Source organism: Arenibacter flavimaris (assembly GCF_030291335.1).
Classification (GTDB): domain Bacteria; phylum Bacteroidota; class Bacteroidia; order Flavobacteriales; family Flavobacteriaceae; genus Arenibacter.
Map to the genome: position 1 here is coordinate 773 of NZ_JASWIM010000005.1, position 57,671 is coordinate 58,443.

Genomic DNA, 57,671 nt, shown 5'->3' on the forward strand with positions numbered 1-57,671 from the left:
CATACAGGCCCTTTTCCTAAGTTTCTGTAATATTCCTAGTGAATTCACTAAAATTCGTTACCCTCGTATTCTCTTATGCTCCCATTGCTTAAAATCACTTAAGTGATCCTTATAATGTCTTTGAATCCTTTTCCCGGACATACCATACTGGTGCCCAAGTTGTTGGCTGTTCAGAGCAGTATTATCAGTCGATTTCTTTTAAAAAAGCAGCAAACTCTTTTGATATTCGAGTTCCCTGTGCAATAAATTCATCCCATTCACGACTTACTTTAATCCACTTTTTATCAAGTAGAACGTCCCAACGCCTTCGTTTAAGATTTAAGGACAGTAGATTGTCCCGAACGGGATAATCCTCGATTATTCGGGGCTCCATGAAGCCACTGGCTTTATACTTGCAATCCTTGTACTTGGATGGTATTTGTTTTTTCTCCTCCAAATATATCGTTAGACGGTTCTCGTATAAAACATGCTTTATAGGCTTCTTATCGAATCCAACAATATCAAAATAATCTAATATTCCTTCTGGTAATATTAAACTTAACAAGGATAACTCAGTGCCTTTATTCATCAATGTAATTTAAAGCACAAAGAAAATTATTTTTCTCTTTAGACCCAACTTTTGAGATTGATCCGAATTGCGCCCTGAATGCCTTGATTTTGGATCATGACCAATTGTTGTGTTTATCAAAAAAATACGATTAATTTGATCAGTCGTGTTTTATTGCTCAATAGTTTTAATTAATAGGAGTAATTTAGTAAAACCAATGATTAAATTATTCTTTCATTTTACTCAAGTGGTTTTTATTGTTTTATAATGGTTTTCGTGAATCTTCGATTTCTTTGCTTGTCCAATGAAACCGACGCAGGAGGTTCACGAATACATAATTAGGAAAATAACCAGCCATGAGCTAAACAAACCTGCCTTCCGGCAGGCAGGAGAAAAGACCCTTCTTCGCTAGGTGGTCCCTAAAATCTCTGGATTATAAGGACCGATGCCATAGCCTAAATTATTTCCAAGGCTTCAATAATTCTTAACGGCCATGCCATCTCCACGACGGAAGAAGAACGACCAAACCATAGACCTTGAGGGCAATGCCCAAAGGTTTTTAATAACGGAAATGACTTATCCCCACATGAAGGTTGACGCAACGTAAGGACCGGCCTATTTTCAATTTCGTCTTAAATCAAGTGGTTTTCACATTGGAAGGTGGAAGGCGTCCATAGAGCATTTCACCCAAGTGAAAGCGGCCTGGACGCCGGGGCCGTGGAAAGTGCGTAGATTTAAAGAAATTTAAAATCAGCCTAGCGTTTTTTGGTTCGTTTTTTGGGCGATGCAAAAAATGAACAGGACACAAACTTGAAATGGTAAATTATATTTTTTTGTAATTCACACACGACTTTTGGGATTGATCCGTGTTCTGAATAGGAAAAATTAAAGAGGCATCGTTTTGGGTTAAGATATTTAAGGAAATTATCAAGATATCATAAGGTTGAAGATATGCTTCTAAAAACCGTAGGTAATCCAATCAAATCATATTATATTCGGATTTCATTTTTTTTTAACCCAAATAAATTGAAATAGAAAACATGGGAAAACTACGCTTTGTACAAAAACTGGGGTTTGTTTTATTTGTAATTCTTATAGGTTGTAAGTCGCAACAGGAAAATGTGCCCCATACCCACACCCACGTATCTGATCATTCCCATAGCCACTATCCGGAACAAGATTCCATTATGGCCCATAAATTAATGTTTCCTTCCCAAGTACCGGACAGGGTAATTGCCAATTTAACGGCAGATCCGGCACATAGTATGGCTGTGAATTGGAGAACGGATCAACAAGTGGAAACCGGATTCGTAGAAATTGCCTTGGCTACCGATGGACCGGAGTTTTTGCTGAAGGATGTAAGAAGGGTGGAGGCGAAAAGTGAAATTTTTCAAAATCAGAATAGAAAGGAGCCTCTTGTAAAGGCGGTATACCATTCTGTGCTAGTAAACGATCTGCAGCCAAAAACCACCTATGTCTATAGGGTGGGCAATGGAAAGGAAGGCAATGATGGTTGGAGTGAATGGTTTCAATATACGACGGCCAGTGCTACTTCCGGAGACCCTTTTAGCTTTATATATTTTGGGGATGCACAAAACAATGTGAAATCGCTTTGGTCCAGGGTAATACGTAATTCTTACCGAAAATTTCCAGCAGTGAATTTTATGTTGCACGCTGGAGATCTAATAAATGACAGGGATGCCAATCTGGAATGGGGCGAATGGTTTTATGCAGGTAGCTTTATTCATGCTACGGTGCCAAGTGTTATGACGCCTGGTAATCATGAGTACAGGGATGGAGTATTGACCCCTTTATGGAAACCACAATTCACTTTGCCAGAAAATGGACCAATTGAGGAATTAAAAGAAACCTGTTTTACAATTGATTATCAAGACATGAAATTGATTTCTATCGATAGCGAAGGTTATGATGAAAGTTTGGAAGCCCGTTCGGCACAGATAAAATGGCTAGATTCCGTATTGCAATCAAATACTAAAAAATGGATAACCATTTTTACGCATTATCCTGTTTATTCTACCAAAGAAGGGCGAGACAATTGGGAGCTGAGGGAAGGTATAAAACCTTTGATAGATAAATATGGGGTAGATTTAGTGCTTCAAGGGCATGATCATACATACGCAAGAGGCTATCCTGACAACGAAGGTAAGGGCTTGACACTTCTGGACGATGCCGGTACTGTTTATGCAGTTTCTATAAGTGGCCCTAAAATGTATGAATCCGCGGACCAGGATTGGATGGTGCGAAGAGGGGAATACACCCAATTGTTTCAAATAATTACCGTTACCAAAGATACCATTAAATATGAGGCATACACGCCCATAGGCAACTTGTATGATGCCTTCGACCTTATTAAAAAGGACGGCAAAAAGCAGCTTGTCAATAGAGTGCCGGATAGTCCCATCCGATTAAAAAAGGACTTTGTGGGGGAAGATAAATAGAAAATTCTGTTTTCGTTGATATTCAATTGGGTGGCAATAAATGGTCTTTTTATTGATGTTGACCATAATTTAATGGTCAATTAATTTTATCGCTGTCTACGATAATCTGTCGGAGTAACACCTTTAATTTCTTTAAATTTCCTGTTGAAGTTGGCTATGGTTCTAAATCCGCATTGTTCCGATATCAGGGATATTGAAAGGTCAGGATTGCTATTGATGAGTTTACAGGCATTTTCAATTCGTATTTCAATCAAAAATTGAAAGAATGTTTTGTTGGTCCGTTTTTTAAAATACCTACAAAAGGAATTCTTGTTCATATGGGCCCTGTCCGCAATTTCTTCCAAAGTAATGGGCTCGTAAAATTTTTCCATGGCATATTCAAATACATTGTTCATGCGTTTTCCCTCGTTGTCCGAATATTTTTTTTTGTAGACAAAGGAAGATAAGGGTGTAGTTTCTGCTGTACTGATCAAACTTATTATCTTAAAAAGTGTAGCTACCCTTTCTATCTTATTTTGATGCCTTAGTTTATTAAATTGATTTGTGATTTTATGTTTCTTGCTAAGCACCTTTAATCCATATTCCGATTCTTTAAAGAATGCTTTGGTTTCAGCCATATCCGTTAACTCAAAAAAATGCTTTCCAAAGGCGTCCTTTTTAAAAAATAGGGAGCACATGATAGATTCGTCACTTTTGTGGGAATCACTTTTAAAGACATGGGGAATATATCCTCCAATTACCAATATGTCGTTTTCCTTGTATTCGTTTATGGTGTCTGCAACAATAAAAGATCCTGACCCTTTAACGATGAGGCTTATTTGTATTTCCTGATGTTGGTGAAGTTGGCCATAAAAAACCCTTTCCCGATCTTCCTGGTAGATGAGCGCTTCGTTTTTAGGCTTGGGTATTTTAAAGGGTAGTACTTTCAATACTTATTTTGTGCAAAAATTATTTAAAAATACAATATTATACGGTATTTGGGGTAATATAGTTTAATAATTGGCACTTCTGAAAAAATTTTGAGTGGACCAGTTTTTGTGTAAAAGAACCACGCCTTAAGAGACGTGGTTTCTTGCTTGTTGTGACCTCGACAGGAGTACCTGCGGTTTTCCTTTGTGCCCCGTTTTGCAAATAAGAAACCCCGCAGCTAACGCTGCTGGTTCTATGTTTACTTCAAAACCTCAAACTGTGTTTGGCTTTTTCCGTAAAAAAAGAACCACGCCTTGAGAGACGTGGTTTCTTGCTTGTAGTGACCTCGACAGGATTCAAACCTGTAACCTTCTGAGCCGTAATCAGATGCGCTATTCAGTTGCGCCACGAGGCCATTATAAAAGTTCATTTTTCCCGTTTAACGGGCTGCAAATATATTTCTTTTTAAATTTACCACAAAATTACAGCAACCAAAATAAATGGATTTAAAGAAATATGTTCGGGATATCCCGGATTTCCCGGAAAAAGGAATCTCCTTTAAGGATATTACGCCCTTATTGCAGGACGCTAAGGCCTTGGCGAGCGCAGCCGATGCCCTGTTTGAATTGATCAAAAATAAAAAGGTGGATAAAGTAGTGGGCATGGAGAGTCGTGGATTTTTCTTTGCACCCTTGTTGGCGACCCGTCTCAAAGCAGGTTTTGTTCCAGTGAGAAAACGTGGGAAACTACCGCATCAAATAATTAGTGAGCCCTATGCATTGGAATATGGAACGGATGTATTGGAAATTCACGTAGATAGTATAGTAAAGGGTGAGAAAGTTCTTGTTCACGATGATGTCTTGGCTACTGGAGGTACAGCGAAAGCTGTTTGTAAACTGGTAGAAAAGTTGGGAGGGGAAGTAGTGCAGTGCAACTTTTTACTGGAACTAAAATTTTTAAAGGGGAGGGACAGGTTATCCGGTTATCCTGTTGAGTCCCTTATACAGTATTAATCCAGGGCATTGGTGGTTACTAAGTAGCGCCAACCTATAATTGCCATTTGAATTTTTGTGGCCTTGGAAAGGTCCAGCTGTTTTTTTGAGTAGGATGGTAGAACCAACTTGTTCATTTTTGCCAAAAGTTTAAAGAAAGCCTTTTTCATCCCTTACAATTGTTTTTGGATTGGATCCCAAAGTTAGTCGCCAATGCTAAAATTGTTACAAATATAGGAACTTAGTAGGAATAAGGATGCTTGGTTGTAATCTGATGATTAAAATGTACGGTGAAATGTGGTGCTTCCCCTATAAAGTGTGTTGTAGGCCATAAGATGTTCCTCAAATATTGTGGGTTTTAGAATAAAACGTATTTTTGCGCAAAATTTTAGAGTAATGAGCACAAATAGAACTTTTACCATGATTAAGCCCGATGCCGTAGAGAATGGACATATCGGTGGAATTTTGGACAAAATAACTTCGGCCGGATTCAAGATCGTGGCAATGAAATATACGCAATTGAGCAGAAGGGATGCACAAGCGTTTTACGCAATACATAAGGAACGTCCCTTTTTCGGGGAATTGGTAGAGTTTATGACCAGAGGGCCTATTGTATCGGCTATTCTGGAAAAAGATAATGCCGTTGAAGATTTTCGCGCCTTGATCGGGGCAACAAACCCGGCCGATGCGGCAGAAGGAACTATCCGTAAATTGTTTGCTACCTCCATAGCAGAAAATGCGGTTCACGGTTCCGATAGTGATGAAAATGCAGCAATAGAAAGTGCTTTTCATTTTGCTGGCAGGGAAATATTCTAGGACTATATAGTTTATAGAATTAAAAACCACGCCTTGGGCGTGGTTTTTTTAATTAGGTTGTTTTGTAGGTTTATCTAAGAACAATTTTGGTGATAAGTTCCTTTCCCAATTCTTCGTTCAATAGCTTGATAATTTTGGACTTGCCCAAGCTTAGTTCCTCTCTAAGTACGGATGATGAAAGTGATACAAAAAGGGTGTCGTTCCGTAATTCAATGGCGGTGGTATAGTTGTTGACGCCGTTGCCCATTAGATTTGTCCAGGCTTCCCTTGCGTTAACCCGGTCCATTCCTTTTTGCAGCCTGTTTTCGGAAATAAATTCCTGTAAGGCTTCCCCTAATCGAAGGTTGTCATTTTTTCTTTTGGCCATTATTATTCGAGATTAATGGGTTCAAATTTCTTGTAGTGGTATTTAATATTTTCCTCACCTATAACAGTAAAGGCATTTTCCGAGAGACTTACAATTTTTTCATGCCACTCGCTTAGTTCTGTTTTGTAATTTAAGGTGAAAACTCCTTCGTTTTCGTAAATGGTAAACATTTCGGCATCATTCGAAGTAACATAGGTGCCATTAAAATTTGGCTGTACCTTTTTCCTGAACCCAGCTTGATCCTTCACTTCTATATAATCTATACTGGTATTTACGGGATATTCCTTCTTGGAGCCATCGGGAAAAGTAACTTTTTCAATTTCCCAGTAGCCGTTCAAATAGGGCAAATCCAATTTATCCACTTTATTTTGACAGCCAACCAGGGCTGCTAAGGCAACTATAATATAAGCATATCGCATATTACAACTTAAATATTTTATAGGATTGATGTATTTTTTTAACAACTTCTTCCGTTCTATCGGCATGGGTGTCACTGAGAAATATTTGTCCAAAATTTTCTTCATCCACCAAATTGATGATATGTGCCACCCGATTTTCATCCAATTTGTCAAAAATATCATCTAAAAGTAACAAGGGGGTTGTTCCGGCCTGTTTTTTTATAAAGTAAAATTGGGCCAACTTTAAGGCTATCAGGAACGATTTCTGTTGTCCCTGGCTACCAAATTTTTTAATGGGGTGACCGTCTATTTCAAAGTTAAGGTCATCCTTATGCGTACCTACACTTGTATATTGGAGCGCTTTATCCTTTTCTAGATTCCGATCCAATAAAGTTAAGAGATCATTGTCCAATAATTTACTGTCATATGTTAAATTTACGGGCTCTTTACCTCCCGAAATAGCAAGATACTGTTCCTTGAATATGGGAATGAATTCTTCCAGGAATTGGGCCCTTTTTTGGAATATGGTACTTCCGTAGTCCTGAAGTTGTTCATTATATATGGTCAAGGTAGTTTTGTCAAATGTCTGGTTAACGGCAAAATACTTTAGAAGGGAATTTCTTTGACTAAGGGTTTTGTTGTATTTGATAAGGTTTTGCAGGTATTCCTTATCGGATTGGGAAATTACACCATCCATAAACTTTCTTCTGGTTTCACTGCCTTCAATGATCAGGTCGCGGTCTGCTGGTGAAATAATGACCAAAGGTAGAAAGCCTATATGGTCCGAGAATTTATCGTAGGCCTTACCATTGCGTTTGATGATTTTTTTCATCCCCTTTTTTAGGCTACAGAGTATCCTTTCCTCCCGGTCATTTTTTAGAAACTCACCATCTATTACGAAAAAATCCTCTTCGTGCTTTATATTTTGGGTAGCAACAGGGTTAAAGTAACTTTTTCCAAAGGAAAGATGGTAAATGGCGTCCAAAACATTGGTTTTGCCTACCCCATTATGGCCCACAAAACAATTTATTTTGGCATCGAATTCAAAATTTTCGGAAGCAAAGTTCTTGTAATTAATAAGTGATAATTTCTTTAGAAACATTCTGGCTTGTAAAATATTTGTTTTTAATCCTCCCTGAAACTATAAAATATCCAAAAATAACGAATAAATACCCGTTCGGTTTTGGATAAAAACTTTATTTTTGCGCGATTAATAAGATACAAAAATGGCAACATACAAGAAAAGAGGTTTTAAACCAAAAAACAAAGAAGAGGAAATTTTGTTGGATGAGCAGGAAAGCACAACAGCTGAGGTATTTAGTTCTTTGGATGAAGGAGCTTCCAAATCTGAGGAATGGGTTTCCAGAAATCAAAATTATATTCTTGGTGTAATTGGGGTAATTGCCGTTGCCGTTTTAGGTTATATGGCGTATTTTCAGTTTGTGGAAAAGCCAAAGGAAGCAAGTGCTGCGAATGAAATGCTATACCCCCAACAATATTTTGACCAAGCATTATCGGCTACAACCGAAAAGGATTCTTTATTTACCCTTGCCTTGAACGGGGCAGAAGGTAAATATGGGTTTTTGGATATCATTGAAGAGTACAATGGCACTCCTGCAGCCAATTTGGCCAAATATTCTGCTGGGATGGCATTTTTGAATATGCAGAAGTACGATGAGGCCATCAAGTATTTGGAAGGATTCTCCTCTGACGATTTAGTTTTGGGAGCCTTGGCCAAAGGTGGATTGGGAGATGCTTTCTTACAGTTAAATCAACCCAAGGATGCTTTGGGGTACTACGAACAAGCTGTTTCCCATAGTGACAATGACTTTACAACGCCTAAATTCCTATACAAAGCGGGTGTTACAGCCTTGGAATTAAAGGAAAATACAAAGGCGCTTAAATATTTCCAGAGAATTAAGGATGATTATCCCAGCTCTGATGAAGCTAGGACTATAGATGCGTTTATAGGTAAGGCAAAAATTAATTAGGATGGCTACGGCTAATAAAAATTTATCGGCTTACGATAAAACAACAATCCCAAGCGCGAAGGATCTTCGGTTTGGGATTGTTGTTTCAGAGTGGAATGACGTAATTACGGAAGGACTTTATGAGGGGGCTATGGAGGCGCTTTTGGATTGCGGTGCCTTATCGGAAAACATTGCTCGTTGGAACGTACCAGGAAGTTTTGAGCTTCCTTTTGGCGCCAAAAAAATGTTGGAATCCATGGAATTGGACGCCGTAATTGCTATTGGAAGTGTAATTCAGGGGGAGACCAAGCATTTCGATTTTGTCTGTAGTGCTACTGCACAAGGGATTATGGATTTAAACGTAAGGACCCAAGTACCGGTTATTTTTTGCGTCCTAACGGACAACAATATGCAGCAGGCCATAGATCGTAGCGGTGGCAAACACGGCAATAAAGGTGCCGAGGCTGCTATAGCGGCCATAAAAATGGCAAGCCTAGGCTAATTTCATATAATTTTCTTTGTTGAGTCTATTGGTCTTGATGAAAAATAGGCGTCTTTCCCTTAATTGTTAACATTTTTTGGCAAGGGATTTAAGGCATGTTTTTTGTTTTTGAGTAACTTTGAAACAATAAGGATTATGGGAAAGTTTTCAAAATTACGCAAAAACAAAAAGTTCAATTATACACCTCGCTACTACGATGACAAAGGTGAAGGGAATCCGTATAAAATAGAACATAAACTGGACAAATTTAGACCTACTATGGATGGCCGTAGCGGGCTTAAAGGTAAGTTTGGAAGGGCTATGGACGATTTAAAACGATCCGGAAGCCAAAATCAAAAATTTAGAACCCTTATAATAATCGCTGTCCTAATTCTTATTTTTCTTTACATCATAGATTTCGATCTATCTATCTTTATAACTCGATAATGGCAGATATTATTAAGCTTTTGCCAGACCATGTTGCCAATCAAATTGCTGCAGGGGAAGTTGTTCAACGTCCGGCCTCCGTAGTAAAGGAGCTTATGGAAAATGCAATAGATGCAGGAGCCTCTACCATAAAACTGGTGGTGAAGGACGGGGGAAAAACACTTATTCAGGTAATAGATGATGGTGTTGGAATGAGCGTAACCGATGCCCGACTAAGTTTTGAGCGTCATGCTACATCCAAGATTCAAAAAGCGGAAGATCTTTTTCAGTTGAACACCAAGGGTTTTAGAGGGGAAGCCTTGGCCTCCATTGCCGCTATTGCCCATGTGGAAATGCAAACAAGGACAGCAGAGGATGAAGTGGCAACACACATAAAGATAGAGGGGAGCAAGATTATCTCCCAAGAGGTAACCGTGGCACCGAAGGGGACATCCATGATGGTGAAGAATTTGTTTTTTAATATTCCGGCCAGACGGAATTTCCTTAAATCCAACAATGTGGAACTGCGTCATATTTTGGATGAATTTCACAGGGTGGCCTTGGCCCATTCAACTATCAATTTTCATTTTTACAACAACGGTAGTGAATTGTTCAATTTGCCCATATCCAACAGTAGACAGCGTATTGTGAACATTTTTGGGGCCAAGACCAATGAAAAGTTGGTGCCTGTAAATGAAGACACACAAGTGGTTCAAATAAGTGGATATATAAGTAAGCCCGAATTTGCAAAAAAGAGTAGGGGAGAGCAGTTTTTCTTTGTAAATAATAGGTTTATAAAAAGCCCATACCTGCATCACGCTATTTTGGGAGCTTTTGATGGACTCATAAAGAAGGAGAACCATCCTGGTTATTTCCTGTATTTAACCGTAGATCCGGGCTCCATCGATATCAATATCCATCCTACGAAAACGGAAATTAAGTTTGATGACGAGCATACACTTTATGCTATTTTAAGGTCCACCGTGAAACATAGTTTGGGACAATTCAACGTAATCCCGTCCTTGGATTTTGAACAGGACCAGAATCTGGAAACGCCATATAACTACAAGGATAAATCGGCAGAATTACCTAGAATCAATGTGGATTCCAGTTTTAATCCTTTTAAGGAGGGTTCGGAAAACGGAACTGCACAGAGACCCAATTATCAAAAACAGAATACCAAAAGCTGGGATGGTTTATATGTTGGAATGGAATCCAATATAGGGAAGAATTCTGGGTTTAGTAGTGTAAGCTTCGAATCCGACACCATTACAGGTTCTATTTTTGATAATAAAAAGGAGACCATTGACACAGGTACGACCACTTTTCAATTAAGAAGAAAATACATTGTAACCACCATAAAATCAGGGATGGTGGTCATAGACCAAAGTAGGGCCCATCAAAGGGTGCTCTATGAAAAATTTTTAAAGAACATAACCATCAAAGAGGCGGTTAGTCAACAACTGTTATTTCCCTTATCTTTGACATTTTCCAAATCCGATTGCGCTATTATTGAGGAAATTCAAGATAGCTTAACAACGGTTGGTTTTGTTTTTGACAGTATTGGTGAGGAAGAGGTTACGGTCATAGGGGTTCCTTTGTCCGTCCCAGAGAGTGAGGTAGGGATAATTCTAGATCAGTTGATTTCGGACTATCAACAAGATTTTGTGGTTGATGGCTTTTCACAGACCGATATACTGGCAAAAACCTTGGCCAAATCATTATCGGTAAAAACTGGAGAGATATTGGACGGCGATTCCCAGTTGGCCCTGGTAAACGATTTATTTGCCTGTAAGGAATCTGGGGTAAGTCCTTTTAATAAGCCAATATACGTTACCATCACTGAGGACGATATTGATAAAAAATTTATATAAATGGGTAGGATTACGGACGCAGTAAAGCATTTGATAATTATAAATGTGTTGTTTTTTGTGGCAACTCAATTATACGGGGATCAAATGTACCAATGGTTTTCCCTTTGGTTTCCTAAAAATGGGAATTTTGAGTTTTGGCAGGTAATATCGCACATGTTTATGCATGGTGGGTTTATGCATATTTTGTTCAATATGTACGCCTTATGGGCCTTTGGTTCTCCATTGGAGCGTATGTGGGGGAGGAATAAATTTTTCTTTTTTTATTTTTCGGCAGGAATTGGCGCAGCCTTGATACATACAGGAGTTAATTACTATTATTTTAATCAAGGGATGGAGGCGTTGATAAGCGCCGGTATTCCCAAGGAACAGATAATGGAAATCATTACTGGTGGCCAATACAGTCCCAGTTGGTATGACGTGGCCTCCAAGAGTACCATAGATAATTTTTTAGGTGCCTTTAATACCCCCGCGGTTGGAGCATCCGGTGCCATCTACGGTGTTTTGGTGGCCTTTGGAATGTCCTACCCCAATAGTGAACTTTTTTTAATGTTTATACCAGTGCCGGTAAAGGCCAAGTATTTTATCCCTGTATTAATTGGGCTTGACTTGTTTTCTGGGGTAACGGGGTATTCAATTTTTGGAAATGGAATAGCGCATTTTGCACATGTGGGCGGGGCGTTGTTCGGGTTCATTATGATGTGGTATTGGAAAAAGAATCAGTTTAACAACAATCGCTGGGACAGATAATGGGCAATCAGAACATTAGGTATTATTACAACAGGTTAAATATTGCAGAAAGACTTATAGTCATTAATGTAGCGGTATTTATCCTGAGTGGATTGCTAAAGATATTGTTCGGTTTCTCCGGGGACAGCATTATTGGTTGGTTTGAGCTTCCCAAGGATTTTTTTCATTTTCTTACCCAGCCATGGTCCATTGTTACCTATTCGTTTTTTCATTCCGGATTGGGCCATATTTTTTGGAACATGTTAATGCTCTATTTTGCAGGTAGGATTTTTTTGAACCTTTTCGACAATCGGAGGTTTCTCAATGTGTATTTTTTAGGGGTAATCCTTGGCGGATTGATATTCTTATTGAGTTATAATATATTCCCCGCCCTATTGGGTATAAATACCTCCTTGATTGGTGCTTCTGCCGGGGTCACAGCTGTACTGATATTTGTATGCTCCTATTTGCCAAATCAGGAGGTACGCGTTATTTTTTTCAATGTTAAACTATGGCATATTGGGGTCTTTGTAGTACTGTTGGATCTTATTCAAATTTCAATGGGAGGCAATGTAGGTGGCCGATTGGCTCATTTGGGAGGTGCCGCTTTGGGGTATTTTTATGCACGACAGCTTATTGGAGGCAACGATATAGGTAGCGGATTTGCCAAGTTTTTGGATGCCATTGCCAATCTATTTAAAAGCAGTGAAAAAAAAGCTCCCTTAAAAACGGTTTATCGCAAAGATAACCGTGGTGGTGCCAAACCGGACAATTATGATAAAGAAAGTAGGCAACGTAAAATAGATGCTATTTTGGATAAGATTAGCAAGTCCGGTTACGAAAGTCTTTCCAAGGCGGAAAAGGATTTTTTATTTAAGGCAGGAAAAGAATAAATTGTGAAGAACCTTAATTTTATTGATAAATTCCTGTTCTTCATAAATGCAATTTTTGCACTTCTGTTGTTTATTTCCTGTTTTGTACCGCAAATCTCGGTGACACATTTTGCTTATTTTTCAATTCTGAGCCTCACAGTGCCCCTCTTGGTACTTTTTAATTTGCTTTTTGTGGCGTATTGGCTGTTTAAAAGAAAGCGCCAATTATGGTTGTCCACGGTTGTTTTGATTATGGGCTATTTCTTATTGGGAAATTTTTTCAGGTTTAAATTGGCCGAAGAGGAGGTCAAGGAAATGGATCTCAGTATTATGAGTTATAACGTAAGGGCTTTCAATAGATACGATTTACTGAATGATCCGTCGGCAGAAGGACGTATAATGGAGTTTATTTCCTCTGAAAATCCAGATATTTTATGTATTCAGGAATTTAGCCGTATCAAGGATAGTCAGCTTAAGAAGATGTATCCCTTTAATTATTTTACTAGATATAAATCTAGCGAAAAGAGGTCCACTCAAGCAATTTATTCGAAATATCCCATAATCAATAGTGGATCTTTGGACTTCCCTGATAGTGGAAATAATGCCATATTTGCGGATATCGTTGTGACTAAGGATACCTTTAGGTTGTACAACCTTCATTTGGAGTCACATAAGATCATCCCCAGTGTTAGTCGATTGTCAAATGAGCCTAAGGGGAGGTTGTTGAAAAGGTTAAGTAAATCTTTTGCCAAACAGGGAGAGCAGGCGCATTTGGTTCAGAAACACATAGAGGCCACGCCCTTCAGGAAAATTGTATGTGGCGATTTTAACAATACCCAGTTTTCCAATGTCTATAAGGTGATCACAGGGGATATGAACGATTCCTTTATGGAACAGGGAACTGGATATGGCAGGACCTTTAATTTTAGATATTACCCGCTTAGAATAGACTTTATCCTGGCCGATGAAGCTTTTGAGATTACGGCCCATAAAAATTTCGATATAAAACTATCGGATCATTTTCCGGTAATGGCAGCTATTAAAATAGACACTGAATAACTTGTCTTTCGGATAATATATATCCTAACTTTTCCACCTTTTCTCCTGTCTGCTATAATGGCTAGGAATTGTCCCAATCCCCCAACCAATCGTTAAAATATTTTTTTGGCAGTCTGTTCCTCCGTGGTAACCCCTGGAGGCAATTCTATTATTTTAAAATTTCTAAACTGTATTTCGGCACCTTCAGACTCCAGGCATAAGTAGCCTTTTTTGATAGACGACTTGCTTATACCATTTACAAATTTTCCATTTACGGAAAGTTTTATGGTTCCGTCCACACAAACAACTTTGTAACTGTTCCACTGGCCTTTGCCAAGTGCCCTGTTTTCAATAGATTTACTTCTAGTGCCCCTTGGGTTGTCCGGTAGGGTAATTACCCCGCCCACACCAAAAAGTTCTCCGTGTACATATGCTATGGGAGGTTTTACCCCGTCACGTATATTTTGATTTACCCAATCCAATTCCAGCATTTGCACTTCCACCCCTCCTGGTAAGCGATCCTTTTCGCCTGGTATGGCATCACTCCAAACAAACACTCCAGAATTTCCACCGGCTTCCATATGTCGCCACTCTACCAACATGATAAAGTTCTCATATTGTTTTTCAGATCGCATAACACCTATGGGGAGACCGGAACAAATAAGTAAGTCCTTTTCTTTTCGCCAAGTGTCCGGTGCTGTATTTACATTGATCCAATTGATGGGTTTTTCCTTGGCCTTTTCATTGTTGGCCAATTGTTCCAAAGTGGTTTCGGAACCAAAGCTTATCGGATGGCTCTGGGCTAAACTATATAGACTGGTTCCCAGGGAAAATAACAGGCAAAGGTGTGTAAAAGTCTTCATTTGAGTGTTTGTTTTTGTGTTGAATGTATGGATTGCCTTGATGTATCATTCTATTGTGACCTGTTGTGCGTTTGCATTTGGTTTGGAGAAATTATACAAATTTAGTTTTACCGGGAACGGCCACAGGGGGCGTGGGCCATTTTAGGTCCCAATTATATTCATCCACTTTGGGACCTAGGATTTCTTGTGAATTAAAAGCTTGTTCCCAACTAATGGTCTGGCCTGTGTAACCAACCATACGGGCCCAAATAGCCAACATGGTGCTGGTGGCCATCCATTCGCCATTGTTGATCGGATTACCGCTTCTGATGGATGCAAAAAGTTCATCGTGTTCTGTCTGGAACATATTGTTTCTTTCACCCCCATAGGTCCATTTGTTCTTTCCCGTTATTTCATATCTACGACCAATATGTACTATGGCACTGCCTTCGCTACCAAATACTTCAACACTGTTTTTGTACGAAGTATCGCTTTGTTGTCTAGTAAAATGATACCCTTTTGCACCATTTTCGTATTCGAACTCCACGGCAAAATGATCAAAAATATTGCCGTATTTTTTGTCTACCCTAACTTGTCTCCCGCCTGTTCCGGTAGCACTTATGGGCATTTTGTCTCCCATTACCCAAGACATCATATCCAAACTATGAACGGCCTGTTCCACTACAAAATCGCCGGACAACCAATTATAATAATACCAGTTGCGCATATTGTATGCCATATCGGTCCAGTCCGGTTGCCGGTCCTTGTACCAAGCTTCCCCGCCATGACGGAAAGTGGTAACGGTCCTGATATCCCCTATGGCACCGTCCAAAACGCGACCATATATGGCCCTATTGGGGTAGTCATACCTAAAACAGAATCCGGATACCAGGGAAAGGTTCTTTTCTTTGGCTATTTTGGCTGCAGCCAGCACTTTGTGCACACCAGGTGCATCCACTGCCACTGGTTTTTCACAGAAAACATGCTTTCCGGCATTTACTGCTGCCGTAAGATGGTCTGGTCTAAATGCCGGTGGCGTTGTTAATAGCACAACGTCTACACCGGACTCAATTACCCTTAGATAGGCATCGAATCCTATAAATTTGTTTTTATCCTCTACTTTTACTTTGTTTCCAGCAACCTGTATTAGCGCAGAATGTGCCTCTTCCAGGCGATCTTCAAAAACATCGCCCATGGCATAGAGGACTGCATTGGGGTCGGCTTCCAAGGCCTGGGCAGCAGCTCCGGTTCCCCGTCCGCCACAACCCACCAAACCAACCTTTAGTGGGGAGTCTTTGTATGTGTTTGTAGCTCCAAAGGAAATAGTGGGATATGTTAACGACCCCCCTATAATTGCCATGCCGGATTTCTTTATAAAATCCCTTCTTCCAGGGGTGGTGGAAATAATAGATTTACGATCTTTCATTGTATTGTTGTCAATTAGATTTAGCCTTGATAAAAGAATTTACAAAATAGCAATAATTTTCTTAAGTGCTTAAACGGACTTTTTCCGGTTTTTAATTTGGGAGTCCTATTAATGGGAGCATCAAGGATGGTAGAAGGATTAATTAACCGTAAATGGAAAAAGCAGGTGGATATGCATTGTGACGGTAAGTTTCCTGAATAGGGAAAATAGGGGGGGCTATGGACATTACATTAAATAGCAGTCTACAGTATCTGCCAATATGTGTATTAAAAAGGCAATTCCGAGGACCCTGGTTTTTGCGAAAAATAGTAATAGGAAATAACTGGCAATGGCCCAATACGTATGTAAGGGATGAAAGTTGATGCTACAACGGCTCGGGTCAAAAATTGGATCTGCCCATAGATGATCCAGATCCAAAATAATTCCGGCCAATAGTATCAATGTTATTTTTAGGCGGTGTTCCTTAAAGAAGACCAGACCAATAATGATTGGAAGTATAAAATGAATGCCATAATGCAAACAAAACCTAAGCATGGGTCAGGGTTAGGTTCAAATTTTTTAGATAGGTTAAGGTATTGGTACCTTCATTGAATAAAAGGTCCAAAATACTTAAATTAGGAATAAAGTCATTTCTGTCCCTAAATACTTGTACATATGGTGGTTGTTGAAATGGCAGCTTTGTCTTGGAATTGATCAAAGCCCTGCCATCAATTTTGTCCGTAGCACCAACCTCAAAGACTTCAGTCCTGTCCAAAGGCATTTTAATTTGCAAACATTCGCATATGGTCTCGATTGTTTTTAAGTTAAAATCCATTAAGGAGGGGAAGGTATTGTGGTACAATGGAGCAATATCGTCTTCGTAGAACTCGAAGAAAGGAGAGGTCCTATAAGCGGTTTCCAAGGTTCGCCAATGTTGTCTCTGCCAAGGATAATCGTTGTCTATTTTTACATTACGGTACTTTTGCTTCCCTTTACTGTTACGCAGGTGTTTTATGGGTATAGTGAGCATGTGTATACCTAAATCTGTGCATATATAACACCTGTTGCGAAAGGTTTGCTTTTGAAAATTGTCCATTACTTCCCAGCAAATATCATTTTGAACAATAGCGGCAAAATTGGCGATATTGGGAAAATAACTTGGATGAAGTAGAAGGGTCATAGTTCCTGTGATTGATCAATGTAAAAAAAACGTTTAATGTATCAATGGGATATATGATAAGCTTGTGTTGAACAAGTGGTACATTTAATTATTGCTCAATTGATTCCTTAACCATCCACTTTTTTCTTTTTCCTAAAGAAATCAAATATAAACCAGGCCGCCAATAGGATCAAGAAGTACTTAAAGTAGGAGGTAGGCTCGCCTTCTCCGTTCACAGTGGTAAAGACCCTATCCCACCTTACTTTCCAGTTACTCATGCCGTCGTTGATGCCATCAATACTCATCCATATAAAAATAGGGGTACCAACAATGTGGTCTTCAGGGACATAGCCCCAGAATCTGCTGTCTTCGGATCTATGTCTGTTATCGCCCATCATCCAATAATAATTCTGTTTAAAAGTGTAGGAATTGGCAACTTCACCATTAATGAGGATTTGGTTTCCGTTCACTTTAATGTCATTTCCTTCGTATTCCTTGATTATCTTTTCATAAATGGGAAGTACTTCCATGTTGAGGGGAACCGTTTTTCCCTCTTCAGGAATATATATTGTTTCCATATTGTCCACAGTGCCTGAATGTGCTGCATTTTGAGGAAAAATGGAAGTGTCGGGATTTCTATATGAAAATTTGTCGATTGAGCTAATCCCATCCTTACCTGTATAATTTCTGGCCTCTTCCTCGGTTAAATTAAAGAGCGCCATATTCTTCATGTCTTCGGACTTTAAATAGTCCTTTACCTTTTGGTTACCTACGTTACCGGCGTAATAGGTGTAGGATGAATCGGATTTTATTAGTTCCAGATTCATGGCATTTATTACTTCGGTGGCGCGTTCCTGTTGGAGGGAGGCGTTGGGTACCCGTATAACATTTCCTGATAGGTTCTCCCTGCCCAAAAGCTCAATAGCGGCATTCGAAAATTGTCCGTCTACGGTAACCGTATGCAGGAATTCAGGTTTTGCCCTATAGGGTAAAACGGTTTTTTCTCCGTTGATATAAACATAGCCATCTTTAATGGTCAAGGAATCTCCAGGTACTCCAACACAACGCTTTACATAGTTGGATTTTTTATCGATGGGTTTGCGCACTCCCTTCTGTTTTTTAAAGAACTGGTAAACCGTATCTGCCGGCCAGCTAAAAACAACAATGTCATTGCGCTTTACTTTCTTAAATCCAGGAAGCCTTAAATATGGGAGCTGTAATTTATTCCATATCGAAGTTTTATAGGTTTCAGGATCAACATCGGCCACGTAGGATCTGGTCTTAAGTACGGGCAGGGTATCGTGAACCATTGGTGCGGCTACGGTAGTCATAGGTATCCTTGCCCCATAATGAAATTTACTCACAAAAAGGAAGTCGCCCACCAATAGAGTTTTTTCCAAGGAACTGGTAGGTATAACAAAGGGCTGGATCAAATAGGTATGGACCAAAGTAGCGGCCACAATGGCAAATACAATGGAACTGACCCATTCACCGAGTGCAGTCTTGGGATGAATGTCCCTGTTTTCAATATATACAACCTCCTCAAAATAATTCACATAATAGATGTACAGGCCTAAGGTTAATATGGCCAGCCAGGTATCCAATAAACTATTTTTTCCAAAACTTCTAAGGGTTTCCACCCAGACTACAGGAAACATCAATAAATTAATGATAGGGATAAAAAGCAAGATCACCCACCATTTTGGCCTATTGATAATCTGCATCAACACAATGGCGTTATAAACGGGGATTGCAGCTTCCCATGCTTTTCTTCCTGCCTTTACATATAATTTCCAAGTGCCTAAAAAATGTATCACCTGAATAATCAAAATAAAAATAATCCACTGAGTGCCGTTCATATTGGTAATTGTTATTTAAGGATTAACGGTTGTAAAGTATTTGCCTATCCTTAAGTCATTATAATTTATTCTTTGTTACGTTATTTAACGAAGGTTTAACACGTCTTTCATAGTGAAAACCCCAGTTTTCCCAACGATCCACTCTGCTGCAATAACTGCCCCTAGGGCAAATCCTTCCCGGTTATGGGCGGTATGTTTAATTTCAATGCCATCCACTTCGCTTTCATACGAAACGGTATGGGTTCCGGGAGTATCGGCTATACGCTTGGCGGTTATGGGAATTTCCTTGTCCCCGGCACTGTCCAATTTCCATTTGGTGTAATTGGTATTGGCTATAACGCCTTCGGCCAGAGTAATCGCAGTTCCGCTAGGGGCATCCAATTTTTGGGTATGATGGATTTCCTCCATGGAAACCTGATATTGATCTTGGGACGCCATCAATTTGGCCAAATAGGAATTCAGCTCAAAAAATAGATTGACTCCTAGGCTAAAGTTGGAGGCATAAATGAATGCTCCATTATTTTTTTTACATAGTTCCACGGCTTTTTGGTAATCCTGAAGCCAACCGGTAGTTCCGGAAATTATGGGAACATTGTTTTCCAGACAGTTTTTAATGTTGCCATAAGCGGCGTTGGGCATACTAAAATCGATGGCAACGTCAATTTTGGCAAAATTTATTTCCGTAGCATCCAAATCAATTTTGGCTACAATATTATGGTTTCTTTTCAGGGCGATCTTTTCAATCATTTTACCCATTTTACCATATCCGAACAAGGCAATATTCATAAATTAAAACTTAATGGTTAATGCCATACCATAAACAGGTTTGGCGGTAATAGCGTCCATATCCAAATATGGTTTTAAATCCATACTAAGGTCATCATCCACGTTAAATTGTTTTAAATGTGAATCAACGTTGGCATCTATAATATTTAGGGCGTACATCCCAATGGTGACAAGAAGCCATAGATCCCGGTCTTCCTGATATCTTTCCTGGGCACTTTCCAACGCGGCTTCCGAAAAGTCAGGATCTGCCCCTGGCGCATTGGGGGTTCCCAGATCATAAAATTCATCGTCCGTAAAACCGGCCTGGCGGCGTTTAAAAGCTGTCCTAAAACGGTCATATAGGTCGTCGTTGTAAATATAGCCATATATGCCGCCACCAATTATGGCGTAGACTATAGGGGCTTTCCAATAGCGTCTGTTATATATTTGGCCAAGTCCGGGAAAAACAGCGGAGTAGAAGGCAGCCTTACTTGGAGCCAATGGATTGATGGCCTTTTTTCTGATTTTAAGTGTGTCGACCACGGTAATCCCCTCTTTTTTAAGAGAGGTTGTAATAGAATCGGATGCCTGGGTAGTGCTTTCTTTCTCTTGCGCTAGTCCAAAGCTGATGACAAGAAAATATATAGCCAGTGATACAAGATATTTACTCACCCGTGATCAATTTTTTTAACCGATTGAATTCTTCCTTGGAGTGAAAGGGGATGGTAATTTTTCCTTTACCTTTTTCTGAGGCCTTAATATCTACTTTTACCGATAAATAATCTGAGAAAGCACCAAGGTTTTTGCTGATAAAATCAGGGCTTATGGGAGCTTTCTTTGGCTCCTTTCCAGCGGTGGCCGTGACCGATGTTGCCTGGGTATTGCCTTCCTGATATTCCTTTACCGCTTTTTCTGTATCCCTTACCGATAGGTTTTCACCTACAATTTTTTCGTAAAGGGCAATTTGGTCCTGTTTTTTTTCCACATTTACCAATGCCCTTCCATGGCCCATACTAACAAAACCGTCACGTATACCGGTTTGAATAATGGGATCCAACCGTAGTAATCGCAAATAGTTGGTAATGGTAGATCGCTTTTTCCCTACCCGTTCGCTCATTTTTTCTTGGGTCAATTGAATCTCGTCGATCAATCTTTGGTAGGATAGTGCTATTTCAATGGGATCTAAATCCTGTCGTTGAATATTTTCAACCAAGGCCATTTCTAGGGACTCCTGATCGTTTGCAATACGGATATAGGCCGGTATGGTTTCCAGGCCAATTAATTTGGATGCCCTGAACCTACGCTCCCCTGAAACTAATTGATATTTGTTGAAATCGAGCTTTCTTACGGTTATTGGCTGTATTACCCCCAGTTCCTTTATGGAAGAGGCCAATTCCTGTAATGCTTCATCATTGAAATTGGAACGGGGCTGAAATGGATTCACATCTATAGAGTCCATGTCCAACTCCACAATATTGCCCACTACCTTGTCGGCGTTCTTGTCGCTTGCCGACTGAATATCGTTTTCCGGGTCTTTCAATAGGGCCGATAATCCGCGGCCCAACGCTTGTTTTTTTATCGCTTTCGCCATTATACTGTCTCCTTGTTTTTCACAACTACTTCATTTGCCAAATTTAAATAATTGGCAGCTCCTTTACTACTGGCATCATATTTAATAATGCTTTCACCATAACTGGGGGCTTCGCTCAACCTTACATTTCTTTGTATTATAGTGTCGAAGACCATTTCCGAAAAGTGCTTTTTTACCTCTTCCACTACCTGGTTGGATAGCCTTAATCTGGAATCGTACATAGTAAGCACCATTCCTTCGATATCCAATTCCGGATTGTGTATTTTTTGGACACTTTTTATGGTGTTTAATAATTTGCCCAATCCTTCCAATGCAAAATATTCACATTGTATGGGAATCATTACAGAATCGGCCGCAGTTAGGGCGTTTAATGTTAAAAGACCTAGGGAAGGTGCACAATCTATAAGAATATAATCGTACTTGTCCTTAAGATGGCGAATGGCATTTTTCATCATATATTCCCTATCGTCCTTGTCTACCAATTCTATTTCAATGGCCACAAGGTCAATATGTGCCGGGATAAGATCTACATTTGGGGAGGAGGTCTTAATGATGGTTTCTTCGGCGGTTTTGGTATGTTCCAATAGTTGGTAGGTTCCCAATTCAATACTATCTACATCCAAACCTAGTCCGGAAGTTGCATTAGCCTGGGGGTCAGCGTCTATTAGTAATACCTTTTTTTCCAATACACCCAAAGAGGCGGCCAAATTTACCGAAGTAGTAGTTTTTCCTACACCACCCTTTTGATTAGCAATAGCAATTATTTTGCCCATTATCATAGTAAGTTAGGGGGTAAAAATACGATTATTTAAGTTGTTATAAAATGTAATTTGTTAACACTGGGTGAATAACTGTAGTCTTTGGAGTTAAAGTACGTTAAAGTTGTATGGTATTTGTAGTCAGTTAATTACAGGTTTATTGTTTTTTTTGGAATCACTTATACACAATTTATTAAATGGGACACAATTATTAATAGGTACAAGCCTCAATGTAGGGAAATTGTGGCAGCAGGTACCAAATAGGAGGGGTCATTGTCCAAATATCTGCCACTTAAGCTTATTCCCTGATTTTGATCCAAGGCCGGTATACCAGTTTTAAGCCATTTCGTCCGGTATTGGGCCTAAGGTATTATATGCTTAGAATTTTCAAAATTTCGATGGCCGTATCGCTTATTTTTGTTCCGGGACCAAAAATGGCAGCGGCACCTGCTTCCAATAAAAAGTCGTAATCCTGTTTAGGTATAACCCCGCCCACAATTACCATAATATCTTCGCGCCCATAGGATTTCAATTCCTGGAGTACCTGTGGTACCAGGGTCTTATGTCCACCTGCTAAGGACGAGATCCCTAGAACATGTACGTCGTTTTCCACGGCTTGTTTTGCCGCTTCCGCAGGTGTCTGGAACAAAGGGCCAATGTCCACATCAAAACCTAGATCTGCATATCCGGTTGCCACAACTTTGGCACCACGGTCGTGACCATCCTGCCCCATTTTGGCAATCATTATCCTAGGTCTACGGCCTTCCTGCTCGGCAAAACTGTCGGCCATTTGCCTAGCTTTGTCAAAGCTGTTATCCCCTTTTATTTCTTTTGAATACACTCCGGTAAACGAATTTATAATGGCCTTATGTCTTCCAAAGGCGTTTTCCAAAGCTGTGCTGATCTCGCCCAACGTAGCTCTTGCCCTGGCTGCCTTTATTGCTAAAGCTAATAAATTTTCTTCTTCTACGGTATTTATGTTGGCTGTTTTGGCAGAATTCGGTTTCATCCTTTCCTTTGCAACTTTGGTAAGTGCCAAAAGCAATTGTTGAACTTCCAGCTCATTTCTATTTGCCCTTACCCTTTGTAATCGTGCCAATTGCTGTTTTCTGACCTCGGCATTATCCACTTCCAATATTTGCAGATTATTCTCCGTTTTTGATGGGTATTTGTTAATGCCAACAATTATATCTTTGCCACCATCTATACGGGCCTGTTTTTTTGCGGCTGCCTCTTCGATCCTCATTTTGGGGATTCCCGCGTCGATTGCCCTGGTCATTCCCCCTAATTCTTCCACTTCATTTATGAGGGCCCACGCCTTTTGAACGATTTCTTCGGTTAATTTTTCCACATAATAACTACCGGCCCAAGGGTCTACAGTTTTGGTGATTTCGGTCTCTTTTTGCAAATATAATTGGGTGTTCCTGGCAATACGTGCGGAAAAATCCGTGGGAAGGGCTATGGCTTCGTCCAAGGCATTGGTATGTAGACTCTGGGTGCCACCAAAAACCGCTGCGGCCGCCTCTATGGTTGTTCTGGTAATATTGTTGAACGGATCCTGTTCGGTAAGGCTCCATCCGCTGGTTTGACAATGGGTCCTTAGGGTAAGGGATTTCTCATTTTTTGGGTTAAACTGTTTTACCAATTTCGCCCAGAGCATTCTTCCGGCCCTCATTTTGGCGATTTCCATAAAATGATTCATCCCTATTCCCCAAAAGAAGGATAATCTTGGAGCAAAATCATCTATTTTCAACCCCGCCTTTAATCCGGTTCTAATGTATTCCAGTCCATCGGCCAAGGTATAGGCCAGTTCTATATCTGCCGTGGCCCCGGCTTCGTGCATGTGATAACCGGATATACTAATGCTATTGAATTGGGGCATGAACCTACTGGAATATTCAAAAATATCGGCAACGATCTGCATTGATGGGGCAGGGGGGTAGATGTAAGTGTTCCTTACCATAAATTCCTTAAGAATATCGTTCTGTATAGTTCCCGAAAGATCCTTTGGTGAAACTCCCTGTTCCTCTGCAGCTACGATATAAAAAGCCATTATGGGCAACACTGCTCCGTTCATCGTCATGGAAACCGACATCTCATCCAATGGGATATCTTGGAACAAAATTTTCATGTCCTCCACAGAATCAATGGCTACACCGGCTTTGCCCACATCGCCTACCACCCTAGGGTGATCACTGTCATATCCTCTATGGGTTGGTAGATCAAAAGCAACGGAAAGTCCTTTTTGTCCTGCCTTGAGATTTCGTCTGTAAAATGCGTTGCTTTCCTCCGCTGTCGAGAATCCGGCATACTGCCTTATAGTCCAAGGTCTACTAACGTACATGGTGGTATAGGGTCCACGCAGAAAAGGAGGAATGCCTGCGGCAAAATTTAAATGCTCAGTACCCTCAATATCTTCCTTGGTATAGTTTTTTTTCAGTATTATTCCTTCAGCGGTCCCATATGGCAAAACAGGGTCCTGAACCGGAATGTTCTTTTCCGGAACGGACTTCGGTTGAATATGTTGAAGGTTTTTTCTTGCCATGGTTATTTTATGTCTTATTCTGATCTATACTTGTCCGTTGGGAAATAAAATACTTTTTGAAATCGTCGCAAGGAGCACTTATTCGGTTTTCAATCGCTGCTGTTCCCATTCTTCGGACAATCTTTTTTCAATTATGGGTTCAATCAAGGTTTTGCGGGTATGGGTTTTAACAAAGGGATATAATTCCAAGCTATCCTTCATTTTATCCGATCTGGAGGCATGTCTATTGGTGCCTACGAGAATTTTATCACCTTTCATAAAACTGTCCTGTTCCTTGGAGGCGCTTTCCTTTATTTTTTTTTGAATGTGATGAGCCTTCAATTGCACAAGAAATCCACCACCCGCTTCAATTTGTTTAAATAGATCCAATGCTTTGGAGGAAAGTTGATGTGTAATGGACTCTATGTAATAGGCTCCATCGGCCGCATTGTCCACCTTGTCAAAATAACTTTCATTTTTTAAGATCAACAGTTGATTTCTGGCCATACGCTCCCCAAATTCATTGTCCTTATGATATATAGAGTCATATGTCATATTCAATATCGTATCTGCTCCCCCTAAAATAGCCGACATACATTCTGTTGCCGTGCGAAGCATATTGGTATTGTAATCGTACAAGGTTTTATTTCTCAGAGTGGGTGTGGCAATAATATGGCAATGCTCCAAAGCTCCATATTCCCTGGCAAGCGTCCCGAACAAAATTCGTAAGGCTCTCAGCTTTGCTATTTCAAAAAAATAGTTGCTCCCAACCGCCACCTTAAAGGTTGTTACAGTATTTTTTAACTTGTCCTTGTGGTGGTTGTTTAAATGGTTCAGGTATTCATTGGCATGCGCAAGGGCATAGGCCAATTGTTGAACCAGATCGGCTCCGGCATTAGCGTAGAGTGCCATATCCACTCCCAAGGTTTGTTCATGATTTAAATTTAGAATTTCACCTAATATTTTATGATCTTGATCAAGGTTGTAATGCCAGTTGCCATTTCTGGCCAGATGACCAACAATATCGATGTTGGTAAAGACTTTTTGAAGATGGTTTTCTGTGACTGTCAAAAGCGATTGCACGTATTGGACGGACAGAAATTGTAGATCAAAATGGATAATTGTTTGGCCAAGATCTATTTCATTAAGCAGTTGATGAATATTTATTTCTGAGGAAGGAATGGTAAAACAGATACATTCTGCCCCTCTCGTTATGGCATCCAAGGCTTTTTTGTTGGCCAGTTTGGCATTCCCGGCGTATATGCCCTGTGCTGTGCTCCAGCCTTGGTTTTTTGGCTTTCCGGATAATCCTATGGCCTTTAGGTCTTCGGAGTTGTAGAAGGGCTTTACTTTAATGCCCTCGGGAGATTCCCAAACCAATTTATTGTTGTAATCCTCTCCTTGCAACTCATACTGGATCTTTTGCTTCCAAGCCTTGGAGGAAATCTCGTTAAAATCGCTAAAGAGTTCGGATTTATTCATCACCCTTGGTTTTTATACTATCCTCGTACTCAATTAAATAAATTTCTTCATTTTTCTTTTTTAGATAATACTGTTCCCTTGCAAATCTTTCCAACTCCTCTGGATCCGATAGCTTTTCGATAATTTTTTTATCCTTGGCAATTTCTTCGTGAAGAAATTCTTTCTGTTTTTCCAGATTATTAATTTGTTTTTTAAGCTCCCAATGTATGAGGAGGGAGTTGGTGTCGAAAAAAACCATCCAAACCACAAAAACCGTCAGCACCAGTACATACATATTAGTGACCACCCCAAACCATTTTTTCTTTCTTATCCCCTTTATTCCCATTGGTGTTTAGCTTAATTTTTCGTTGATAATGGTCCTTACAATGTCTACCGCCACGGTATTGTACTTGTTGTTTGGAATTATAATGTCCGCATATTCCTTGGTAGGCTCTATAAACTGATTGTGCATGGGTTTAAGGGTGTTTTGATATCGTGTTAAAACTTCATCCAAATCCCTGCCTCGCTCAGTGATATCCCTTTTTAAACGCCTAATCAATCGTTCGTCCGAATCGGCATGTACAAAAATTTTAATGTCGAACATTTCCCTGATCTGGGGATTGGTCATGATAAGGATACCTTCTACGATCATCACTTTTCTTGGATGCGTTAGAATGGTGTCGTTGGTGCGGTTGTGTTTAACAAAAGAGTAAACAGGTTGGTGAATTGGTATCCCCTGCTTTAAATCTTGTAAGTGGTTGCCCAGCAATTCAAAATCTATGGCACGGGGATGGTCAAAATTTACCTGTGAACGCTCGTCATATGATAAATGGGACAGATCACAATAATAGGAATCTTGGGAAATAACCCCAACTTCCTCAAAAGGCAACTCGTTTATTATTTGATTTACAACGGTAGTTTTTCCACAACCCGTTCCACCCGCAATACCAATAATCAACATGTTTATATAATTTGTTCCAAAAATAACAATTTGCAATCAAACCGTAATAATTAAAATGGATGCCCCTGTATTTACAAGTAATCTTTTTATGGGCATTCAGCGTAAGTATAGGAAGTAATTGGGAAGACTATAATTTTTAGGTTGGTGGGTGGATTTTTATTTCCCGGATCTTGAAATAATTTAACAGGCACAAATCAGAAAATGACAAAAATAGCGTTATATTCTTTAAGTTATTTTTTTTATTACAGCCCCAAAAAATTAACAAATTTCCAAAGCTAATTTGGAATATCTTTGATGGGGTTGGAGGGTGGTTCTTTTGTTATAACGATTCATTTTATTTGGCAATAAACAGTACTTTAGAATTTATATAATGGGTAAAATTTATTTTGAATTGCAGACACGTATATTTGGAATATTATGTGTTGTTTTTTGTTCTAGTTTGGCAATTGCGCAAAAGGACTTGCCCATTAGTATAGACGATTCCAAAATAAAGCCCTTGCCCAGTTTGGTAAATAATGAATTGCAAAAAAGTTTGGAAAAGGAGCTTATGTCCAATCCCGGCTGGAGATCTTTAATGAACAACAACAAAATGGCTGTTGGAATAGTAGACCTCTCCAATCCTGAAAATGTAAAATATGCCAGTATTAATGGTGATTATATGATGTACGCTGCCAGTTTGCCTAAAATAGCAGTACTCTTATCCTCAATGGATGCCATTGAAAAAGGGGAACTTAAGGAAACTCCGGAAATTAGGAAGGATATGCGTTCTATGATTAGCAAATCCAACAATGAGGCAACTACGCGAATGATAGATCGTTTGGGATATGACAAAATACAGTCCGTTATGACCGATCCAAAATATATGTTCTATGATGAGAGTCGGGGCGGTGGATTATGGGTCGGGAAACGATATGGAAGTGGTGGGGATACCAATAGGGAGCCCCTAAAGAATTTGTCGCATGCCGCCACAGTAGACCAAGTGTGTAGGTATTATTATCTCTTGGCCAATGGTAAATTGGTAAATAAGGGCCGATCCAAGCAGATGTTGGATATTATGGGAGATCCCGAACTACATCATAAATTCGTAAATACCTTGGACAATATCGCTCCCGATGCCAGATTGTACAGAAAGTCGGGCTCTTGGAGAACCTTTCATTCCGATTCCATTTTAGTTTGGGGAAATAATCCCAATCGCCGCTACATTTTGGTAGCTTTGATAGATGATGCGGGAGGTGAGCAAATTATTCGGGACTTGGTAAGACCAATAGAAAAGGTGCTAAAGGCAGAGCGGGTGCATTTTGCCGTTAACTAATTCTATTGAGAAGATTTCCTTTTGTTTATTCGTTAAATGTCTGCCAATAAAGTAATTTTGGCCCTAATCTTTTATGGATCGGTTTTGGATAGGAGTGCTTTTGGATACCATTAAAATGCATAAAACTTGAACTACCTAATTTCATTTGTTAGAACCGTTAAAACCTATCTTTTAAGGGCTTTTGATTTAAAAGAGGAGGAACTGACCAAAACGCTTCTGCTTCAATTAAATATATTCCTCATTATTACGGTTTTATTGATAGTAAAACCAACCATAAATTCCCTTTTTCTTTCTGAACTCTCTTCGGAAGCATTGCCTTTGGGCTATGTTTTAACAGCAATAATGGCGGTTGTGGGCTCTTTTTTTTACGATAGGGCCCTGGAAAAGTATCCATTGAATATTATAGTGGACCGCACTTTATTGGGCTCCGTTATTTCTTTGGTAATATTTGGGGTGGCCTTGAATTTTAATCTGGGTTACGGTCTGGCATTGTATATACCTTATATCTGGGTGGCCATTTTTGGACTGTTGACAGCTTCCCAGTTTTGGGTAATGGCCAATCTGGTTTATAATGTTAGGGAAGCCAAGCGCGTATTTGGCTTTATTGGTGCCGGAGCTATTGCCGGTGGAATATTTGGGGGATACCTCACTTCTTTGTTGACCAATATCCTTTATACGGAGGATTTATTGTTTGTTGCCGCCGTTTTGTTGATGTGCTGTTTGCCCATTACCCGTTATATCTGGAAAAATGAAGTACTGAAACTCAACCCTTTCCAAGTATCGAATCGTTCCAATCCCAAATCCGAGTCCCCTTTTAGACTTATCAAGCAATCCAAATTACTTAGCTTAATTGCAGTAGTTATCGGAATAAGCGTTTTAGTGGCCAAATTGGTAGATTACCAGTATAGCGATTACGCCTCCAGGTTTATTAAAGATCAGGATGAGTTAACATCTTTTTTCGGATTTTGGTTTTCTACCTTGAGCGTTATCTCCCTTTTGATACAGCTGTTCCTCACCAAGCGTATAGTAGGAACTTTTGGTGTGGGCAAATCCTTGCTTTGGCTGCCTTCGGGAATATTGTTGGGCTCTTTTTTGTTATTGGTAGTGCCACAACTTTGGGTAGTGGTATTTATAAAAATTGTGGACGGAAGTTTAAAACAGTCTGTAAATAAGGCAGCCACGGAATTACTATCCATACCCATACCCATAGAAATTAAAAAAAAGACCAAAACATTTACGGATGTGGTTGTAGATAGCATAGCTACCGGGATGGCCGGGTTTATTCTAATCTTTTTTATAAATGGTCTGGAAATATCATCTACCTACATTAGTATAATAATAATAGGGCTAATTCTAATCTGGTTATATTTTATATATCATTTGAGGAATGAATATATAATTTCTTTTAAGAGCTTGCTGGATTATAATCCGTCGAAAAAAGAGAAGGTTGGCAAATCGGAAATAAAGATCACATCCATTATAGATACGGTAATCCGGGTATTTGAAACGGGGAACGAAAACCAGATATTGCACATGTTGCATAAAACACTGGAAGTAAAGGATGAACGTTTCTTTATGGCAATCAAAAATCTGTTGGGGCACCCATCTGCCAAGGTGAGGGCTTTGGCTATTGAAAATCTTTATTTTTTGAACAAGGAAAATTTATGTTCTACAGTAGAGCCCATGATCTATGATATGGATCAACAAGTGACCACCGCTGCCTTTCGGTATTTATTGAAGCGCTATCAACAAAACCCCGTGGAACTTTTGGACAAATACCTATCGGTGGAGGACAATACCATTGCCAATGCGGCCCTAATTGGCTTGTCCATGGAATTGCGCAATAATAGGGTGATGCAGGACCGATTTGGTTTGGAACAAAGAATTGAAAATACTCTAGCCCAGTTATCGCCGAACTATACCGATCAGGAAAATATCCATAAGATATTGGCCATTTTGGAAACCATTGGAAATGCCAAGGTAGAAAGTTGCTACCCTGTAATAAGGGAACATCTATATTCCGATAATGTTCTGATCGCAAATACTGCGATTTTAGCGGCATCAAAAACACTGGACAAAGAGTTTATAGAACCAATAGTTTCCAGGTTATCGGGCAAGGAAACCAGGAAATCGGCAATGGAGGCCCTTTACTATTATGGAGAGCCCATTATGGATATTTTGTTTGAGGGCTTGAGAAAGGAAAGCATAGACCCTGACGATAGTGCCTATGTGGTTATGGTTATTGGAAAGTTTAATTCTCAAAAGGCCATCAATACCTTGATGAAACTTACTGGGGATATGGAACACACAGTGAAAATAGAAGCTATTGAAGCCTTAAAACACTTAAAGTGGAAATATCCCCACCTTCAAATTAGGGATCGGTTTATTGTAGATAAGATCTTGGACGAGTGCCATCTGTATCAAAGTACCCTGTCCGTGATCCATACCCAAATAGTATTGCAGTACAAGAAGAACCCTGAAAAAATGGAGACCAAGGAAGAAAATGAAGCCAGAAATGGCCTTATCCATTTATTGGAACTGAGATTGGACAGGCAATTAAAACGAATTTTTCAATTCTTGGGGGTAAAATACCCGCCACAGGATGTAGACCCCATTTTAAATGCCATTTTAAAAGGTCAGGAGGAGCAACGTTTACATGCCATTGAGTTTTTGGACAATATTCTGGATATTCAGCTAAAAAAGGAATTGATTCCTGTTGCGGAATCCATTTTTCAAGTGGGGGTCATTTCGGAAGAAAATCTAAAAAATCTGAATGTTAAGGTACTTAGCGAATCAGAAAGCTATTTGGCCCTATTGAAACGAAAGGATATTAAACTTAAACTGGCGGTACTTTACTTGATTGAAAAAACCAAGGACCCTAAATTTACACCCCTTTTGGAAATGGTTTTGGCGGATCCCAATGAAAAGGCACGAAAAAAGGCGGCCGAAATCCTGGGTAACCATTAAAAAATTAGCGTCTAATAATTTTGTCGACGCTACTGGCCAAGGTCATGTGGTCCGTTGCGGAATTCTTGCGCAAGACGTTGGTCATAAGCACTACCATATATTTGCAATTGTCAGGATGTTCTACAATGGCCACGGAATTCATATAGTTGGTTACGTTGCCCATATATTTTCCACAGCTTTCGCCTGTACTTCTATCACATTTATAGAGACTGCCCGATTTAAAATAGACGGCAGCAGGCTTTAGGGCTGTGGATTGTGCATATCTGATCCTTCGGTCCGTCATATACATAAGTCGTTTCATTTCCAGGCTCGATTCCTGGTCCACCACCTTGCCTTGCTCCATCTGTATCAAGAATTTCATCAATCCCACAGGAGAACCAATACTGCCCCCTTTATCGCCTACATAGCGGTTGGGGCCTGAAGTAAAAAAGCTCCCTAAACGCCATTCGTTTGTTGTTATTCCCAGTTCCCGTAGGGGCAGGTTTACCACGTCATTGGCCAAATCTGTCAATTCCTTTTTTGGGGTTGTGGTGAAGTAGGTATCCGCTTCTTCCTGGGTCAAGGTGGGGTACGATTCTCCGAAGGCGGCCATCAATAAGGCTTCCCGCCATACAATGCTCGCTGCCCCGTTGTTACTAACGGATAACATGTGGTCTGCCCATTCAAACAATGTAAAAACATCACTGGCTATGACTTGCCTTTTCACTAGCTTATTGGTTTCTACATTAAAAATAGGAACGGTATGTTCATCCGTTAGTCCCCAAACGCCCGATTTCACTGATTTGGAACGCAAAAGCTCCAGTCGCTTTTCAAAGGAATCCGGATATATATTTTTCAATTGGGTGAACAAAGCTACCATTACGGCCAGTTTGCCAACACTGCCCGGTTGATAGCCGGAAGTTTCGTTTCGCTTGGCATATCTAATACTGTCAATATCAGAAATATCCAATACGGTAATGGAATAACTCTTGTCCAACCCCCTAAAAAGCGCATTGATATCCTTTTGGAATTGCTCATCTACGTTTAGGAAGGTGGCTGTACTGTCCTCCTTTTTTGATATTAGGTTCAATTCAATATCCATGTAGGACTTTTGGGCCCCTGGAGGGATAACAGTGGTCGATTTAATCTCTCCACTTTTAACAAGCTCTATATACTTCAACCGTTTGATTCCAGTATGTAAATACCCATCAATGGGGTAGTAGCTCATGGTGGTAAAGGCCGAACATATCAGCAATAAAACAATATATTTAATATTCTTTTGCATCCTATATTTTTTTAGAAAGGGGAATGTTTTTGTCCAAATCGATTTTTGGCGTAATAGATTCCAAATAATCGGAGCTTAACGCTTTTTTATTTTCTACAAAAGGGCGTATTTGAAACAGCCACAACTTATTGTTCTGGAATCCCAATTCCACGTCATAGGCCCCTGTATAATCCGATTGGGTTGCAGTGGGCATAGTTTCGCGAATGGTTTTGGCCAATGCACTTATTTCCTCCATATTTTTTTGGTTGAGGATGAAATTCTCAAAGGTGGACATTTTTTTCTCCGTTCCTCCGGTTGCGGGAAGGCGATTATGGTACATTTCCCTGGCGGGTGCCAAAAGTTGGGCGCCACCGGTATCCTTGATCAGATAAGTTTCTGCCGATTGGCCATCTACAGCACCCCCTGCCCCCCTGCTAAAGGCTATGGTAAGATCATCAGGATTACCGGAACTTATGCCCTTGGTGATCAATACTCCGGAATAGTCCACATCCACACTGGGAATTATTAAAATGGAGGGGAAAACATTTTCCGGATTTAGGAGGTATTTCTGGCGCCATTTAAAACTGCGTTCAGAGTAGGGGGATGCCCATACATCCTTAATTCCAGATATAATTTTTTCCTTGGCCGCTACGTTGAAAATGGTAAGGTTTAATCCAGCACCGGTAAAATTCTTCAAATCCTCCATGTTGGTGTCACTTCTCAGGAAAACTGGAATTTCCCCCATCTCCTTACCCAATACCTCTTTGAACCCATTTTCCAAGAGGGCAATGAATTGGGGTTTCATGGGCATTTTTTTAATGGCCTCCCTCAAGATTTCCAATTGCCGTAATTGATAGCTTTCAACCTCTCCTTCAGATTTGCCTTCGGCCCTCATTTTTTCGGCCTGCTTAAAGGTGGAGTTTAAAAATTCCCAATAGCTGGCTTGCGCACCGGGCATGGTTTGGTCCATATGGTCCCTAAAGATTCCGAAGGGAATCACCAGACCTTCGACTACCATTTCCGGGAACATTTTTTTTAACTGTCCCAAGTTGGCCGCTTTTGGACCGCAAAGTTTACCGGAATCGTCTGCGTCCACTGCCCTAAGGTTTAATATGGCATTTTGGTCCAGGCGTATATTCTCAATGGGTACTTTAATTCTTTCTTCTTTGCGCTCTATTTTAATGAACAAATGGCGTTCCTCCTCGGACATGTCCTTTTCCAACTTCATAATAATGTTGCCCTTGTTGGATACCGCATAAAACACTTTTTCTCCGTTGTATTTTTTAAGATCTTTAAGGTTCTCATCGCCCAGGGCGGCATTGGGAATACCCATATTCCGAGCCAGCAATTGCACATGGGATACCATGTTTCCTTCGGATACGGTAGCAATACCAGCTACCGGTTTAAGATCGGAAGGTGGTCTTTGAAAAATATAAATCTTGTCCGAGGATACTTCTATTTCATCTGGGGAACCACCTACTACTACCAATTCACCAAGGGCATAACCAGGGTTTAGGCCCCGTAGGCCACTTTGGTTGTCTATGTCCATGACCTTATTGGTCAAAGCGGATTCCTGGGCGATGAGATCGCCCAATTCTCCTACAGTCTGACCTAAATGTAGGGCAATGGAACCTCTAATTCTATCATCTATAAAACCATATGTCTTAGGTTCAAAACCGGTATAAATATCCACGATATCCTGATAATTGGCCTTTACCATGGAAGAGCTCCATTCCACTTCCCTACGTGCATTTTCCAATACTGTGGTTAGTTGCCCAAGGGACATGGTACTGCTGCCGGATCCTTTTAGCGATAAATTGAGTTGTTCCCATTCTGCCAGTTCTATATAACCTGCACCGGCATTCGCCATTCCCAAATAACAAACCTTGTCCAATAAACCGTTTAGATCTTGTGGCTGCCACTGGGGAGAATTTTTAAATATTACTTCTTCCAACTTCAGGGAGGCGTCCAATAACTGGAGGCGGGCCGATGCATTTTCTTCTTTTAAGATGGCCTGTCTTATATTTAAAAGCAATTCGGCCGTAGCGGGAATAAGCTCTGCAGCATTTGTTTCTCCACTATAACTACGGGTAAAATCTTTGATGGAAGCCCCGATAGGGCTGTCTTTAACAAGGGGAGTATTTTTCTGAATTTGCGCAATATCTACAGGTTTGTAGAAACTGGCCATGGCAGACACCAGAGCATCTATTTTTGTTTTAACCCCATTGGTTAGTTTATGGCTGTTTTTAGATCTAAAGTCCTTTACTTTATTAATATCCCCGGCATCTGGCCGACTATGGATTTTGACCCTTAAATCCATGAATTCAGGGATTAAATCCGATATTACTTTGGAATCGCTCCTTATTTTTTGGGCCAGATTGTCATCGCCATTATGTGGAATATCCTTTAATGATTGTCGAACGAGATAAAAATGTTTGATTAAATTCTCGGTGTTGGACAACAGCCAATTGTAAAAATCCAAACCCCAGGCCTCTTCGTCCTCTGCCTGTGTAGCCCCACGATAGTACTGCCCCCTTTCAAGGATCCAGCCATTGTCAACGGTTCTTAAATACTTGTCCAATTGGTACTGCTTAAGGCGGGAATGATTATTTTCTGCGTCCCATAATTCCTCTTTGGAAGTGTAGGATAAAATTTGACCTAAAAAAAGGTGGTTGCTCTTTCCTAAGTCGATAACCGAGCTTTTATAGGTGGCGTGTTGTACTCCAGGTCCAATATTATCGGGACAAGGGTCTTTGGGTTGGCGTATGCTCCCATCTGTACAGAACCAACGAATTTCTTTGTAAGGTCCGCGGATATCCTTTTTGTAGGAATTGATCAAATCCTTTATTTCCTCATTGCCCAGTTTTTGACCCGGACTTAGCAGTGGAAAACAAAAAAGAAGGATATATATAAATGTATGTTTTTTCATAGCGTTGTAATGGCAGTTCCAAAGTGTATTCAAATGTAATACCAATTTTAATGCAAATATAGATTTAAGCCGAGTTTCCCTGGCCTAATCAATAAAACCATGCCAAAAGGGGAGGAATGGTCATGGTGTAAAGTCGGTAAAGCTATAGAATATAAGAAATTGAAGGAAGGTTTACAAATTACGTCATTGTGGTTTCTATGCCCTAAGCATCAGCTTTCAACCGATGGTCTATTACAATAACGGGTTTTCTGCTCATTTTGGGAAATCGCAATTCCTGAAGGGTTTTAAAATCGTGGAATTCAATTTTTGGGAGTACCCTTAGTTTTGCCCTGAAGTGATCCTTGATGGTCTGTAATGCATCATTGGTAGGATTGGCGGTAGCTATTTTAATACAAATTTCATCGGTACCTATGTCGTTATGGTCTATTTCGATAACAAAGGCGTCTATATCATTAAAAGAATTAAGTACGTTGTACATGGCCGGAGGATAGAGTGTAGTACCCTTGTATTTTATCATTTGTTTTTTCCTACCTATCACTGGGCCTAAGCGTGGTGTATTTCTCCCACAGGAACATTTGGAGGTGTGGGCTTGTACGATATCGCCGGTTTTAAATCTGAGTAAGGGCATGCCTTCAACCCCTAGGGTAGTAATGGTGAGCTCCCCTGGCATTCCTTCACCAACCTGTTTACCGTCATCGTCCAGAATTTCAATAATGATCAATTCCGGGTGATGATGTCCGCCTTGCCTTGCCTTGCATTCGGTAAAGGCCGTACTCATTTCTGTGGATGCGTAGGTGGAATATAGGGGAATATTCCAATCTTTCTTTATTTTGGCAGCGAGGGTGTTCAATGAAAAATCTTCGTTGCGCAATGATTCCCCGATACATATGGCTCCTTTTAATCCAACCTGGTTGGGGTCTATTCCGTGCTGATGGGCATATTCTATGAGTTTCAATAAAAAAGACGGGACCACAATTAGGTAGGTTGGTTTAAATTTAAGAATGGAATCCCATTGAAGCTCAGGTATTCCTGCGCCTACCCTGATAATTCCTGCCCCCAGTTTTCGGACTCCCAAAAAATACGCCAACCCTGCCATAAACCTTCTATCCATGGTTGTCGTTAATTGCAGAATATCGTCTGAGGTAACACCGGCACAGTCAAAAGAGATGGCCTCGTTATAGGCCAAACGATTAAGGTCATTGTCCGTAAGGGCAAAGGTTACAGGTTCTCCCAAGGTACCTGATGTAGTTACGTAGTCTATTATCTTGTGTCTATCCACACATAGGAAATCATCATTGTATTGTTGTAGATCTTCTTTGGAGGTTGTGGGCAGTTTGGCTAGGTCGGCCAACGTTTTTATATCGCTGGCCTGTAGATTGTTTTCCTTAAAAATTCTTTTATAATAGGCAGAGTTTTGGGTAATATAGTTGATAAGCTCCCTTAAACGCTGTTCTTGTAAATGTTGTATTGCCTCTGCCGATGCTTTTTCAATTTCAGGGATCATTATTGTAGTTTACGTTTTAATCTTCGAATATACGAATGTACCAAAGCTTTCTCGGGAACTGTGGTAATTTCTTTTGTGCTTGCTTCCAAAAAGTCGTTGAGGGCTGCCCTATAGTATTTTTTATTGTAATTATAGAGGCCCACCCAATAGTGTGTTTCCCAAAATTCAGGATTCAATCTTTTGAATTCCTCAAGAAATTTAGGAGGCAAATGTTTTTTGTCTTTGACCGCTTGTTTTATTTGATCAATTTCTATGCGATACTTTTCATAGTTTTGATAAGCTTGGGTATACAGAAAACTATCCTTTTCAATGTTTTTGCCAGGGATGGAAAGCGCTGATCCTTTTCTGTTGTTTAAACTGTCCTTAAAAACTTTGTTGAGGTCATAGGCCACAAATTCGCCTAATTGGTAGGGATTTGAAGAGACCCAGACCAATCGCTGCTCTGGCTTAAAAACAATTCCATGATGGGCCAATAATTGGTTTAACGCCTTTTCATTGCCGTACCCAATATCGTTGTCCCTAAGGCCTTGCTTATTTCTAAGGATGTCCACCGCAATTGTTGGGGTTATTTTTTTATGGTTTCCCAAAAGTTCTTCCATACGTTCATATCTGTATTTGGAATGACTTTCAAAAATGTGTTTTTGGTTGTTTTTGTCTTCGGCATAGGCATCACTCTGAAAGTGGTTGGAGCATATCAATTCGTTGGAATTGGGAACTTCATAAACCCCAAAATTATGGGGAGAGACTTCGATTATCATCGCCTTTTTATCCCGGGCACTGCCCACGAGAATGGATTCGGATACAAAAACCTGTCGTTTTTTAGCGATGCTTATAGCTTCCTCCAAAGTAGCGGCATATTGTAATATTTCTCGGGTAAGGATGCTGATAGGCGTCTTTGCAACCAAGGGAATTTTGGATTTTCCCGCATTGATGGTAACCGTTAGTCCGTGCTCGTTCATCCCCGAGACCACTCCTGTCATACCAGCCCAGGTAACGGACATAAATTTGTGGCCTTCGGTGGGATCTTGGAAGGAAATTATTTTGTTTTTAGCAAAATCGTCCCCAGCGTAAAAGTCAAAATTGCGACCAAGGATTAAACTTCCGTCTTCGGATTTATTGCCCCAGACGGCAAAGGAAGAACAACCAACAAGGGCCAAATCTTGAAGGGCATGCCCTATATCATGGGCACCGTGAAGGTAAAGCACCCTAGAATAGGGATCTGCTATGTCGTTAAAGTTTGGGGAGGCATATCTGGATAGTCCCCAAATTTCTGCTTTAATTTCCTCGGGAATGTTCTTGTACATTTTTCTATTGTACCATGCCAAGAATTTTCTCAGGAAGTACCTTTTTGTTTTGGAGGGCACCAGTTCCTCTACCTTGGATAAAAATATGGCTTCCTGTTGCTGAAATAGCTCTTTAGTAAGCGCTCCCGTTATTAATCCCCTTTGCAAGGGATCTCCGGAGACATAAAGCTCCCAAAGTCCTTGCTTGTTTTTAAACAGGGAGTTATTGGAATAAACATAGGAAGTATCCGAAGTTTTTGTTATTTCAGGAATTTGACTGTTGTAGTTACTTAAATCAGGTCTATCCTTCAGGGATTTTGAAATCCCACAAGAACTAAAAAGTCCAAGAATAACAGCAATACAAACAATCCATTTTATCCGGTACATCCTAATTCCCTGATTTATTCTTTTCCAAACCTATTATTGGTTTTTATCAGCATCCTTTTCTCTTTATAGTCTACCCACTTTTGGCCCCAAATTTTTCTCATTGTATTTTCAAACGGTCTCATAAAAAATAAATTTCCAAACATTTTGGACAACAATAAAGGGTTTTTGGGCAAGGCCCTTAAGGTAATGGAAAATCCGCCATCGAGGTATTTAATGTAGTGCCAGTAACCACTGGGCATATAAAGGGCGTCCCCATGTTTCATTTCCACATATAGCCCTTCTGCCTTTTTTAGGGCAGGATAGCGATCAAAATCTGGATCATCCATATTTATGGATTCCAAATTATGTACGGAAAAAGGAACCTTGTACAGGTATTTTGTCTGTTCGGGTGGAAATAAAAGAATGCTTTTGTGTCCGTGAAAATGAAAATGGAGTAGGTCTGACAAATCCATGTCATAATGGGGAAGCACAGCGGAGCCTTCACCACCAAAAAACATGACCGGCAGCCGTTTAAAAAATTTTAATCCAATTTCCGGGTAACGTATATCCTTGATGAGTTCGGGCATTTTATCCAGGATATTATAGAAAAAAATACGAAGGTCCGTTGGTTTGGATTTTAGGATTTCCAGGTAGTCGTACAGTTTCATTTCCGTTACGGGGGCAGCGGAGTTTTGTTTTCCTTTGGTAGGTTCATTGTTGTACAGGGGAACCACCTGGTCTCCTGCCTTTTTCTGTATGTAATCTATATTCCATTTCTTACGGGCTGGCCAATCCGAGGTGAGGTTTTCAATTAAAACAGGGCGTTGGGTTTTGTAATATTTATTGATAAAATCCTCCTTGCTAATAGAACTGACCCTTGTTATAGGAATTGTTTTAATCTGTCCCATATTAAACTTCTTGAGCTTTATTGACTTCCAAAATTTTTTCCAATAAATAATCCTTTCCTACCAACTCCGAACAGGTAATAATTGCGCCAATGGTGACGCCCAAGATTCCGTGCATATTTAGACTTTGACCTGTAAACAATAGGTTTTTTATTTTTGTTCTGGGAGAAACAAAGGAGTGTAGCGGATTGTTTACATCCTTAACATAGCCGTACATAGATCCGTTGTGCGACCCAATGTAATCTCTATAGGATAAAGGTGTAGAGGCATAAACGGTTTGAATGCAATCTCTTAGGTTGGGGAATTTTTTTTCCAATTCCGTAATAAAAATTTTAGTTTTATAGGCCTTGAACTGTTCATAGGTCTGCCCTCTATCATTTTTGGAGGCAACGGTATTAAAGGTGTTCCGCCAGCACTCTACCTCTTTGAAATTCATATAGGTCATAGCTATTAGACTATCCCCCCAACCATCATCCTTTTTGTTGATGCCCATAGAGACCATATACCCCTCGGGCCAACTTTCCTGGGTGTAATTTTGTGCATCCCAAACGCGATCGCCATATTTAAAATGATAAAAATTTTTATTGTGGTATTTAAAGGATTTTGGTTTTAATACAATGTATACGCTAAAGGCCGAAATAACACTTTCAATGTTATTTATCCTGTTGGTGTAGGATTTTCTAAAATTTTCCAAACCAACCATTTTTAAAGTCAGTTTGGGTTCTATGTTGGAAATGAAGATATCACCGTTTATTTGCTTTCCATTTTTTATTTCCACTGAAGTGACTTCCCCATTTTCGACATTAAATTTGGAAACTTCATGATGTTTGAAGGTGTCGCCCCCCAATTTTTTTATTTGTCTAATAAGAACTTTGGTAATGTGGCTTCCTCCGTTAACACATCGGTAGGCACTCTCTATATAGGAATTTACGGAGAGGGCATGTACATAAAATGGGGAACGTTCCCCGTCACCGGCATAGAGAAAATTGGTGCCCGCGAACACGGCTTGTAATTTTTTATTGTCTGTAAGGGAATTGATATAGGTTTTGGCATTGAGCTTAAAAACGTCATCTTGTCCATAGGAGGGATTGCCCTTGTTTAAATTATATAAGGGGAACTTGGAACATGTTTCCCTTAATTTTTTACTGTAGGTCTTTATCGCCTTTTCCTCATCCGGAAATTGGGAAACCAAACTTTTTTCAAACCGATCATATCCTTGGGCGTGCCTGTACTCCTTGGGATCCCCTTCGAACGTAATGATATCAAAACCGTCTTCATCCAATTTCTTGAGCTTCAATTGGTCCATGATACCCAGATACTTAAAATATTGGTGCAGGTTTTGGCCTTCCGAAAGTCCGCCAATATAATGCACTCCAGTATCGAAGATGGTTTTGTCCCGGACAAAGGTTTGCAGGTTGCCCCCAAATTGATTGTTTTTTTCCAAGACACAGACACTATAACCTTCTTTGGCCATTATCAAGGCAGAAACCAATCCCCCTAATCCGCTCCCAACAATTACAATGTCGTAATGTGCTTTCATAAATGGTACTCTTTAGAATTTTCCAAACCAACGTTTAAAACTTGGTTCTGTTAGGTGCTGAACCCAAATGATAACTTATATCATTCCCTGATTCTAGACGGATATTTTTTTTTTTGACTCTTACGAATATTACTTATTCTAGGGTCCTGTTTTTTCCAAGATAATAAGATTATCATATTTAAAGACAATTTTAAAACCAGTGGACAATATAATTCTTTCCAACAATTTTGCACCGTCCTTTATCAATATCAGCAGCTTTATGTTGTTTCTTATTTTAGATACAAAACTATCCAAGTCCTGCATTTCCACATCAATGATCAATGTATCTGCAGGATGTGCCATGGCGTCATCAATTGAATCCGCCACGCTTAACTTGGCTATTTGTTGGGAAATAAAACTGTTCTTTACAATAGGCCTTATCTCCCTATCCTCCAAATAGGTAAAAATTTTGCGATCTACGGCATTTAAAGATAATAGAAAATCCAGTTGCCCGTAATCTTTTGAAAGGTGAATTATGGAATCGGAAGATCCAATGTGTTTTGAAATCTGGGCGTAAACTTTGGCGTTGTTCTTCAAATCTGTTTTTACAGCACGGTAGATACTATCTCCTTTGTATCGATAATCTTCCAGAATTATTCGTATGAAATAGGTATCTCCTTCCACTTCATTCCTCAATGTCTGGAATTCAGATCTGAAATGGGTTGCGATACCCTTGTTGCGCTCTCTGTAGTTTTTGCCGAAGCGTTGGTCCTCTGGGGAGATTCGATCCAAGATCTTGACCGTTATACTGCCATTTTTTATCACAAAACTTCCTTTGGGAAGTACTTCCGAATTTCCATGTATCAACACTGGAACAATATCCATGTTGAATTTTTCCGCCAAATAAAAGGCTCCTTTATGAAACCGTCTTATTTTGTTGGTTTTGGATCTGGTCCCTTCCGGGAATGCCATTAATGAATATCCTTGGGCTACCTTGTTCCTTAAGTGTTCAAGGCCATTATCTATTCCCTCGGACACAGGATAAAATCCCGCCAGTTGTACAGCCTTGCCGAATATTGGGGATTTATACACCCAGTCGTTTACCAAATAAATGATCTTTGGATGTAGCATGCCGACCGCCAAAATATCCAAAAAAGAGGTGTGGTTGGCTATGATGATGGCAGGTTTACTAAAATCCTCCCCTGACGTATTGATTATTTTTTTGCTTACAAAGGGATTGGTATACAGTACTGATTTCATAAATTTTGAAATGGTCTTGTGAAACCATTTCATTTTAACCTTTTTTTTGAAAGGCAATATTTTCATAAAGGAGACGCTCCATATTGACAAGAGTAGTCCGCCGGTACCATAATAACCAAATGAAAGGACGGAATGAACGAGCAACCGAAGGCTAATGGGGCGTTTTTCCTTGCTCCCAATAAAGAGTAAAAATAATAAGGGTTGTATGGTGAAGGCAACAAAAACGGCCGATAGGATTCCTATAAGTGATACTAGGCTAATGGAATGCAATGCCGGGTGTTTGGCAAAAATAAGTACGCCAATTCCCAAAATTGTAGTAATGGCGGACAGTAGGATGGAGGTTCTGTGGGTTCTCAATACTTTTTCCCCTTTCCCATATTCCTTGAGCAGTCCTGTTGTTATGAATATGCTGTAATCTATTCCCAAGCCAAATATAAAGGTGGAGATAATGATATTAAAGATGTTGAATTCTATGTGCAACATCCCCATAATTCCTATAGTAAGCCACCAAGTCAATAGTATTGGGACACTAGTGACCATAACTAGGGAGAGACTCCTGAAGAAAAAGAATAGGATCAGGACCACTATTCCAAGGGAATAGCCAATTAGTTTATTGAAATCATTTTTGAGGTTGCCCAAAAACATTTCGTTCATTTCCTGTCTATCGATGACAAGGGTCTTGGGGTAAGTTTTAAAAATTTGCTTAATACTTTCTTCGTTTCCTTCCTTTAATTTTACTAATGAGGTAACAGTGGTAAAATCATTGTCGGTAACCAAATAGTCATCAATTGGCAAGGTAGCAGCGCTACTGTAATCCACAATATTCAACAGCCTAAAATCTCTGCTGAGAAAGGAATGGAATTGATCAAAGGCATTAGGCTTGAATCCTAATTCGGAGCCGCTTTCCTTAAGATTCTGTTTTGTGTTTTCAATGATATCCACGTTCCAAAACGCTTTCCAAAGATCAATTTTTTCCTGCTGCTTTTCTTGGGATAGGACTAGGTTGCCGATGGAGCCAAAATTAAGTATTTCCCCATTATTCCTTAGGCTGTCCAGTGCATAGGCTATGGTGTTATTGGTTTGTAGGACCTTTTCGCTATCTTCCCCATAGACCGCCAAATAAATGGACTTGGATGACATATTGGTAAGTGCGTCCAATCTTTCCCTAGCTTCCAATAAGGCTGTAGGCTCATAGTTGAGTTTCGCAATATCCTTATTGAAAATAACCTTGTCGTGAAAAAAAATACTTGCAATCAAGAGGCCTAGAAGGATGGTTATACTCCATTTGTTTTTATGAAGGTTGTAGGAGGCTATTTTATCCAAGAGGGTATACTTTACTGTAAGCTTGTTGGTGTTTCTATAGACATGGGGTATAATCAGGAGAGCAAAAATGCAGGAGCCAATTACGCTAACGGCCGCAAAGATGCCAAGATCCTGTAAGGCTTGCGATTCTAGGAAAAGAAGACACAAAAAGGCCAGGGCAGTGGTCATACTACTCATGATTACTGGCTGGGCCACATCGGTGTAAAGTGTTTTTACAGAGGGGTTGTTTCTTATTTGGGTTAGTATATGTAAGGAATAATCCAGGGTAACCCCTAGCAGTACAGAACCTATCCCCAAGGAAATGGCAGAAATCTTTCCTCTAGTCAAATACAGAACCGCAACCGAAAGTGTGGCACCAAAAAGGGTTGGGGCGAAAAGTATAAAGGGAATGGTTAATTTCCTATAGAATAGGATAAGTATGCCCATTAAAATGGACAAGGCAATTGTGACCGTAAGGCGTATATCCTTTTTGATTTGTTGAGCGTTGGCAACGGCTATTAGGGTGGCCCCATAATACTCACTTTTTACCTTGTCCTGAAATAACTGGTCCAGTTGCCCTTGTGTTTCATAAAGCTCCGCTACGAACTTGGTATTCTCCACGGTTTCGCTGGAAGGATGGACCGGGGTGATAAAGAGTAATATGTTTTGAAGATCCTTGCTTAGAAGAAAGCCATCCTTAAGGGTAAACTGATCCCCGATGCCTAATCGGCTTAATTTCTTTAAGGCCATAAAGGAGATGCCGAGGGGGTCTTTTAAAATCATTTCCTTGGCAACGATTCCGGAGGGGGAAATTAATGTTCTATAGTTTTTTTCTGTGATTTTGGCAATGCTGTCCTTTCCCAGTTTTTTTGAAATGGTATTGTAGTCCTCCCTGTCCAGCAACAGGGGAGCATTTTCATAGACAAATTGCAAAGTGTTCCCTATATCTTCGTCATCTATTTTGCCTTGTATTTTTTTTATATGTGAAGAGGATTTTTTGGATATACTATCCAGAAAATCATTTGCATACCTAGTTAGCTCTTCAATTGGCGCTCCTGGTCGGCGCACAATATTAACGATGATCTTATCTGAAAAATTTACCGATTTTAAGACTTTTTGTACTTCTTTGGTCTTGCTATTACTGGGTATAAGTTTGGTTATGTCTTCCTCGAATTCAATTTTAAAAGCAAAATATACAAGTCCTAAAAATAGGGCAAAGAGACCAATGCCGCCGAGCAGTCTTTTCTTGGCCACATATTGATAAAACCTATATAAAACACTACCCATTTTTAAGTGCAATTCTTTTTCTGTCAAAAATATTCAAAATAATATAACCGCAAATTCCAGCTGTAAAAGATCCAATTAAGGAAAGGGTTATACTACCGATTATATAGGATTTTAAATGTTTTATGACTTCAAAATTGGCGCCTGCCTCCTCAAAAGTAAAATTAAATTCGGTACCCAGGACCCAGTGGCCTATTTTAAGGCTGATGAACAGTACAAAGGGAATCAAAGGTGCGAAGCTTACGTTGGAAAAAGCGAAGGCAATGGTCTTGTTCAGTTTAAATAAAACCGCCAAGAAAATAACTATTAAAGTTTGGAACCCCCATAAGGGAGATAGCCCAATAAGTACGCCCAAGGCTATGGAAAGTGCCTTTTTTTCATGGGAATCGTTGCTGCCTAGAAAGTCTTCGTAGAAAAACCTTTTAATTCCTTTTTTTTTTATTTTTCGAATTAAATCCCTTGGAAAAATATAAAGAAACGTAAGAATTACCAAGTAGGTGTTCAATAGGCTAATTCGCGAAAAATCGGTAAAGGGCCTAAAGTGTGATACCCTTTCGGTTACATCATAGCTTACTTTTATGGGGATATTCTTCACTGCTATTCCGCTCCATGCGGCCTTGACGATTGCTTCGATTTCAAATTCAAATTTATTTGTAAAGAACTTGATATCCTTTAAGGCCTTTATGGGATATAATCTATATCCGGACTGGGTGTCCTGTAGCCTAATCCCAGTTTCTACCCAATACCAAAAGTTGGAAAATTTGTTGCCAAAACTACTTTTTTTAGGAACATCTTTTTGTCCCATATTCCTTGCTCCTATATAGAGGACGTCTTTGGACGTTTCCTTGCTTAGGCTGTTAATAAGAATGGGAATATCATCTGGAAAGTGCTGGCCATCGGAATCAATGGTAATGGCAAAATGAAACCCCTTTTCCAAGGCCAATTCAAAACCTTTCCTCAATGCATATCCTTTGCCTATGTTTTGTGGAAGGGTAAGGGTGTTGATATTGGGAAAGTCAGCTAAAATTTGGGCCGTGGTGTCGGTCGACCCGTCATTTACGACCAAAATATCTTGGGTGTATTGCAGTACCCCTTCAATCACTTTCGTTAGGGTTTTATGATTGTTGTAGGTAGGTATTATCACACAGCATTTAAGCTGATCCATAGCTTTAGTTGTGGATGTGGTAAGTTGTGACACGGTTTTAATGTAATTTGGTTGTTCCAACTTGTGGAAAAATACAAGACATGGTTCGCAAAAATAGGAATTACTAAAGTTAAAACCGTTGCTTTTCTTCAGTATTAAATTCTGTTGATTGTAATACAAATGATTTTACAAAGTCCTTGACCGCTTTGGAATTGGTGTTTTCGTACTGATTTAAAATGAATGCTTTGTCTTCTTGAATGTTGGATTTGTATTTCAAAAACTTGGGGGAATTTTCCTGAATACTAAACCGAAGACACCTTATTTCTATATTTTCAGGTTTTTGTGATACAGCGTACTCCAATAATGATACCCCATCTTTAAAGAGGTTTTTTCTTTCTATATTTTCCCTGGTATATTTGGCGGATAAGGCCATAACCGCACCTTTGTAGGCTACCAAAACCATGTTGTCTTGTTGGGAGACCGATTCCAGTTCTTTCCTTAAGGCCAAGGCTGATTCACGGTTGTTGGTGGCCAATTTAAATTCCTTGCGAATCTGATCCAGATCGGGAGTGAAAGACACATTGGAAAGTACAAATAGGAGAAAACAGAGAAGTTTCATTTAGGCCGCACTTTTAAAGGTTGCACTAAGTTTTAGGGCCAAGGTTTCCCCAAAGTTGGTGGTACTTTTTACCTTGATCATACCATCCATTTCTGTGAGGTTGATATCAATTAAAAGTATTGGGTCGGTTTCTGGATTTATAATTGCCATGAATTTTACATTGCTGGCAACGGATAGAAATAAATCCTGTCCGAGACTTCTTTCGGTCAATTCCTTTATAATTTGAATCATACATACCCCCGGCATTATAGGTTTACCGGGAAAATGTCCTTTAAAAATTTCATGCTTGGGATTCAACTTGATTTGGGCAGATAGGCCATCTTCATTTTTATTGAAAGTTTCGGTACTGTATAATCCTTCTATCAACATTTTGATTACATATTAAATTTGTAGGCAAGTCCAATTTGGATTACCCTGTTCAATTGATTTTCCTCAGAATTGCCCCCATATTCGCCCGAGTCATTGAAATCCAGATCGATCAAACCTTGTTTAAATCTCAACTCCAATGCCAGTCCAAAATCAAACTCATATCCTATTCCCCCAAACAAGGCTAGGTCTATGGGTGTAATTTCTAGACTATTGTCGTTGTCGTTAATTAGGTTGATAAAATTGTCATCAAAATTAACGTCAAGGCTCGGACCTAAAATAAAGTGGAAGCCCTGATGCGGACTTACAAAAAACTTATTGGCCAGGCCAATGGACACATAGTTTATATTTAAATTTTCCCCATTCCTAATACTTGCTTTGCCTCCCTGATTGGAGTATGCTATTTCGGGCTGTAAGGTATAGCTATCCGTAAGACGTACTGCTAAAAACAATCCAGCGTATAATCCAGTTTTGCTGTCAAGTTGGGAATGGAGGACCTTCGCATTGTTTGCCCCTATTCTTATCCCTAATTGGGATTTACTTTGGGCAAATATCGTGAAAGACAGAATAAGTAAAAGGCTCAATAAAAATATTTTTTTCATTTTAAATTGCTTTTAAATTAATGGACAGCTTAATATCCTTATGTCTTATATTAATTTGTTTGGCATGATTTTTTTCTACTTCCGAAAAAATATATTGTGATTTTTCTTTGCCGCGTTGCGTAGCCAGTATTTTATGTAGCTGTTGCTTCTCCTCAAGGTAAAAGTAAGTGTTGTTCTTTATCCGGGTCTCTGTGAACAAGGTGTCCCCAAGGTTTTTGTAATGATCCAATACTTTGGGATTTTCATGGATCAATACATAGAAGTCCTTTCTAAGAAAGTTGACCAGAATTTTTTTATTCATTTCCTTTAGAATAAAATTAATCTTGAATTCGTTTTTGATAAACGTAAAATCAAATATTTTATTTCCCATTTCAGTGGTAAAGACCACCCTGTAGTATTCTTCGCCCAGCTTTTTTACAACAAAAATTCCTCCAAAGGATTTTTCGGCGAAGTTTATTTTGGCCTTGTAGATATAATCCTTGGAAAGGTCGGAAAAGTAAGGGTTGATAACGGTTGGTATATCGCCATAACTTCTTTCTAGATTGTTTTTTTTTGGAAAGGACGCACAGGCAAATACCAACAGGGTTAAGCTAGTTAGAAAATACTTCATTGTCCAAAGGTTTATTGATCAGTCGGTCAGTAAAGACAATTCTGGTAAAATCATTTGTGGGTTCCACCATTTTAACTTCTAGGACATCGGCTTTTTCCTTATCGAAAAACAAAATAAAAGAAGCGATATAACTTTTTATTTTTTCGTCTTTAGGGATAAAGATGACCTTATAATAATTTTGGCTTTTAAAATAACTCATTGTGAAATCCGAATCCTGGAACAAGTTGCCCTTTACACTATTTACAATCAATTGGTTTAGTTTTCTAAACAAAGCACTATTTCCCAGATCCATATTGCTTTTGGTTCCGGAATCGTTAATTATTAATTTATCACCCTTAAAAATTATGCTGTATTTGAAGGGTTCTGTATACTCCCATTTAACCATGTTGGGGGCCTTAAAAGCCATTTTTCCTTGTGTGGTAATATCGTTGGATAAAAAATCCAGATGTTTATATTGTGTGAAATTACTTTGTATGGTGTTCGTGGCCTTGGACGTCTCATTGATCTTGGCCTTGAACTCGGCAATTTCCGTATTGTTCATATTGCTTTCCTGGGCGAACAAAAGAGAGGTATTGGCAATTAAAACAATTAAAAATAGTAGGTTACGCATAGGCTTCAATATCTAACAATTGGTCTACAGTTACAGATTGCATTTTGTTCTGCTGTAAAAATAGCAATAACTGTTCCAATACTTCAACTGTTTTTTCACTACTATCATGTAGCAGAATAATGTCGCCTTTCTGTATTGTACTGGTAATGCGTTTCAGAACCGCCTTTTTAGATCTCTTGGTAGTGTCTAAAGATCGAATGTTCCAGCCTACTGTTTTAAGTTCCATTTTTTTAACTGCCCTTTTTATACTGGGATTGGTTACCCCAAAGGCGGGTCTGTATAATTGGGGGTTTACACCTGTTTTTTCCTTTATGATAGCCTTGGTTTTTTGGAGTTCCAATAGGACTTTTTGCGTTCCGAAGAATCCAAATTTATTGGCGTGTGTGTAGGTGTGGTTTCCAATAGTATGCCCGTTATCAACTATTTGCTTTGCAATTCCACCATATAATTTTACTTGATGTCCCACGCAAAAAAAAGTTGCTCGGGCATTATATTTTTGAAGTAATTCCAAAACTTTTGGGGTATAGTTGGGGTGGGGGCCATCGTCAAAGGTAATGGATACCAAATTGTCCGGAATTTTATGGTTGAAATGCAAGGCTGGTAGGTGATAGTTCCAGCGGATGTGGAAAGAACCTATAATGGTTAAAGTTGTCCAGACAGTAGCAAGCAGTATATAGGTCCACCAGCCAATTCCCCAAATAATATCCAATATTATTAGGACGATGAAGGCAAGAAGGGATAGACTGTTTATAAAAGGATACTTCAACATTGGCGAAGAAGGGTAAAGCTATGGTTTTTACCTCTGTATTGATTGTACAATAATACAATTCTAAGGCCTTTGGTTTTAATTGCATTGAGAGCTATTGCCTTAGGTATATGCTGTGATTTGAGAATTTTGGCTCCCAACCAAAATCCAAATGCCGATGCTGTATTAAATTCACCGCTCAAATGTTTGTAAACCACTTGTTGGGTATTTTTAAAAGGGCCATTGTTGAGATCCGCATAATAACTGTCGTAGTCAATGTCTCCATTATTACCACTGATCAACACATCTATATCGGCCACGGATAGATTGTTCCCTTTTAAATAGGCCTCAAGATTGGAGACTAGATCTGATTTGGCCATGGTATTAAAGGTCTTTACGTCTATTACCTGCGCATAGCTGGAATCTTGTTTTATATTGGACAACACAAAGAAATTGGCACCTTCTCCAAATACGGTACCCCCGGTTTTGGACTGAAGTAGCTTGTTGGTATTTATCTTTTCCGGTTTTATGTGTTGTATAAGTTTATGTATGGCATTGGTGTGTTCCCCGGATTCATCAACGCCACCAACAAGTATATTTTCTGCTTCCCTTAGCTGTAATTGCATTATGGCATCGATGAGGGCGGATTCAAAGGAAACACTGCTATGTACATAGGTGAAATTATACCCCTTGCACCCAATACCCAATGCAATCTGACCCGCAACCGTATTATGCGTAGACTGAATAAAGGAAGTAGGGGTCAAGAACTGTTCGTTATTGTCCAGGATAGCGGTTACAAATTTTTCTGAATCCCTAACACATCCCATTCCCGTTCCGGTGATAATGGCATCTACATTTGCTAATCCTGCTTCCTCCAGGGCTATTTTAGAGGCTACGACCCCCATTTTAATTCCCTTTGCCATTCTCCGAGCAGCCGCTGGCGGGATATACTCCTTATAATTGGGGTCTATAACAGGTAAAATGTTGTCTTCATAGGTAGTGATTTCCTCCAAAAAATCATTGTTGTCAAATGTTTTTTGGGCAGAAATGGAACCGATACTGTTAATATAAACTTCTTCCATTAGTTGTAGGGAATGCCGATTTCTAAAATAATATACAATAAGATCAAATGGTCCAAATGTAAATATAACAATTCCTTCTTAAGGCTATTTTGAAAAAATAAGAGTAGAACAGTTTCCTCCAAACCCAAGGGAATTGGAAAGAACGGTGTTCAAGGCTTTTTCTTTTAAGGAGGTTTGTGGTATAAGGGAAAACTCTTTCATTGGAGTTTTAAAATTCAAATTGGGATAGATTATATTGTTTTGAAGGGATAGTATTGCATAAACAGCCTCTATAGCACCTGCTGCGGCCAATGTGTGCCCTGTATATGCTTTTGTAGAACTAAATTCTGGAACTTCTTGGCCAAAAACACGTATAAGGGCCCGTCCTTCGGACAGATCATTGTTGCCAGTGGCGGTCCCATGGGCATTGATGTAATCAATATCCTTTGGTTCCAGTCCTGCAACAGCAAGGGCTTTTTCCATGGACAAGGTGGCACCGTCCCCATTTTCGGAAGAGGCCGTTTGGTGGTATGCATCGTTGGCATTACCATATCCGACCACATGTCCCAGCACCTTTTTCTTTTCCTTTTTTACCAGGAATTCCGATTCCAATACCAAATAAGCGGCTGCCTCCCCTAAGTTAAGTCCTTTTCTATTTTCGTCAAAAGGTGTGTTGTAGGTGTCGGACAAGATCATTAAAGTATTAAAACCATTGATGGTGAATTTGGACAAACAGTCGGCCCCACCGACAATTACCCTATCCAATTTACCTGTTTTAATTAATCTGGCCCCGAACATTATGGCATTGGCAGCAGAGGAACAGGCAGTACTGATAGTCGTAACCAAGCTTTGATCTATGCCCAATTGTTCCGCTATTTTTTCCGTAGAGTCCCCGGCATGGTGACCTTCAATGTACCTTCTATTGTCCTCACTTTCCAAGTAATCATAATAAAATTTTTCGGTCATATCCATTCCGCCAACACTAGTGGAAGAAATAAGGCCAGTCCTATAAGCTCTTATATTGGCTATTCCGGCGTCTGCAACGGCTTCTTTAGCAGCTATAGCCCCCAACAAGGCCGTTCTGGAGTAATTGTTGTTGGAATCCAGTCCCAATTGAGCTTGCAGTTCTTCGTTGGTGTATTCAATTTCACCTACCATAATACTGCCCTTGTGTATGGTGTCTATTTTGGAAATATGGGAAATGCCTGTTCTACCCTCCAATAGTGAACTGTAATTCTCGGCCACATTGTTTCCAATAGCCGAAATGATTCCCATTCCTGTTATAGCTACTCCTTTGGACATGAATTTTTTATTTTAAGGTATGCATTTCCTTGGATGTAACCTATTACATCATGAAGTGAATAAACACCTTGGTATAGTACTTTTGGGTGTAACTGAATTATTTTGTGCGATGTGCGGCTATATAATTTGCCATGATTTCAATGGATTCAAATATTTTTTTTCCCTCTTTTGGGTCGGTAAGTTTTATTCCATAATCCTTGTCCAACATTACTATCAGTTCCAGCGCATCAATGGAGTCCAGTCCAAGACCGTCACCAAATAAGGGATCGTTATCTGCAATTTCTTCAATTGCAATATCCTCCAAGTTTAATTGGGTAATAATTTTTTCCTTAAGTTCTTGTTTTAAATCGCTCATTTGGTTGTGTACAATTTTATTATTTCTTCTTTTTTGTGTGCAATGCTTCCTTCTGCAGAAACAAGGTATAAAAATGCTTCATAGTCCTCTGCGTCACAGTTTATCCAACCACACAACACTTCGTCCGCTTTTTCCGTTTTGATTAAACTGCTTGCGTAGGCGTGTAAATAATCTGCATTAAAGTGGTTAAAGATAAAAAAACTATTTTCAGAATGCAGCCTATGTTTAATACTTATCTCTCCAAGACAAATATTGGGCAAGGTGTAGACGAAAATAGCGGGACTCGGGAAGTAGTTTTCTTTGTCTGTAATGGACTTCTGGTGCTTTCTGTCGGTTTGCAGGCTTGAAGCACTATTTGAAAATACCAAGGCAATATTCTTGGGCATTTCGGGATCTTGGATCATTGGTTTAAGTAAAATATCGGTGGCCAGAAACCCAAGTTTGCTGAGGTCGTCCATTTTAAAAAACTTGGGATAATTGGTATCCATCTTTTTATAGGCCAGTTTTATAAAAGTGGTGAAATCGCTCGTTGGGTCTTCAAAGAGCAACTTATCATTCAACAGTACCTTATTGTTGGAGATTCTACAATAATCCTTTATTTTAAGATTTTGGGCCTTCATGATTCAACCTTTTTAAACACGGCAGCTGTATTACAACCCCCAAAACCGGAAGCTGTTTTTAAGAAGCAATTTAAATCCTTAGAGGTAGTTGCTGTAATTATATTGAGGGGCTGGGATACCCCCAACTCGGTAAATCCCTTGGAGGCATATAAAGTATTGTGATAAAGGGAATGCATGCCAACAATGGTTTCCAAAAGTCCCGATCCCCCAAGGGTATGTCCAAAATAACCTTTGAGGCTGTTCAACGGAACAGTGTCCAGACCTAGTCTGTTCAGGGCTATTGCCTCCATTTCATCATTGAAATTGGTTGCAGTGCCATGGGCCGAAATATAATCTATATCCCGAGAACCTACCTTGGCTTCCTTGAAGGCGGAAAGTATACTGCGATAAAGACCTTCCCCTGTTCTTGATGGGCCGGAAATATGATTGGCGTCGTTACAGGAGGCTTCGCCCAATATTTCCACGGCCTCGGGTACTAATTTTTTTTGATCCTTGCTCACCAATACACTGGCGGCCACCTCCCCAATATTAATACCCGATCTTTGTTTGCAGTAGGGCTTGCAGGGTAAGGGACTCATTGCTTGGAAGGAATTGAAGCCTGAAAGAATAAAATTGGAAACAATATCCCCTCCAACAATAAAGACTTTATCGAAAGTACCCTGGGAAATAAATCTCTTAGCAATAGAAATGGCCAATATTCCGGAAACACAGGCATTGGAAAGTACAATAGGTTCTGTGGTAAATCCAAAATAGTTTTTAATAATATGCCCTAAGGTTCCCAGATAGGCCCTCTCAGAAGGCATTGGGTTCCTAGGGTCCAGGGTGTCTATATTTCCTTTGGTTGTAGAGAGGATCAACCCAACCCTATCCGTTAATGCTACACCCGACGCTTTGATAATCTTGGTGAGTGATAGGATCATCATTTTCTCCAAGCGGGTATAATCGCCATTCGGTTGCAATTTTTCAAAGGCCATTCCTAGCTTATCGGTATCCAATACCGAGGCATAAAACGGGGAAGGAAATAGGTTTTTATCTTCAATCAATGTTACCCCGGATAAGCCCTCATGAATATTGTGCACCACCGTAGGACTATCAAAACCTAGGGAAGAGACAATATTGTTATATGAGAGATAGATCTTATTCATTTAATAATCCAACTTTTTGTTTCCATTCCAAGAAAAATGTTGGCATGGTCAGGGATAAACCTCCTTCGTCTTCCACAAAAACCTGTGTGGTTTCCCCGGTGCATACCAGTTTGTTTTGTGGGTCATAAATTTCGTATTTAAATACCATTTTGGCCGCAGGTGAATCTACAAAAATTGTTTTAATAGTGGCAACATCGCCATAGCGCAACGGAAGTTTGTGTTCACAGGACGATTTGACGATAGGGGTGGTGTAGCCGGCCGCCTTGTGATCTAGATAGGCAATACCATGATGTCTGCCAAAGGCTTCCCTGCCATCCTCAAAATATTGGATGTAATTTCCGTGCCACACAATGCCCAAAGGGTCTGTTTCGGCAAAGCGAACCCTTATTTTACTGGTAAAGCTAATCTCTGATTTGTTCTTAGACGGCATTTTTTCTTTCATTATACACTATGGAAATAGCGGTGGTTATTACAAAAAATAAAAATAATAGGGTTAGTTCAGGTACAAGGTCCATAATGCCCACATCCCTTAAAAAAACATCATAAAAAGCATTTAAGCCCCAATTCATTGGTGATAAATTTGAAAGCGTTTGCATAAACTTGGGCATTATAAAGACAGGCACCCAAACACCACCCAATGCGGCCAATATAACCACAAAAGTAGCTCCGAAGGGGGCAGACTGTTCCTGGGTCCTAGCCACGGTTCCCAAGAGCAGTCCAAGGCCAATGGCCGCTAGTCCCGCAAATAAAGCTACGAGGAACAATAGTGGTATTTTTCCCGAGACGTCAAGGCTTGGGAGGCCCAAGAAGGGGAATAGATAAACTCCTATTCCTAACATTAGTCCAAATTGTATGAGACATACGGCAAGGTATATCACCGTTTTTCCTCCCAATACCGTTAGATAGGAGACAGGATTGGTCCTAAGCCGAACAAAAGTACCCTGACTTTTTTCCTTGACCATATTAATGGACAAGGGGACAATGATGAAAAAAATGGCAAATAAGGTCCAGGCGGGCACATTGTGCTGTACCGAATTGGGAATTATTTCATTTTTGCCAATACTAGGGGTAATTTCTTTAAAGGTGATAAAACTTTCCGTGTCAAATATCGCTTCCGTTTCATCATCTGTTATTTGGGATTGGAATGCCTTGTAAATAGTTTGGGTCTCTATTTTAAAGATCATCTTGTCTATTCCATTCTTTATAGAGTTTTTAAAGGCCATTTGTGTTGCTGGGTCGAAATAAAGTATGACTTCTTTTTTTTTCAAATCCGTTTTATGGGACTGTGGTGTTTCATCTTCCAAGCCGAATTTGGACAGCAACCCCTCTACATTTAAGTTCACCTTTTTTTCCAGTTCCGAACTAAGGTTGGCAGGTATTACAATGGCCAATTGATATTTGCCTTTGAAAACTAGTTCTTTGGCTTCCTTATCCGATTCTTTCCCGATAATATTAAAGGATTTGGATTCGGCCAGCCCCTCGTAAATATTTTTGGAAACCTCACCCTTGTCATAATCTACCCAAAGGATGGGGATTTTATTGTCATTGATAGACCTAAAAGTGCTATCCTGTATTAGGGTTATGGTGACCACCAAAACCAGGGGCATTACAAATAAGATGGCCAACCCGCCCAGATCCCTGGACAGGAGCAGTAATTCCTTATATGTGGAGGCCCAAAGTTTATGCATGATCTCTCAGGGCTTTTCCGGTCAAGGTTAAGAAGACGTCTTCTAGATTGTGCGATTCCGGGTATTGGGAAATTAGATTCTTAGGAGTCCCTTCAATGATGATACTACCATGATCAATAATGGCCACTTTTGTGCAAAACTGTTCGGCTTCGTTCAAATGATGGGAGGTATAGATGATGGTGGTACCCTGAGTGTTCAATTTCTTTAGATTTTCTATAATTACATTTTTGGATTGTACGTCCACACCAACGGTGGGTTCGTCCAGGAACAAAACTTTGGGGTTGTGCAGTATACTGGCAATTAAATTGACGCGCCGCTTCATACCGCCAGAAAAAGTGTCCAATTTTTTGTTGGAAAACATTTTCAATCCCAAAATATCCAAATGATAATGGATCTTTTCTTTTAGCGGCTTCCCTTTTAGACCGTACATACTCCCCAGGTAATACAAATTTTCATAGGCCGTTAGGGTTGGGTAAAGGGCATACTCCTGCGGTACTATTCCAATTAGTTGTTTAAGTTGGTTGGCATTCTTTTGAAAGGTTAGTCCGTTGATGGAAAAACTGCCGGAGGTAGGCTTAATGAGGGAGCTTAGTATTGAGATAAGTGTTGTTTTTCCAGCCCCATTGGGTCCTAAAAGTCCAAAAATTTCCCCCTCGTCTATTTTAAGATCGAGATCCAACACTGAAAAATCGGTGTTATTTTTATATTTTTTGGAGAGATGGGATATCTGGATCATGGGTTGGTTTATATTGCCTTTTTTAGTTTTTTAAAAAAAACTTCCTCTTTGTTGGCTATATCTTCCAGAAGGGAGGCAACATGATCGTATTGGTCTACGGCTACGGAGTTGCTCCTGTTTTTATATATACGCGATGCCTCTACTGCAAAATCGCGCCATTGGTCGCCGATCAAGGTCATTTCTTTGGAAAGCTCCAAAAGTTGGTCGTTGGTCAATAATTTTCCCGCTTCTTGTAAAAATGCGGCATAGATATAGCGGAACCCACCGCCTCCAGTGCCAATTTCCTCTTGCATGCGCACAATTTGCCCCAAATAATGATTGGCAACTTTAACTCCTTTGGCCTTTGGCCACTTACGTATAAGCTTTGCTATTTTCCGTATTCCCTTTACCCCAACTACCGGGACGGGGGCCAACATATCCCTACAGGTGTGCTTTATTCCCTTAACAATGGCTTTTTCGAGCTGTAATTTTTTCGGGAAGGATGTAGGGTAATAAATATGTCCTTTAGGGGCAAAGGCACCTTTGGCGAATCTTACTCTTTCCAGTTCTTTTTCAGTAAGTGAGGTAACGGTTTCCATTACGGGGTCACTAATTAAATACGTACCATCCTTCTTCCCGTAGACCACCATGTTATGGGCGTTAAAATGGAAGCGATATTCATCCGGAAAATAGGGAAGGTTGTACACGCCCACCTGAAGTCCTACCGGATTATTTCTTTGTAGGTTTTCATCCAATCTAGCCTTGGCGGTTTGGGGGTTTCGAAATTTTTCACGTTTTATTTTAATTCCGACCCGAGTGGCGAATCGGGTAAAGATAATTCCAGGCATTGCCCTATAGGATACTACAGGTGCGTAATTAACTTTTAAAAACGGGATATAGGTAAACAAGAGCCCTGAGCCTATTCCAAAAACCATAGGCTCACTTACGGTAAACCCATTATACGTCATTAAGTTGGCTACTACACCGTTCTCGCAGTGTGCAGCTTGCTTGTGTT

At 39.8% G+C, this 57,671-nt stretch carries 54 protein-coding genes and 1 tRNA gene (1 of these 55 cut by a window edge); 12 read left to right on the forward strand and 43 right to left on the reverse strand.

Annotation, left to right across the window (positions count from 1 at the left end):
* Nucleotides 1-184 precede the first annotated feature (184 nt).
* Nucleotides 185-568, reverse strand: a complete 384-nt coding sequence (locus tag QSE00_RS05845; protein ID WP_286105266.1) for an ISAon1 family transposase N-terminal region protein — start codon at nt 566-568, stop codon at nt 185-187.
* Nucleotides 569-1,587: 1,019 nt separating this feature from the next.
* On the opposite strand from QSE00_RS05845, the gene QSE00_RS05850 reads away from it, so the two are divergent.
* Nucleotides 1,588-3,006, forward strand: a complete 1,419-nt coding sequence (locus QSE00_RS05850; RefSeq protein ID WP_286105268.1) for a purple acid phosphatase family protein — start codon at nt 1,588-1,590, stop codon at nt 3,004-3,006.
* A gap of 86 nt (nt 3,007-3,092) precedes the next feature.
* On the opposite strand, the gene QSE00_RS05855 is transcribed toward QSE00_RS05850, so the two are convergent.
* A complete protein-coding gene (locus QSE00_RS05855) occupies nt 3,093-3,935 on the reverse strand; it encodes an AraC family transcriptional regulator (RefSeq protein ID WP_286105269.1) in 843 nt (280 codons plus the stop codon).
* Nucleotides 3,936-4,256: 321 nt separating this feature from the next.
* A tRNA-Arg gene (locus QSE00_RS05860) sits at nt 4,257-4,330 on the reverse strand.
* Nucleotides 4,331-4,415: 85 nt separating this feature from the next.
* Between QSE00_RS05860 and QSE00_RS05865 the strand changes: the two genes are divergently transcribed.
* Nucleotides 4,416-4,928 (forward strand): adenine phosphoribosyltransferase, encoded by a 513-nt coding sequence (locus QSE00_RS05865; protein ID WP_110355749.1) that lies wholly within the window; start codon nt 4,416-4,418, stop codon nt 4,926-4,928.
* On the opposite strand, the gene QSE00_RS05870 is transcribed toward QSE00_RS05865, so the two are convergent.
* Complete coding sequence (locus tag QSE00_RS05870; RefSeq protein ID WP_110355750.1) at nt 4,925-5,077, reverse strand: SsrA-binding protein; 153 nt, start codon at nt 5,075-5,077, stop codon at nt 4,925-4,927. The genes QSE00_RS05865 and QSE00_RS05870 overlap by 4 nt on opposite strands.
* 226 nt (nt 5,078-5,303) lie before the next feature.
* On the opposite strand from QSE00_RS05870, the gene QSE00_RS05875 reads away from it, so the two are divergent.
* Nucleotides 5,304-5,723 carry a nucleoside-diphosphate kinase gene (locus QSE00_RS05875; RefSeq protein WP_110355751.1) on the forward strand — a complete coding sequence of 140 codons (420 nt, stop codon included), beginning with the start codon at nt 5,304-5,306 and terminating at the stop codon, nt 5,721-5,723.
* 70 nt (nt 5,724-5,793) lie between these two features.
* Here the strand turns inward: QSE00_RS05875 and QSE00_RS05880 are convergent, their stop codons facing one another.
* The 3 genes from QSE00_RS05880 to recF are packed head-to-tail and all read right to left on the reverse strand — an operon-like array spanning nt 5,794 to nt 7,590.
* Entirely contained in the window at nt 5,794-6,090 is a 297-nt protein-coding gene (locus QSE00_RS05880; protein WP_286105270.1) for a DciA family protein, read from the reverse strand.
* A gap of 2 nt (nt 6,091-6,092) precedes the next feature.
* Complete coding sequence (locus tag QSE00_RS05885) at nt 6,093-6,509, reverse strand: lipocalin family protein (protein WP_110355753.1); 417 nt, start codon at nt 6,507-6,509, stop codon at nt 6,093-6,095.
* A gap of 1 nt (nt 6,510) precedes the next feature.
* Nucleotides 6,511-7,590 carry a DNA replication/repair protein RecF gene (gene recF, locus QSE00_RS05890; RefSeq protein ID WP_286105271.1) on the reverse strand — a complete coding sequence of 360 codons (1,080 nt, stop codon included), beginning with the start codon at nt 7,588-7,590 and terminating at the stop codon, nt 6,511-6,513.
* Nucleotides 7,591-7,714: 124 nt separating this feature from the next.
* On the opposite strand from recF, the gene QSE00_RS05895 reads away from it, so the two are divergent.
* The 7 genes from QSE00_RS05895 to QSE00_RS05925 all read left to right on the forward strand — a co-directional run bounded on the left by QSE00_RS05895 (nt 7,715) and on the right by QSE00_RS05925 (nt 13,896).
* Nucleotides 7,715-8,479 (forward strand): tetratricopeptide repeat protein, encoded by a 765-nt coding sequence (locus QSE00_RS05895; protein ID WP_110355755.1) that lies wholly within the window; start codon nt 7,715-7,717, stop codon nt 8,477-8,479.
* A 1-nt stretch (nt 8,480) separates the two neighbouring features.
* Nucleotides 8,481-8,960, forward strand: a complete 480-nt coding sequence (gene ribH, locus QSE00_RS05900) for a 6,7-dimethyl-8-ribityllumazine synthase (RefSeq protein ID WP_110355756.1) — start codon at nt 8,481-8,483, stop codon at nt 8,958-8,960.
* A gap of 135 nt (nt 8,961-9,095) precedes the next feature.
* Entirely contained in the window at nt 9,096-9,386 is a 291-nt protein-coding gene (locus tag QSE00_RS05905) for a riboflavin synthase subunit beta (protein WP_110355757.1), read from the forward strand.
* The gene (gene mutL, locus QSE00_RS05910; RefSeq protein ID WP_286105272.1) at nt 9,386-11,239 is read left to right on the forward strand and encodes a DNA mismatch repair endonuclease MutL; all 1,854 of its coding nucleotides are present in this window, start codon (nt 9,386-9,388) and stop codon (nt 11,237-11,239) included. The genes QSE00_RS05905 and mutL overlap by 1 nt, the downstream gene beginning before the upstream one ends.
* Complete coding sequence (locus QSE00_RS05915) at nt 11,240-11,986, forward strand: rhomboid family intramembrane serine protease (RefSeq protein ID WP_110355759.1); 747 nt, start codon at nt 11,240-11,242, stop codon at nt 11,984-11,986.
* Nucleotides 11,986-12,858 (forward strand): rhomboid family intramembrane serine protease, encoded by an 873-nt coding sequence (locus tag QSE00_RS05920; RefSeq protein ID WP_286105273.1) that lies wholly within the window; start codon nt 11,986-11,988, stop codon nt 12,856-12,858. The genes QSE00_RS05915 and QSE00_RS05920 overlap by 1 nt, the downstream gene beginning before the upstream one ends.
* A 3-nt stretch (nt 12,859-12,861) precedes the next feature.
* Nucleotides 12,862-13,896, forward strand: coding sequence for an endonuclease/exonuclease/phosphatase family protein (locus tag QSE00_RS05925; protein ID WP_110355761.1), 1,035 nt, complete (start codon nt 12,862-12,864; stop codon nt 13,894-13,896).
* A gap of 92 nt (nt 13,897-13,988) precedes the next feature.
* Here QSE00_RS05925 and QSE00_RS05930 read toward each other — a convergent pair whose 3' ends face one another.
* The 13 genes from QSE00_RS05930 to udk form a co-directional block, all read right to left on the reverse strand.
* Nucleotides 13,989-14,738, reverse strand: coding sequence for a 3-keto-disaccharide hydrolase (locus QSE00_RS05930; RefSeq protein ID WP_110355762.1), 750 nt, complete (start codon nt 14,736-14,738; stop codon nt 13,989-13,991).
* 91 nt (nt 14,739-14,829) lie between these two features.
* A complete protein-coding gene (locus tag QSE00_RS05935; RefSeq protein WP_286105274.1) occupies nt 14,830-16,143 on the reverse strand; it encodes a Gfo/Idh/MocA family protein in 1,314 nt (437 codons plus the stop codon).
* A gap of 225 nt (nt 16,144-16,368) precedes the next feature.
* Nucleotides 16,369-16,677 carry a DUF6122 family protein gene (locus QSE00_RS05940; RefSeq protein ID WP_286105275.1) on the reverse strand — a complete coding sequence of 103 codons (309 nt, stop codon included), beginning with the start codon at nt 16,675-16,677 and terminating at the stop codon, nt 16,369-16,371.
* Nucleotides 16,670-17,302: a WbqC family protein gene (locus QSE00_RS05945; protein WP_286105276.1), complete on the reverse strand. Its 633-nt coding sequence runs from the start codon at nt 17,300-17,302 to the stop codon at nt 16,670-16,672. Before QSE00_RS05945 ends, QSE00_RS05940 begins: the two co-directional genes overlap by 8 nt.
* Nucleotides 17,303-17,409: 107 nt before the next feature.
* Nucleotides 17,410-19,140, reverse strand: coding sequence for a signal peptidase I (gene lepB, locus QSE00_RS05950; protein ID WP_110355766.1), 1,731 nt, complete (start codon nt 19,138-19,140; stop codon nt 17,410-17,412).
* Nucleotides 19,141-19,224: 84 nt separating this feature from the next.
* Nucleotides 19,225-19,926, reverse strand: coding sequence for a 4-hydroxy-tetrahydrodipicolinate reductase (dapB, locus tag QSE00_RS05955; protein ID WP_110355767.1), 702 nt, complete (start codon nt 19,924-19,926; stop codon nt 19,225-19,227).
* Between the two features lie 3 nt (nt 19,927-19,929).
* Nucleotides 19,930-20,577 (reverse strand): DUF5683 domain-containing protein, encoded by a 648-nt coding sequence (locus QSE00_RS05960; protein WP_110355768.1) that lies wholly within the window; start codon nt 20,575-20,577, stop codon nt 19,930-19,932.
* On the reverse strand, nt 20,570-21,496 hold the full coding sequence (locus tag QSE00_RS05965; RefSeq protein WP_110355769.1) for a ParB/RepB/Spo0J family partition protein: 927 nt from the start codon (nt 21,494-21,496) through the stop codon (nt 20,570-20,572). Before QSE00_RS05965 ends, QSE00_RS05960 begins: the two co-directional genes overlap by 8 nt.
* On the reverse strand, nt 21,496-22,269 hold the full coding sequence (locus QSE00_RS05970; RefSeq protein WP_286105277.1) for a ParA family protein: 774 nt from the start codon (nt 22,267-22,269) through the stop codon (nt 21,496-21,498). The genes QSE00_RS05965 and QSE00_RS05970 overlap by 1 nt, the downstream gene beginning before the upstream one ends.
* Before the next feature lie 355 nt (nt 22,270-22,624).
* Nucleotides 22,625-24,799 (reverse strand): methylmalonyl-CoA mutase, encoded by a 2,175-nt coding sequence (scpA, locus tag QSE00_RS05975; RefSeq protein WP_286105280.1) that lies wholly within the window; start codon nt 24,797-24,799, stop codon nt 22,625-22,627.
* 78 nt (nt 24,800-24,877) lie between these two features.
* A complete protein-coding gene (locus QSE00_RS05980; RefSeq protein ID WP_286105281.1) occupies nt 24,878-26,260 on the reverse strand; it encodes a methylmalonyl-CoA mutase subunit beta in 1,383 nt (460 codons plus the stop codon).
* On the reverse strand, nt 26,253-26,585 hold the full coding sequence (locus QSE00_RS05985) for an FtsB family cell division protein (RefSeq protein WP_286105282.1): 333 nt from the start codon (nt 26,583-26,585) through the stop codon (nt 26,253-26,255). The genes QSE00_RS05980 and QSE00_RS05985 overlap by 8 nt, the downstream gene beginning before the upstream one ends.
* Nucleotides 26,586-26,591: 6 nt before the next feature.
* Nucleotides 26,592-27,200: a uridine kinase gene (gene udk, locus QSE00_RS05990; protein ID WP_110355773.1), complete on the reverse strand. Its 609-nt coding sequence runs from the start codon at nt 27,198-27,200 to the stop codon at nt 26,592-26,594.
* Nucleotides 27,201-27,570: 370 nt separating this feature from the next.
* On the opposite strand from udk, the gene QSE00_RS05995 reads away from it, so the two are divergent.
* Together QSE00_RS05995 and QSE00_RS06000 are read left to right on the forward strand one after the other, a co-directional pair.
* Complete coding sequence (locus QSE00_RS05995; protein ID WP_110355774.1) at nt 27,571-28,512, forward strand: serine hydrolase; 942 nt, start codon at nt 27,571-27,573, stop codon at nt 28,510-28,512.
* A gap of 126 nt (nt 28,513-28,638) precedes the next feature.
* On the forward strand, nt 28,639-31,479 hold the full coding sequence (locus QSE00_RS06000) for an Npt1/Npt2 family nucleotide transporter (RefSeq protein ID WP_286105283.1): 2,841 nt from the start codon (nt 28,639-28,641) through the stop codon (nt 31,477-31,479).
* 4 nt (nt 31,480-31,483) lie between these two features.
* On the opposite strand, the gene QSE00_RS06005 is transcribed toward QSE00_RS06000, so the two are convergent.
* The 23 genes from QSE00_RS06005 to QSE00_RS06115 form a co-directional block, all read right to left on the reverse strand.
* The gene (locus QSE00_RS06005; RefSeq protein ID WP_110355775.1) at nt 31,484-32,743 is read right to left on the reverse strand and encodes a serine hydrolase; all 1,260 of its coding nucleotides are present in this window, start codon (nt 32,741-32,743) and stop codon (nt 31,484-31,486) included.
* Nucleotide 32,744: 1 nt separating this feature from the next.
* On the reverse strand, nt 32,745-35,651 hold the full coding sequence (locus QSE00_RS06010; protein WP_286105285.1) for a PEP/pyruvate-binding domain-containing protein: 2,907 nt from the start codon (nt 35,649-35,651) through the stop codon (nt 32,745-32,747).
* 202 nt (nt 35,652-35,853) lie between these two features.
* Nucleotides 35,854-37,155 carry a phenylacetate--CoA ligase family protein gene (locus QSE00_RS06015; protein ID WP_286105286.1) on the reverse strand — a complete coding sequence of 434 codons (1,302 nt, stop codon included), beginning with the start codon at nt 37,153-37,155 and terminating at the stop codon, nt 35,854-35,856.
* Nucleotides 37,155-38,825 carry a C45 family autoproteolytic acyltransferase/hydolase gene (locus tag QSE00_RS06020; RefSeq protein WP_110355778.1) on the reverse strand — a complete coding sequence of 557 codons (1,671 nt, stop codon included), beginning with the start codon at nt 38,823-38,825 and terminating at the stop codon, nt 37,155-37,157. The genes QSE00_RS06015 and QSE00_RS06020 overlap by 1 nt, the downstream gene beginning before the upstream one ends.
* A 14-nt stretch (nt 38,826-38,839) precedes the next feature.
* Entirely contained in the window at nt 38,840-39,712 is an 873-nt protein-coding gene (locus QSE00_RS06025) for a cupin-like domain-containing protein (RefSeq protein ID WP_110355779.1), read from the reverse strand.
* A 1-nt stretch (nt 39,713) separates the two neighbouring features.
* Nucleotides 39,714-41,249 (reverse strand): phytoene desaturase family protein, encoded by a 1,536-nt coding sequence (locus QSE00_RS06030; protein WP_286105287.1) that lies wholly within the window; start codon nt 41,247-41,249, stop codon nt 39,714-39,716.
* Between the two features lie 138 nt (nt 41,250-41,387).
* Nucleotides 41,388-45,077 (reverse strand): MMPL family transporter, encoded by a 3,690-nt coding sequence (locus QSE00_RS06035; RefSeq protein WP_286105288.1) that lies wholly within the window; start codon nt 45,075-45,077, stop codon nt 41,388-41,390.
* Nucleotides 45,070-46,239, reverse strand: coding sequence for a DUF2062 domain-containing protein (locus QSE00_RS06040; RefSeq protein ID WP_286105289.1), 1,170 nt, complete (start codon nt 46,237-46,239; stop codon nt 45,070-45,072). The genes QSE00_RS06035 and QSE00_RS06040 overlap by 8 nt, the downstream gene beginning before the upstream one ends.
* A gap of 109 nt (nt 46,240-46,348) precedes the next feature.
* Nucleotides 46,349-46,837 (reverse strand): hypothetical protein, encoded by a 489-nt coding sequence (locus QSE00_RS06045; protein ID WP_286105290.1) that lies wholly within the window; start codon nt 46,835-46,837, stop codon nt 46,349-46,351.
* Nucleotides 46,838-47,206 carry a 3-hydroxyacyl-ACP dehydratase gene (locus tag QSE00_RS06050; RefSeq protein WP_286105291.1) on the reverse strand — a complete coding sequence of 123 codons (369 nt, stop codon included), beginning with the start codon at nt 47,204-47,206 and terminating at the stop codon, nt 46,838-46,840.
* 5 nt (nt 47,207-47,211) lie between these two features.
* Nucleotides 47,212-47,805, reverse strand: a complete 594-nt coding sequence (locus tag QSE00_RS06055; protein WP_286105292.1) for a porin family protein — start codon at nt 47,803-47,805, stop codon at nt 47,212-47,214.
* A gap of 1 nt (nt 47,806) precedes the next feature.
* Complete coding sequence (locus QSE00_RS06060) at nt 47,807-48,415, reverse strand: hypothetical protein (RefSeq protein ID WP_286105293.1); 609 nt, start codon at nt 48,413-48,415, stop codon at nt 47,807-47,809.
* Entirely contained in the window at nt 48,396-49,025 is a 630-nt protein-coding gene (locus tag QSE00_RS06065) for a LolA family protein (protein ID WP_286105294.1), read from the reverse strand. Before QSE00_RS06065 ends, QSE00_RS06060 begins: the two co-directional genes overlap by 20 nt.
* A complete protein-coding gene (locus QSE00_RS06070) occupies nt 49,018-49,794 on the reverse strand; it encodes a polysaccharide deacetylase family protein (protein WP_110355787.1) in 777 nt (258 codons plus the stop codon). Before QSE00_RS06070 ends, QSE00_RS06065 begins: the two co-directional genes overlap by 8 nt.
* Nucleotides 49,788-50,852 carry a beta-ketoacyl synthase N-terminal-like domain-containing protein gene (locus QSE00_RS06075; RefSeq protein WP_286105295.1) on the reverse strand — a complete coding sequence of 355 codons (1,065 nt, stop codon included), beginning with the start codon at nt 50,850-50,852 and terminating at the stop codon, nt 49,788-49,790. Before QSE00_RS06075 ends, QSE00_RS06070 begins: the two co-directional genes overlap by 7 nt.
* An 84-nt stretch (nt 50,853-50,936) precedes the next feature.
* On the reverse strand, nt 50,937-52,133 hold the full coding sequence (locus tag QSE00_RS06080) for a beta-ketoacyl-[acyl-carrier-protein] synthase family protein (protein ID WP_286105297.1): 1,197 nt from the start codon (nt 52,131-52,133) through the stop codon (nt 50,937-50,939).
* A gap of 97 nt (nt 52,134-52,230) precedes the next feature.
* Nucleotides 52,231-52,488 (reverse strand): phosphopantetheine-binding protein, encoded by a 258-nt coding sequence (locus tag QSE00_RS06085; protein WP_110355790.1) that lies wholly within the window; start codon nt 52,486-52,488, stop codon nt 52,231-52,233.
* Nucleotides 52,485-53,108, reverse strand: coding sequence for a 3-oxoacyl-ACP synthase (locus QSE00_RS06090; RefSeq protein ID WP_286105298.1), 624 nt, complete (start codon nt 53,106-53,108; stop codon nt 52,485-52,487). Before QSE00_RS06090 ends, QSE00_RS06085 begins: the two co-directional genes overlap by 4 nt.
* The gene (locus QSE00_RS06095; RefSeq protein ID WP_286105299.1) at nt 53,105-54,253 is read right to left on the reverse strand and encodes a beta-ketoacyl-[acyl-carrier-protein] synthase family protein; all 1,149 of its coding nucleotides are present in this window, start codon (nt 54,251-54,253) and stop codon (nt 53,105-53,107) included. Before QSE00_RS06095 ends, QSE00_RS06090 begins: the two co-directional genes overlap by 4 nt.
* Nucleotides 54,246-54,695, reverse strand: coding sequence for an acyl-CoA thioesterase (locus QSE00_RS06100; RefSeq protein WP_110355793.1), 450 nt, complete (start codon nt 54,693-54,695; stop codon nt 54,246-54,248). Before QSE00_RS06100 ends, QSE00_RS06095 begins: the two co-directional genes overlap by 8 nt.
* Complete coding sequence (locus QSE00_RS06105; protein ID WP_286105300.1) at nt 54,673-55,941, reverse strand: ABC transporter permease; 1,269 nt, start codon at nt 55,939-55,941, stop codon at nt 54,673-54,675. The genes QSE00_RS06100 and QSE00_RS06105 overlap by 23 nt, the downstream gene beginning before the upstream one ends.
* The gene (locus tag QSE00_RS06110; protein WP_286105301.1) at nt 55,934-56,677 is read right to left on the reverse strand and encodes an ABC transporter ATP-binding protein; all 744 of its coding nucleotides are present in this window, start codon (nt 56,675-56,677) and stop codon (nt 55,934-55,936) included. Before QSE00_RS06110 ends, QSE00_RS06105 begins: the two co-directional genes overlap by 8 nt.
* 8 nt (nt 56,678-56,685) lie before the next feature.
* Nucleotides 56,686-57,671, reverse strand: partial view of a BtrH N-terminal domain-containing protein gene (locus QSE00_RS06115; protein ID WP_286105302.1) — the 3' portion only. Its footprint extends 16 nt past the window's final position; 986 of the gene's 1,002 nt are visible here — the last part of the coding sequence; its start codon lies beyond the right edge, outside the window; the stop codon is at nt 56,686-56,688.

What these genes read in the sequence shown, in the direction of transcription:
- QSE00_RS05845 (WP_286105266.1), bottom strand. Translation starts at nt 568, where the DNA reads ATGAATAAAGGCACTGAGTTATCCTTGTTAAGTTTAATATTACCAGAA.
- QSE00_RS05850 (WP_286105268.1), top strand. Translation starts at nt 1,588, where the DNA reads ATGGGAAAACTACGCTTTGTACAAAAACTGGGGTTTGTTTTATTTGTA.
- QSE00_RS05865 (WP_110355749.1), top strand. Translation starts at nt 4,416, where the DNA reads ATGGATTTAAAGAAATATGTTCGGGATATCCCGGATTTCCCGGAAAAA.
- QSE00_RS05870 (WP_110355750.1), bottom strand. Translation starts at nt 5,077, where the DNA reads ATGAAAAAGGCTTTCTTTAAACTTTTGGCAAAAATGAACAAGTTGGTT.
- QSE00_RS05875 (WP_110355751.1), top strand. Translation starts at nt 5,304, where the DNA reads ATGAGCACAAATAGAACTTTTACCATGATTAAGCCCGATGCCGTAGAG.
- QSE00_RS05880 (WP_286105270.1), bottom strand. Translation starts at nt 6,090, where the DNA reads ATGGCCAAAAGAAAAAATGACAACCTTCGATTAGGGGAAGCCTTACAG.
- QSE00_RS05885 (WP_110355753.1), bottom strand. Translation starts at nt 6,509, where the DNA reads ATGCGATATGCTTATATTATAGTTGCCTTAGCAGCCCTGGTTGGCTGT.
- recF (WP_286105271.1), bottom strand. Translation starts at nt 7,590, where the DNA reads ATGTTTCTAAAGAAATTATCACTTATTAATTACAAGAACTTTGCTTCC.
- QSE00_RS05895 (WP_110355755.1), top strand. Translation starts at nt 7,715, where the DNA reads ATGGCAACATACAAGAAAAGAGGTTTTAAACCAAAAAACAAAGAAGAG.
- ribH (WP_110355756.1), top strand. Translation starts at nt 8,481, where the DNA reads ATGGCTACGGCTAATAAAAATTTATCGGCTTACGATAAAACAACAATC.
- QSE00_RS05905 (WP_110355757.1), top strand. Translation starts at nt 9,096, where the DNA reads ATGGGAAAGTTTTCAAAATTACGCAAAAACAAAAAGTTCAATTATACA.
- mutL (WP_286105272.1), top strand. Translation starts at nt 9,386, where the DNA reads ATGGCAGATATTATTAAGCTTTTGCCAGACCATGTTGCCAATCAAATT.
- QSE00_RS05915 (WP_110355759.1), top strand. Translation starts at nt 11,240, where the DNA reads ATGGGTAGGATTACGGACGCAGTAAAGCATTTGATAATTATAAATGTG.
- QSE00_RS05920 (WP_286105273.1), top strand. Translation starts at nt 11,986, where the DNA reads ATGGGCAATCAGAACATTAGGTATTATTACAACAGGTTAAATATTGCA.
- QSE00_RS05930 (WP_110355762.1), bottom strand. Translation starts at nt 14,738, where the DNA reads ATGAAGACTTTTACACACCTTTGCCTGTTATTTTCCCTGGGAACCAGT.
- QSE00_RS05935 (WP_286105274.1), bottom strand. Translation starts at nt 16,143, where the DNA reads ATGAAAGATCGTAAATCTATTATTTCCACCACCCCTGGAAGAAGGGAT.
- QSE00_RS05940 (WP_286105275.1), bottom strand. Translation starts at nt 16,677, where the DNA reads ATGCTTAGGTTTTGTTTGCATTATGGCATTCATTTTATACTTCCAATC.
- QSE00_RS05945 (WP_286105276.1), bottom strand. Translation starts at nt 17,302, where the DNA reads ATGACCCTTCTACTTCATCCAAGTTATTTTCCCAATATCGCCAATTTT.
- lepB (WP_110355766.1), bottom strand. Translation starts at nt 19,140, where the DNA reads ATGAACGGCACTCAGTGGATTATTTTTATTTTGATTATTCAGGTGATA.
- dapB (WP_110355767.1), bottom strand. Translation starts at nt 19,926, where the DNA reads ATGAATATTGCCTTGTTCGGATATGGTAAAATGGGTAAAATGATTGAA.
- QSE00_RS05965 (WP_110355769.1), bottom strand. Translation starts at nt 21,496, where the DNA reads ATGGCGAAAGCGATAAAAAAACAAGCGTTGGGCCGCGGATTATCGGCC.
- QSE00_RS05970 (WP_286105277.1), bottom strand. Translation starts at nt 22,269, where the DNA reads ATGGGCAAAATAATTGCTATTGCTAATCAAAAGGGTGGTGTAGGAAAA.
- scpA (WP_286105280.1), bottom strand. Translation starts at nt 24,799, where the DNA reads ATGGCAAGAAAAAACCTTCAACATATTCAACCGAAGTCCGTTCCGGAA.
- QSE00_RS05980 (WP_286105281.1), bottom strand. Translation starts at nt 26,260, where the DNA reads ATGAATAAATCCGAACTCTTTAGCGATTTTAACGAGATTTCCTCCAAG.
- QSE00_RS05985 (WP_286105282.1), bottom strand. Translation starts at nt 26,585, where the DNA reads ATGGGAATAAAGGGGATAAGAAAGAAAAAATGGTTTGGGGTGGTCACT.
- udk (WP_110355773.1), bottom strand. Translation starts at nt 27,200, where the DNA reads ATGTTGATTATTGGTATTGCGGGTGGAACGGGTTGTGGAAAAACTACC.
- QSE00_RS05995 (WP_110355774.1), top strand. Translation starts at nt 27,571, where the DNA reads ATGGGTAAAATTTATTTTGAATTGCAGACACGTATATTTGGAATATTA.
- QSE00_RS06005 (WP_110355775.1), bottom strand. Translation starts at nt 32,743, where the DNA reads ATGCAAAAGAATATTAAATATATTGTTTTATTGCTGATATGTTCGGCC.
- QSE00_RS06010 (WP_286105285.1), bottom strand. Translation starts at nt 35,651, where the DNA reads ATGAAAAAACATACATTTATATATATCCTTCTTTTTTGTTTTCCACTG.
- QSE00_RS06015 (WP_286105286.1), bottom strand. Translation starts at nt 37,155, where the DNA reads ATGATCCCTGAAATTGAAAAAGCATCGGCAGAGGCAATACAACATTTA.
- QSE00_RS06020 (WP_110355778.1), bottom strand. Translation starts at nt 38,825, where the DNA reads ATGTACCGGATAAAATGGATTGTTTGTATTGCTGTTATTCTTGGACTT.
- QSE00_RS06025 (WP_110355779.1), bottom strand. Translation starts at nt 39,712, where the DNA reads ATGGGACAGATTAAAACAATTCCTATAACAAGGGTCAGTTCTATTAGC.
- QSE00_RS06030 (WP_286105287.1), bottom strand. Translation starts at nt 41,249, where the DNA reads ATGAAAGCACATTACGACATTGTAATTGTTGGGAGCGGATTAGGGGGA.
- QSE00_RS06035 (WP_286105288.1), bottom strand. Translation starts at nt 45,077, where the DNA reads ATGGGTAGTGTTTTATATAGGTTTTATCAATATGTGGCCAAGAAAAGA.
- QSE00_RS06040 (WP_286105289.1), bottom strand. Translation starts at nt 46,239, where the DNA reads ATGGATCAGCTTAAATGCTGTGTGATAATACCTACCTACAACAATCAT.
- QSE00_RS06045 (WP_286105290.1), bottom strand. Translation starts at nt 46,837, where the DNA reads ATGAAACTTCTCTGTTTTCTCCTATTTGTACTTTCCAATGTGTCTTTC.
- QSE00_RS06050 (WP_286105291.1), bottom strand. Translation starts at nt 47,206, where the DNA reads ATGTTGATAGAAGGATTATACAGTACCGAAACTTTCAATAAAAATGAA.
- QSE00_RS06055 (WP_286105292.1), bottom strand. Translation starts at nt 47,805, where the DNA reads ATGAAAAAAATATTTTTATTGAGCCTTTTACTTATTCTGTCTTTCACG.
- QSE00_RS06060 (WP_286105293.1), bottom strand. Translation starts at nt 48,415, where the DNA reads ATGAAGTATTTTCTAACTAGCTTAACCCTGTTGGTATTTGCCTGTGCG.
- QSE00_RS06065 (WP_286105294.1), bottom strand. Translation starts at nt 49,025, where the DNA reads ATGCGTAACCTACTATTTTTAATTGTTTTAATTGCCAATACCTCTCTT.
- QSE00_RS06070 (WP_110355787.1), bottom strand. Translation starts at nt 49,794, where the DNA reads ATGTTGAAGTATCCTTTTATAAACAGTCTATCCCTTCTTGCCTTCATC.
- QSE00_RS06075 (WP_286105295.1), bottom strand. Translation starts at nt 50,852, where the DNA reads ATGGAAGAAGTTTATATTAACAGTATCGGTTCCATTTCTGCCCAAAAA.
- QSE00_RS06080 (WP_286105297.1), bottom strand. Translation starts at nt 52,133, where the DNA reads ATGTCCAAAGGAGTAGCTATAACAGGAATGGGAATCATTTCGGCTATT.
- QSE00_RS06085 (WP_110355790.1), bottom strand. Translation starts at nt 52,488, where the DNA reads ATGAGCGATTTAAAACAAGAACTTAAGGAAAAAATTATTACCCAATTA.
- QSE00_RS06090 (WP_286105298.1), bottom strand. Translation starts at nt 53,108, where the DNA reads ATGAAGGCCCAAAATCTTAAAATAAAGGATTATTGTAGAATCTCCAAC.
- QSE00_RS06095 (WP_286105299.1), bottom strand. Translation starts at nt 54,253, where the DNA reads ATGAATAAGATCTATCTCTCATATAACAATATTGTCTCTTCCCTAGGT.
- QSE00_RS06100 (WP_110355793.1), bottom strand. Translation starts at nt 54,695, where the DNA reads ATGAAAGAAAAAATGCCGTCTAAGAACAAATCAGAGATTAGCTTTACC.
- QSE00_RS06105 (WP_286105300.1), bottom strand. Translation starts at nt 55,941, where the DNA reads ATGCATAAACTTTGGGCCTCCACATATAAGGAATTACTGCTCCTGTCC.
- QSE00_RS06110 (WP_286105301.1), bottom strand. Translation starts at nt 56,677, where the DNA reads ATGATCCAGATATCCCATCTCTCCAAAAAATATAAAAATAACACCGAT.